The following is a 48,327-nucleotide window of genomic DNA, read 5'->3' on the forward strand; positions in this document are numbered from 1 at the left end:
CCGTGAGGATCTCCCCGGGTATGACGCACCCACCTTCACGCTTATGCCTGTCGGATATACGTCACAGCGCTCCGTGCAAGTTTCGGGCTTTGACGATATTCGCCGCCTTACCCCGCTGTGCCGCCTCGTATCCGCTTCCTGTTCGTCAGGCCAGCGCTTTGCCTTCGGCTTCCTCCAGATTCGCAGTTACCCGCGACACCCTTGCCGTTCAGCTAACTCTTCCCCTTGCCGGGCGAGTAGAGGACTTTCACCTCCAAGTGAGTGCGCCCTGCCGGGCGCACGAAAAAAAACCGCCCTGCAGGCGGTTTTTCTGGAATTTATGGTCGGGGAAAGAGGATTCGAACCTCCGGCCCCTGCGTCCCGAACGCAGTGCTCTACCAGGCTGAGCTATTCCCCGACACTTTTACCTGCGTCGCTGAGGCGAAAACCGCTTAGTGATTTCTCTCAACTGCAAAGTCCGATAATTTTAGCAGCGAATCCTTGAAAAAGGAAGGGGGAAGTGTCGAAATCGCTTCGATTGCCAGGTCCGCCTCGGCGCGCGCCTGACGCCGCGCCTCCTCCAGCGCACCCGTGGCCTGGATGGCAGCCAGCACCAGCGCGAAATCGTCCCGACCGCCCGTCTCGATCGCATTGCGCACGATCGCGGCCTGCTCGTCGCTGCCATGCAGCATGACGTGGATGAGCGGCAGGGTGGGTTTGCCCTCGGCGAGGTCATCGCCCAGGTGCTTGCCGGTGTCGGCCTCATCGGCGGAGTAGTCGAGCACATCGTCGATGATCTGGAAAGCCGTGCCCAGGTGCATGCCGAAGGCCGCAAGACGGGATTCCTGCGCTTCGTCCGCGCCGCCCAGGATGCCGCCAAGGCGCGATGCCGCCTCGAAGAGCTTGGCCGTCTTGAAGCGGATCACACGCAGGTAATCGTCGACACCGACGTCGGCATTGTGGCAGTTGAGCAACTGCAGCACCTCGCCCTCCGCGATCACGTTGGTGGCGTCAGCCAGCACGCGCATCACGCGCATGTTGTCCACGCCGACCATCATCTGGAACGCGCGTGAGTAGAGAAAATCCCCCACCAGCACCGACGCGGCATTGCCGAACATGGCGTTTGCCGTCTTGTTGCCCCTGCGCAGATCGGACTCGTCGACCACGTCGTCGTGCAGCAATGTGGCGGTGTGGATGAACTCCACCACGGCAGCCAGCTCGTGGTGCTGCGTGCCCCGGTAGCCCATCGCACCGGCAGTGAACAGGACCAGGGCCGGGCGCAGACGCTTGCCGCCACTATGGATGATGTATTCCGCGACCTGACGGATCAGGACGACATCGGAATATAGGCGCTGGCGGATGACCGCATCCACCGCCTGCATGTCGGCGGCGATCGGCTCGAATAGCTGCTTGACGGACAAGGCGGAAACGCTCGCGAAAAAACGGGATGGTAGGTGGGCGCCGCGAGCGGCGTCAAGCTGATGACAGCAGCCGGCAAGCGCCTCGGGGACGCTTTCGTCCCTGCGCGCGGCCTGCGCCGAGAGCTCTGGCGAAGGAGGTCACGGCCGGTTGCCCGGCCGCGGCCCACCTCCAGTCAGCCGCCCGAGGACGCGCGCGCGACGGCGTTGTCGAGCGCCTCCTTCGCAGCCTTGCGATCGGCCCAGACTCCGGCGAGCTCCTCGTCGATGATGCGGCGCACCTTCTCACGCTCGACCACCGGCTGGGCCGACGAGTCCGCCGTCGCCGGCTTGTTCGAGAGCTGTGCCACCGCGACCTTGACGTTCTCGAGGTCATTGCCCAGCAGTTCGCTCTGCGAGGCCAGCAGGCCGGCACGGTTCAACGGCAGGTACCCGGTCTGGCGCTGCCACGCGACCTGGTTCTCCGCCTGCAGCCAGAAGCTGACGAAGCGCGCCATCGCCTTGTATTCAACGGGCTTCTTGCCTGCGGATGCCCACAGCGCAGGGCCGTCGGCGATCGTGTTCTGCGGCGCGCCGGGGAAGTCGTCGTAATACGGCAGGCGAGCCACTGCGACATCCACCTTGCCCTTGCTGCGGAAATCGACCCAGCTCGCCGACGGCGCGGCAATCACTGCGCAGTCGCCGGAAGCGAAGTGGTCCTCCGCTTCGGCCTTGGCTCCGAACACGTGCAGGTAGCGGGCACGCTGCCAGCTCGCCATCATCGCCACGTGCTTGACCTGGAACATGCCGTTGAATGACAACGCCATGGTCTTGCCGCGCATCGTCGCCACCGGCTCGTTGTGCCAGGCGCTGAGGTTCTCGACCATGACCCGGCTGGGCTCGGCGACGGTGTAAGGGCACTTCTGGCCGGCGTCGGCCATCTTGCCCAGCGTGTTCTGCAGGTCGAACCAGGTCGCGACTTCAGGCTTGTCCGCGTTCAAGCCCGCGCGGCGCAGCGCGTCGCGATTCAGGAACAGGACGGGCGTCGACAGGCCCACCGGCAGCGCAAGCAGTTGCCCCTTCGAGTCGACCGGCGTGCGCGTCATCATCGCGGGCGGCCGCAAGGTCTGCAGCGGCACACCGGACTCCTTCATCACTGCGTACAGGGGCTTGTAGCGCGGCTTGCCGGCGAGAAAACCTTCTTCCTCCTCGCCGTCGAGGATCATCAGGTGTGGCGCGCTGGCGGCGCGCCAGTCCGTCTGCGACAGCACGACCTGCGCATCCTTGCTCTGCGCGTTGAAGCGGTCGACCAGTTCCTTCAGCGCTTCCACCTTGCTGGCGGGGAGTTGATGGAACAGCTCGATCTGCTGGATCGCCGCAGGCTTGGCGTCTGCGGCCGCCCACACGGGCTGAAGGGCGAGACCAAGGCCCAGGCCAAGACCGGCGAGCTGGGTGGCAATGCGAGAGAACGACTTCTGGTTCATGGATTTGGCGGCGCGATGAAGGCGAATTGGAAACAGCTTTTCATTATAGTTCGCCGCGCCCGCATTTTCGGCACCATCACATCACCAGAGGCTGCAGGCCTGCCGGCGCTCCACCGCCGGTGCACCCTCAAGAACGCGGCGCGGATGACGATACCCTGCAGGTGAACCGACCGAAAGATTCCGCCATGCGCCCTGCCCTTCCGACCCTTTTCCTGCTTGCGCTGCTTCCGCTCGTGGCGGGCTGCGACCAGCTCACTTCGGCACTCGACCTGCCGAATCCGAAGAGGACGGAAGCCGAGGGCCGCGCAATCGGCAGCGCCTGCCGCCATGCCGGACGCTCGCTGGAAGACTGCTTCACGCTCAATCCCGGCGCCGAGAAAGCGGCTGTCTTCTCCGGCTGGCGCGAGATGAACGACTACATGATGGAGCACAAGCTCGAAGTCGTCCCCTCACAGATCCCGCCGACGCAGCGCCAGCAACCCACCGCAACCCAGGCGCCGCGCCCTGCGGCTGGGCACTGACGCACCCCGTCAAATTCGCGCCGTGTCAGGGCGCGGGATTGGTGTAGCGCAGGTGGAGCGTGTCGATCGCCTCCTGCAACGGTGCATCCAGCAACACGTTCCATGCTGCCAGGTTCTGCTCCAGTTGCGCGATCGTCGTGGCGCCGATGATGGTGCTGCCAACGAACCAGCGCGAATAGACGAAGGCGAGCGCGAGCTGCACGGGCGTGAGCCCATGTTCGCGAGCAAGCTCTGCGTAAGCCTGCACCGCCGGGACGAGGTTGGGCTTGGAGTAGCGTTGTCCGAAGTGCTCGAAGAGGGTGATGCGCCCCTTGGCCGCGGGGTCCGCCAGGTATTTGCCCGAAAGGTGACCGAAGGCCAGCGGCGAATACGCCAGCAGGCTGATGTGTTCACGATGGCCGATCTCGGCCAGGCCCGATTCGTAGCTGCGATTGACCAGGCTGTAGGCGTTCTGGATCGACACCACCCGTGGCAGGCCCAGCTCCCGCGACAGGCGCACGAACTCCATGACGCCCCACGGATGCTCGTTGGACAGGCCAACGTGCCGCACCTTGCCCTCCTGCACCAGCTCGGCGAGCGCCTCGAGCTGGGCGCGGATCGGCACGCAGTCGCGCTCCTTCGTCGGGTCGAACTGCCACTGGCCAAACATCGGCTGGTTGCGCTCGGGCCAGTGCAACTGATAGAGGTCGATGTAGTCGGTCCGCAAGCGGCGCAAGCTGCCTTCGACGGCCTCGCGGATGTTGGCGCGATCGAGCGTGGCGGGGCCACCGCGGATCCACGGCAATGAACGCGCCGGGCCGGCGACCTTGGTGGCGATCACAAGCTTTTCGCGCTGCTGGCGGGCGAGCCAGGTACCGATGTAGCGCTCGGTGGCACCCGATGTTTCCGCGCGCGTCGGCACCGGGTAGATCTCGGCGCAATCGATGAAGTTGATGCCGCGCTCCACGGCGAGGTCGAGCTGGGCGTGGGCCTCGGCTTCGGTGTTCTGCTGGCCGAAGGTCATGGTGCCGAGGCAGATCGCCGACACCGTGGGGCCGGTCTCGCCCAGCACCCGGTAGCTCATTGCACGTTCGGTCATACGCGGTTTCTCTCCTGTGTTGGACGCGGCGACGTCGCTGCAGACCGGGCAACCCATGGCCGGCGGGCGACGCCCCACGGGCTTATCGCTTATCATCTGGCGTCTTCGCGCCATGATACTGCAGCGCGCACCTGCGCCCGACGGGCGCCCCCGCCCTCTTTCTTCCAGTCTCCGATGTCCAATCACGCCCCCGGCTCCAGCCTTCCCGTATCCGGCCTCATCGGCTACTGTCGCGCCGGCTTCGAGAAGGAACTTGCCGCCGAAATCGACGACATCGCGGCCGATGCCGGCCTGATCGGCTACCTTCGCGCCCTGCCCGACACCGGCTACGTCGTCTATGAAACCTTCGAGCCGGTGCCGCTCGCCGCGCTCGGTGAGGCCACCGACTGGCGCCGCCCGGTCTTCGCGCGCCAGTTGCTGCCCTGGTTCGGCCGCGTGGAGGGCCTGCCCGAGCGCGACCGCGCCACCCCCATCGTCGCGGCGGTGAAGGCTTCCGGCCAGCGCTTCAGTGGCGTCGTGCTCGAGACGCCCGACACCGACGTCGCCAAGCAGCAATCGGGCTTCTGCCGCCGCTTCGCCGAACCGCTGTCTCGCGAACTCGAGAAGGCCAGTGCGTTGCGCACCAGCCGCACCGGGCTGCCAATACTCCACGTGCTGTTCACCGACGCCGCCACCGCCTGGCTCGCCGCCGAGATGCCCGGCCAGGCCTCGCCCTGGGTGATGGGCGTGCCGCGCCTGCGCATGCCGTCGAACGCACCGAGCCGCTCGACGCTCAAGCTGGCCGAAGCCTTCGCCACGCTGCTGTCGGACGAGGAGCGCGAGTCGCTGCTGCGCGCGGGGCAGCGCGCGGTCGACCTCGGCGCCGCGCCCGGCGGCTGGACCTGGCAACTGGTCAATCGCGGCCTGCGCGTGATCGCCATCGACAACGGCCCGCTGCGCGACAACGTGATGGCCACCGAGATGGTCGAGCACATCCGCGCCGACGGCTTCACCTGGCGGCCTCCACGCCCGGTGGACTGGATGGTGTGCGACATGGTCGAGCAGCCCAGCCGCATCGCCTCGCTGATGGCGGAGTGGATCGCCACCGGCAAGTGCCGGCGCACGATCTTCAACCTCAAGCTGCCGATGAAACGCCGCCTGGAGGCGGTGGAGCAGTGCCGCACCCTCATCCAGAAGAGGCTGCACAGCGTCGGGCCGTACGAGCTGCGCATCAAGCAGCTCTACCACGACCGCGAGGAAGTCACCGCCTATCTCGCGTTGAAGAAATAGCACACGGAAGCCCCTGACCCGAAACGCTTTTCTGCTGCGTGTATAATTGCGGCTTTCCAATCCGCGCAGCCCCCCACGGCTGCCGACCAGAAAGGCCCCCATGAGCTTTGCCGAACTCGGACTCATCCCCGAGCTGCTGAAGGCCGTCGAAGACGCCGGCTACACCGAACCCACCCCCATCCAGCGCCAGGCGATCCCCACCATCATCGCCGGCAAGGACGTCATGGGTGGCGCCCAGACCGGCACCGGCAAGACCGCCGGCTTCACCCTGCCGCTGTTGCACCGCATCGCCCGCCACGCCAACACCAGCACCTCGCCGGCGCGCCACCAGACGCGCGCGCTGATCCTCGCGCCCACGCGCGAGCTGGCGATGCAGGTCTACGAGTCGGTCAGGACCTACAGCAAGCATCTGCCGCTGCGCGCGGTTTGCGTCTATGGCGGCGTCGACATCAAGCCGCAGCAGATGGAGCTGCGGCGGGGCATCGAAGTGGTCATCGCCACCCCTGGCCGGCTGCTGGATCACGTCGAACAGAAGTCGATCAACCTGTCCCAGGTCGAAGTGCTGGTGCTCGACGAAGCCGACCGCATGCTCGACATGGGCTTCATCCCCGACATCAAGCGCATCCTCGCCCTGCTCCCGGCGCAACGGCAAAGCCTGCTGTTCTCGGCCACGTTCTCGGACGAGATCAAGAAGCTGGCCGACCAGATGCTGAAGGACCCGCAACTGATCGAGGTCGCGCGCCGCAACATGGTGTCGGAGACGATCACCCACGTCGTGCACCCGGTGTCCTCGGGCATGAAGCGCAACCTGCTCGCCCACCTGCTGCGACACCGGCCGGACACCCAGGCGCTGGTTTTCGTCGATACCAAGATCCTGTGCGGCCGGCTGGCGCACTTCCTGGAGCGCAGCGGCATCGCCGCTGACGCCATCCATGGCGACAAGAGCCAGCAGCAGCGCACCGAAACGCTCGAGGCCTTCAAGAGCGGCAGGCTGCGCGTACTGGTCGCCACCGACGTCGCCGCGCGCGGCATCGACATCGACGAGTTGCCTTACGTCATCAACTTCGAGCTGCCGCACACCGCCGAGGATTACGTTCACCGCATCGGCCGCACCGGCCGCGCCGGACACCAGGGCAACGCCATTTCGCTGGTGTCTGCGGAAGAGAAGCACTGGCTGGCCGAGATCCAGAAGCTGATCAAGCTCGACATCCCGCAGGAGATCGTGCCCGGCTTCGACCCCGAGCCCGAGTTCCACGAGGCCGGCTCGCGCGCCGCGCGCCACCGCAAGCCCGCCGCGGCGCAAGCCCCGCGCGAGCGCGAAACCGCGCCCGCCGCACCGCAACAGCGTGCCCCCCGGCGTCCTTCCAGGTCGATGGTCGCCGCCGACGGCTTCGATTTCAGCAAGCCTTACGAGCCCGTCCAGGCAGCGAGCGCCGTAAAGGCGGACATATCGGCGGCAGCGCATGCCGAGACCGCTGCGCCGCACCTGCGCCGCCCGCAGCGCCCGATCGCCTTCCTGCTCGGCGGTCTCGGGCGGAAATGAACCTGGCCGTAGCCAAGCGGGTGAATTAGGCCCCGCGAACCCGGTTATTCGGGGCTAAGGCCTGCACGGGCTCGGATATCCTGCATCCAGATCCTCGCCGGATATCCCCTCAAGCCTTCTCGATGCTGCTGCCCGTGAACCCCGCCGGACGCCCCCAGGGCAAAGACGATGCCGCCGATCCTTTCGTGCCCGACCTCTCGGAGGGCGCGGAAACCGGCGTCTACCTGGCCCTGCTCGAGCTGCTCGACGAAGGCCTGGTCATCACCGGCGACGAGGTGATCCTCGACGCCAACGGCGCCGCCTGCCGGCTGCTGAGGCGGGATTACCGGCAGGTCGCCGGCCGTCCGCTGGCCGAGCTCTTCCCGTCCGAGCGCGCTTTCCTCGACGCGCGTGCGCGCCTCTTCATTCACGGTGAAACCCGTGGCAGCCTGAGCATCGCCCTGCCCGACGGCGGCACGCGCGATTTCCGCTTCATCGCCGCGGCGCGGCTTCGCCCAGGCATCCATGCGCTGATCCTCAGCCCCGGCGCGCTGCCCGCGTCCGATGGCGAGCCCTCCGCACCCTACGATGCGATCTGGCCCCGGCTCGCCGGCGCGCTTGTGCAGCCGCTCATCGTGGTGGACGCCGACGGCAGGATCAACGCCGCCAACGCCGCCGCCTTGCGCATGCTCCGCGTCGCGCGCGAGGACGCCATCGGACACCTGGCGAGCGCGTGCATGCACATCGTGTGGCCCGAGCCGGGCGCGCCGCCCCTTGCGCAGGTGCGCGTCGGCAGCGCGCAGCGTGATACGCCGGCCCATGTCCTGCCAGGCCCCCGCGCCGGCTGGCGCCTGCTGCTGCTGCAGGATGCCACCCCGCGCGGCAAGGGGCGTGCAAGCCCTGCCGCTGCACCCGCCGTTCCACTGTCGATCGCGAGCCCATCGACCGCCAGCCCAGGTGCGCGTGCCGACACGAGCGCGATGTACCTGAACAGCCACGACCTGCTCACCGGCCTGCCCAACCGCAGCCTGTTCGAAGCGCGATTTGCCGACGCAGTGGCGCGCGCGCGCCAGCGGCGCTGCAGCCTCGCCGTGATGCGCATCGACCTCGATGGCTTCAAGACGGTGAACCGCGAACTCGGCGACCGCGTGGGCGACACCGCACTGCGGCTGGCGGCCCAGCGCCTCGCCGCAGCACTCGGCCAGGACGGCGTCATCGCGCGCGAGCGCAGCGACAACTTCATGGTGCTGCTGCCCGACGTCGACCACGTCGGTGAAGCCGAGCGATGTGCGGAAGATCTGCGCCGCGCACTTGAACAACCCGTCGCGGCCGCGGGGAACACAATCTCGCTCACCGCCAGCATCGGCATCGCCCTGTTTCCGCAGGACGCTCAATCGCTCGACGCCATGCTCGGCTGCGCACGCGCGGCGCTCGATCACGCGCGGCGCCTCGGCCGCAACCGCATCCGCCTGTACCACCCCGAGGCAGATCGCGCCGACGTCGAGCGCCACCACTTCGCCGCGGGCCTGCGCCACGCACTCGAACGGCGGCAGCTCGAGCTGCACTTCCAGCCGCTGGTGGATGCGCGCGATGGTCGCATCCGCGCCGGCGAAGCCCTGCTGCGCTGGAATCATCCGCGCCTCGGGCAGATCCCGTACAGCCGCTTCATCGGTGCAGTGCGCGACGGCAGCCTGATCGCCCGCCTCGGCGATTGGGCACTGCAAGCCGCCTGCCGCCTCGCGCGCAACTGGCCGCAATCCCAAGGGCAGCCGCTGGTGGTCACGGTCAACATCGCCATCGAGCATGTGCAGCAGGGCGACCTGCTCGCGGGCGTGTCCACCGCGCTGGCCGCCAGCGGCCTGCCGCCGCACTGCCTGGAGCTCGATCTCGACGAGCAGGTGCTGGAGGAAGAATCTCCCGTGCTCGCCGGCATGTTGAAGGAACTGGCCGCGCGCGGCGTGCGGCTCGCCATCGACGACTTCGGCCGCGGCCTGTGTTCGATCCCGCGACTCAAGCGCCACCCCTTGCGCGCGCTCAAATTGCACCCTGCACTCGTGCGGGGCGTCGGACGCCAGGAGCAGGACGAAGCCATCGTCGAAGCCATCGCCAGCATGGCCGCGCCGCTCGGCCTGGAAGTTTACGCGCGCGGCGTCGCCGACGAGGCGCAACAGGCCTTCCTGGGCGCGCTCGACTGTCACCTGCAGCAGGGGCCCTTGTTCGGGCGGCCGATGAGCGCTGCCGCCTTCCAAGCCTTCCTGCTGACGAGAACCTGATCCGAAAAAATGCCGCTGAGGCGAACCCGAAAGGTCCGCTTCAGCGGCGCGGCAACTGCCTAATTGGGGTCGAACCGCAATCGAAGCGCTGAACCTCGCTGCGCGCTAAACGCTCAACCGTGACGCATCTTCGTTCAAACGCTAACCGACTTGCGGCGACGCCCGGCCATCGCGGCACCCACACCGGCCAGGCCGAGCAGCGCGAGGGTGTCGGGCTCGGGAACGGTCTGCTGGCGCTCGCCGATGATCTCCAGCGAGAGGTCGGGCGGTTCGCTGGTCCAGTTTCCATTGGCGTCGATATACCAGCTCGAACCGTCGCCCCCCGTTCCTTCCGTCCACAACCAGTCGATGTCGTCCCGCGCCACCGACAGGAAATGCTCCCCTGCCGCCAGCATGAGCGGCGCGCTCAAGGTCAGTTCGAAGCGGAAGATGTCACGTGGATCGCCGTCAGAACCGACCGGTGCGGCACTCCGTGCCACCGTTCCAGCGAGATCCGTCGTCAGCCCGGCCAGTGTGGACGCCAGCCGCACCGAGAACGGGTCCGTACCGCCATCGTCGCTGGTGCCCCACCAGGCGATGGAAGTGACCGTCGACGCCGCGCCGAGCACGAACGCGTCGGCATTCTCGAAGCCACCGCCGCGATTGGACAGGAAACTTGCACCACCATCGACGAATGGCTGGCTCACCAGCACCGCCGCTTGGGCAGACGATGCAGCGACCACGAAGCTGGCCGCCGACAAGCCGGCAATGAAGCCGTGACGAAGCGATTGAACTGACAACATGGCGAATCCTTTGAACGCTGTGCAATAGCCGATAGGGCAGCTTTAGCAATATCCAAGCCAGACGATTTTCATCCAACTTTCAATCACTTGCGCACTATCGGCGTTCGCCCTGTAAAAACATCCGACACCGATCAGCCCCCTGCGGCGCTCGGCACCCCGACCACCGGCACCTCGAACTCCACCCAATCGACCAGGAATTCGCTGCCGTGCTGCTTGCCCAGCGCATCCGTATAGCGGGCGGTGGCGAAGTCGCCGTTCGCATCGGCGTAGCCGCCGAACACGAAGTTGTTGCCGTCATAGACACCGGCACTCAGCTCCACCGTGGTGAAACCTGCGCTGCTGTCGAGCGAGATCGTCCGGTCGCCGCTCGTGCCGCCGGCGACGAAAGTCGTCTCGCCGACAACATTGCCGGATGCATCGAGCAGGCGCAGCCGACCCGCTTCGTAGAACGACGATGCATCGTCATTCGCGTAGAAGCGCGACAGATCCACGGTGACGCCGGTCGCCCCGGCATCCAGCTTGAAGCGCAAGGCCTCGGTACCGTCGACCTCCTGCTTCACCGTGCTGGTCGCAGCCGTCTGCCCGCTGACCCCCAGGTCGCCGTTGTAGATGTCGCCACCCGCGAGCACGCCGACATTGAGCACCCCCAACTGCACCGGCGACCAGGCCGGCGCCGCGGCCGAGGCGTCGGCCGTGTGCTCGATGCCGGTCACCAGCGGATTGCTCCACGCGGTGACGAACTGCGAGGTGCTGGTGACGCGAGTCGGCGCATCGCCAATGCGGATGGTCTCGGTGCCGGCGACGACGCTTACCGCCCTTGTCGCCACGTCGGCGTAGCTGCCGTCCTCGTCGGCGAGGCTGACGCGGATCGTCGGCGCGCCCGCGGCTGCATAGGTGTGGGTCACGTCGCCCAGCGCACCGTAGGTGCTCGTCGTGCCGTCGCCCCAGTCGACGCTGATGCCGTTGGCGAGCAGCGTGTCCTGGCCCGGATCGACGTAGTTCGACAGGCTCAGCGTGTAGGCCACACCCACCGTCGCCGTCGCCGCGCCGCTGGCCGTCAGCGTCGGGGCGACGTTGTTCACCGTCACTGTCTTGCCGCTCATCGAACTGCCGCCATCCTCGTCGCTGACTGTCACGACGATGTTGTATGGCGTGGCGTTGACCGGGCCGTCCTCGTCGTCGGCGAAGACGTGGGTGACATTGCCCGACAGGGCCGCGAGTTGCGCCGCGGTGAGCACCTGCGCCACGCTGCCGTCGCCCCAGTCGATGCTGTAGGACAGCGTGTCGGCCGCCCCCGCCGCGTCGCTGCCGACGAGATTGAGCGTGTAGCTCGCGCCTTCGTTCGTCGCATCGGCGCCCGCCAGCGCCACGCCCGGCGCCACGTTGTTCACCGTCAGGCTCTTCGTGCCGAGCACGAAGCTGCTGTCCTCGTCGGTCGCGCTCACCGTGATCGTGCGCGCCGTGCCGCCCAGTCCGCCATCGGCATACGTGTGGCTGAAGCTGCCCGCGGCGTTCGCCCACTCGGTCGGCGTCAGGTTCTGCACCGTGCCGTCGCCCCAGTCGATGCTGTAGCCGGTGCGCGTGTCCGCGCCCGGATCGATCACCGCACCCACCGCCAGCGCGTAGGCGCTGCCTTCGGCCACCGTGTCGGCGCCCGTCACCGACGCCGTCGGCGCGACGTTGGCGACGTTGAGCACCAAGGTCTCGGTGTCGCTGTCCGCGCCGCCGGTGTCGGACACCGTGATCGTTGCGTTCAGCGTGGCCGGGCCGTCAGCCGCGTTGCGGTTGAGCGTGAAGCTCTGCGTCGTGGTCGTGCCGCTCTGCGTCACGCCGTCGTCCCACGCGACGCTGTAGCTCCAGCCATCGCCGTTGCTGTCCTCGCCGTCGGCGAACACGATGTTGCGGCTGAACGTCGCGCCCTCGGCAACATTGCCGGCCGCCTGCCCGGCGATGCTGACCGTCGCCGCCGCGGCGCCGACGGCGACATCCACCGTGGCCACATCGGCAAACGTGCCGTCCTCGTCGCTGAGGCTGACACGGATCGTCGGCGTACCCGGCGCGGTGTAAGTGTGCGTCACGTCACCCAGGCTGCCGTGGGTGGTGGTCGTGCCGTCGCCCCAGTCGACGCTGATGCCGTTGGCGAGCAGCGTGTCGGCGCCCGGATCGACGTAGGCCGACAGGCTCAGCGTGTAGGCCACACCCACCGTCGCCGTCGCCGCGCCGCTGGCGGTGAGCGTCGGGGCGACGTTGTTCACCGTCACTGTCTTGTTGCTGCTCGAACTGCCGCCGTCCTCGTCGCTGACCGTCACCACGATGTTGCGCGCCGTGGCGTTGATCGGGCCGTCCTCGTCGTCGGCGAAGACGTGGGTGACATTGCCCGACGCCGTTGCGAGCTCGGCCGCCGTCAGCACCTGCACGCCGCTGCCGTCGCCCCAGTCGATGCTGTAGGACAGCGTGTCGGCCGCCCCCGCCGCATCGCTGCCGACCAGGTTCAGCGTGTAGCTCGCGCCTTCGTTCGTCGCGTCGGCCCCGCTGAGCACCACCCCCGGCGCCACGTTGTTCACCGTCAGACTCTTCGTGCCGAGCACGAAGCTGCTGTCCTCGTCGGTCGCGCTCACCGTGATCGTCCGCCCCGTGCCGCCCGCGCCACCGTCGGCGTAGGTGTGGCTGAAGCTGCCCGCGGCCGCGGCCCATTCGGCCGCCGTGAAGCTGCTCGTGTCGCCGTCGCCCCAGGCGATGCTATAGCCGGTGCGCGTGTCGGCGCCCGGCTCGACCACCGCGCCCACCGTCAGCGCGTAGGCGCTGCCTTCGTTCGCCGTGTCGGCACCCGTCACCGCGGCCGTGGGCGCGACGTTGGCGACGGTGAGCACCAAGGTTTCGGTGTCGCTGTCCGCGCCGCCGGTGTCGGAGACCGTGATCGTCGCGTTCAGCGTGGCCGGGCCGTCGGCCGCGTTGCGGCTGAGCGTGAAGCTCTGCGTCGTGGTCGTGCCGCTCTGCGTCACACCGTCGTCCCACGCGACGCTGTAGCTCCAGCCGTCGCCGTTGCTGTCCTCGCCGTCGGAGAACACGACGTTGCGGCTGAAAGTCGCGCCCTCGGCAACGTTGCCGGCCGCCTGGCCGGCGATGCTGACCGTCGCCGCCGCGGCGCCGACGGCGACATCCACCGTGGCCACGTCGGCATAGCTGCCGTCCTCGTCGCTGAGGCTGACGCGGATCGTCGGCGCGCCCGCGGCTGCATAGGTGTGGGTCACGTCGCCCAGCGCGCTATAGGTGCTCGTGGTGCCGTCGCCCCAGTCGACGCTGATGCCGTTGGCGAGCAGCGTGTCCTGGCCCGGATCGACGTAGGCCGACAGGCTCAGCGTGTAGGCCACGCCCACCGTCGCCGTCGCCGCGCCGCTGGCGGTGAGGTCCGGCGCCACGTTGTTCACCGTCACTGTCTTGCCGCTGCTCGAATTGCCGCCATCCTCGTCGCTGAGCGTCACGACGATGTTGCGTGCCGTGGCATTGACCGGGCCATCCTCGTCATCGGCGAAGACGTGGCTCACGTTGCCGCCCAGCGCCGCCAGTTGCGCCGCGCTCAGCACCTGCGCCGCGCTGCCGTCGCCCCAGTCGATGCTGTAGGACAGCGTGTCGGCCGCCCCCGCCGCATCGCTGCCGACGAGATTGAGCGTGTAGCTCGCGCCTTCGTTCGTCGCGTCAGCCCCGCTGAGCACCACGCCCGGCGCCACGTTGTTCACCGTCAGGCTCTTCGTGCCGAGCACGAAGCTCCCGTCCTCGTCGGTCGCGCTCACCGTGATCGTGCGCGCCGTGCCGCCCGCCCCGCCATCGGCGTAGGTGTGGCTGAAGCTGCCCGCCGCCGCGGCCCATTCGGCCGCCGTGAAGCTGCTCGTGTTGCCGTCGCCCCAGTCGATGCTGTAGCCGCTGCGCGTGTCCGCACCCGGATCGGCCACCGCACCCACCGTCAGCGCGTAGGGGCTGCCTTCGGCCACCGTGTCGGCGCCCGTCACCGACGCCGTCGGCGCGACGTTGGCGACATTCACGATCAGCGTACGTAGTTGCGTCCCTCCATCGCCGTCGTCGACCAGTACCGTAATCGTGCGCGGCGAACTATTGACCGGGCCATCCTCGTCGTCGGCAAAGACGTGCGTTACGTCGCCTCCCGGGCCGAACGTCTGTGCGCCCAGCGTGCCGTCACCCCAGTCGATGGCGTAGCTGAGCGTGTCGCTGGCTCCAGCCGGATCACTGCCAGCCAGGTTCAGTGTGTAGACCGCGCCTTCGCTCGTCGTCGACGCCCCGGTCAGCGTCAGCGTCGGCGCCACGTTGGCGACCGTGATCGCCTTCGTGCCGAGCACGAAGCTGCCGTCCTCGTCGGTGGCGCTCACCGTGATCGTGCGCGCTGTGCCGCCCAGTCCGCCGTCGGCATACATGTGGCTGAAGCTGCCCGCGGCGTTCGCCCACTCGGTCGGGGTCAGGTTCTGGACCGTGCCGTCGCCCCAGTCGATGCTGTAGCCGGTGCGCGTGTCCGCGCCCGGTTCGACCACCGCGCCCACCGTCAGCGCATAGGCGCTGCCTTCGTTCGCCGTGTCGGCACCCGTGACCGCGGCCGTCGGCGCGACGTTGGCGACGGTGAGCACCAGGTTTTCGGTGTCACTGTCCGCGCCACCGGTGTCGGACACGGTGATCGTCGCGTTCAGCGTGGCCGGGCCGTCGGTCGCGTTGCGGCTGAGCGTGAAGCTCTGCGTCGTGGTCGTGCCGCTCTGCGTCACGCCGTCGTCCCACGCGACGCTGTAGCTCCAGCCGTCGCCGTTGCTGTCCTCGCCGTCGGAGAACGCGATGTTGCGGCTGAACGTCGCGCCCTCGGCGACGTTGCCGGCCGCCTGCCCGGCGATGCTGACCGTCGCCGCCGCGGCGCCGACGGCGACATCCACCGTGGCCACATCAGCAAACGTGCCGTCCTCGTCGGTGAGGCTGACGCGGATCGTCGGCGCGCCCGCGGCTGCATAGGTGTGGGTCACGTCGCCCAGCGTGCCGTAGGTGCTCGTCGTGCCGTCGCCCCAGTCGACGCTGATGCCATTGGCGAGCAGCGTGTCCTGGCCCGGATCGACGTAGGCCGACAGGCTCAGCGTGTAGGCCACGCCCACCGTCGCCGTCGCCGCGCCGCTGGCGGTGAGCGTCGGGGCGACGTTGTTCACCGTCACTGTCTTGTTGCTGTTCGAGCTGCCGCCGTCTTCGTCGCTGACCGTCACCACGATGTTGCGCGGCGTGGCATTGACCGGGCCGTCCTGATCGTCGGCGTACGTATGCGTCACATTGCCCGACAGCGCCGCCAGTTGTGCCGCGGTGAGCACCTGCGCCACGCTGCCGTCGCCCCAGTCGATGCTGTAGGACAGCGTGTCGGCCGCCCCGCCCGCGTCGCTGCCGACGAGATTGAGCGTGTAGCTCGCGCCTTCGTTCGTCGAGTCGGCCCCGCTGAGCACCACGCCCGGCGCCACGTTGTTCACCGTCAGGCTCTTCGTGCCGAGCACGAAGCTGCCGTCCTCGTCGGTCGCGCTCACCGTGATCGTGCGCGCCGTGCCGCCCGCGCCACCGTCGGCATAGGTGTGGCTGAAGCTGCCGGCGGCGGTCGCCCACTCCGCCGGGGTCAGGTTCTGCACCGTGCCGTCGCCCCAGTCGATGCTGTAGCCGCTGCGCGTGTCCGCGCCCGGATCGACCACCGCGCCCACCGACAGCACATAGGCGCTGCCTTCGTTCGCCGTGTCGGCACCGGTCACCGGGGACGTCGGCGCGACGTTGTTCACCGTCACCGCTCTCGTGTTCGACCAGGTCCCATCCTCGTCGGTCGCCTGCACGGTGATCGTGTAGTTCGCTGCACCGTCGGCATAGGTGTGGCTCACATTGCCGGCCAGGCTGGCCAGTTGTGCCGCGCTCAGCACGGTTGCGGCGGTGCCGTCGCCCCAATCCACGCTATAGGTGGATACGGTGTCCGCACCCGGGTCGGTGCGGGCGATATTGAGCTGGTAGGCGCTGCCTTCCGGGGTGTTCGTGTTTCCCGTCAGCGTCAGCGTCGGCGCGACGTTATTGACGGTGATGGTCTTCACCCCCGCGTTGGCGTGCGCCCCCTCCTCGTCGGTGACCAGCACGCTGATCGTCGGGCTGGACAGGCCATCGGCATAGACATGGGTGTAGCTGCCGAGACTGCTCACCACCTCCGCATTGCCGTCGCCCCAGTTGATCGTGTAACTGGCGGGCGTGTCCTGCCCCGGATCGGTGATCGACGCCAGGGTCAGCGTATACGTGCCGCCTTCATCCACCGCGTTGGCGCCGGTCAGCACCACCGTCGGCGCGACATCATTCACCGTGATCGCCTTGGTGTTGCTCCAGGTGCCGTCCTCGTCGGTCGCCTGCACCGTGATCGTCCGCGCTGCCGTGCCATCCGCATAGGTGTGGATGACGTTGCCCGACCCTGCCGCCAGTTGCGCCGCGGTGAGCACCTGCGCCGCGCTGCCGTCGCCCCAGTCGATGCTGTAGGCGGAGATCGTGTCGGCGCCGGGGTCCGAAGTGGTGATGTTGAGCGTGTAGGCGCTGCCTTCGGGCGTTGTCGCCGCTCCCGACAGGAACAGCGTCGGCGCGACGTTGTTCACCGTGACCTGGAAGCTGTCGCTCGCCTGCTGTGCGCCGTCGTCGTCGATGGTGACCGACACCGTGTAGGCGTTGCTGCCGTCGGCGTAGGTGTGGCCGATGTCGATCGACGCCGCGTTGAAAGTCCGGCCGGACGACGTGCTGCCGTCGCCCCAGTCCACCGTGTACAGCCGGCCTGCCGGATCGGTGTCGGTGGGATCGCTGAAGTTGATCGTCTGGACGAAGAAGCTGCCCTCGTTCACCGTGCGATCCGCACCCGCATTCACCGTCAGCACCTCGGCCGGCGCGCTGACCGTGATCGCCTTGGTCTCCACGTTGTTGTAGGTGCCGTCTTCATCCACCAGGCTGACGGCGATCGTCTTGCCGCCGGTGGCGGCATAGGTATGCGTCAATTGCCGGTTGGCCGGCAAATCCGCGGCGAGCACCGTCTGCGTGCCGGAACCGTCACCCCAGTCGATGCGGTACTCGGTCACGGTGTCCGCGCCCGGGTCGATCACGCTGCCCAGCGTCAGCGCGTACAGCTCGCTCTGCACCACCGTCGCGGCACCAAACAGGCTGAGGTCCGGCGCGACGTTGCTCACCGTGACCTGGAAGCTATCCACCTCGACGCTGTTGGCCTGATTCTGCTGGTCGTTGGCCGTGACCGTGACGGTGTAGCTGCCGTTGTCGGCGAAGGTGTGGCCGATGTTGAGGATGTCGGCGCTGGTGTTGTAGATCGTGTTGGCCGTGCCATCCCCCCAGTTCACCGTCACCTGGTGCGTATCCGGGTCCGGGTCACCGAGCGTGATGGCGTGGCTGAAGAAGTTGCCTTCCGCCGCCGTGTCGTCGGCGCCGGCCTGCAGCGCCGGCGCGTCATTGACATTGGCCAGGTTGATGTTGGTGAACACCGGCGTCGCGGCGAAGGCGACGCCGTCACTGCCCGTCCAGGCGAACTGATCGAGACCGAAGTAATTCGGGTCGCCCTGGTAGGTCAGCTTGTCCGCCTGCAGGTCGGCCAGGCTGATCTCCTGACCCGGGATGACCGCTACGCCGTTCAGCTTCAGTGTGCCCTGCGCCGGCAGCGTGGTGATCTTGATCGCCGCGAGGTTCTGCCCTTCCGGATCATTGAAGCCGGAGATGAACAGCTCGTCGGTCAGCACGACGGGGCTGTCCTCCTGACCATTGACGAACACATCGGTCAGCACCGGCGCGGTGTTGCTGTAGCGCTGCAGCCGGATCTCCTGCGTGTTGTTGCCGCCGTCAGGCAGCCCGTCGCCGTTGCCGTCACCGGAAGCGACATAGGAGCTGTAGGCGACGATGAAGCCGCCGTCGGCCATGCTGGTGATGGCCGGCTGGTACTGCGTGGAATAGGCGTAGGTATTGACCTGCGTCTGTCCATCCATCTGCCGCCCGGCGGCGTCGTATTGCTGCAGGAAGACGCCGTAACCGTTGCCGTCGGCGCCGTTCGTGTCCGTCCAGGTGATCACCCAGCCGCCGTTCTCGAGTGCAGTGACTGCAGGATCATCCTGGTTGCCAGTGGTGATCGTATTGACGCGGAACTCGGTGCCGACGGTGTTGCCCGCCGCATCGTAGCGCTGGGCGTAGATGCCGCCGCTGCTGAGGTCCTGCCCTTCCGAGCGCCAGGTGACGATGAAGCCGCCATCCTTCAGCGCGGCCACGTCGGGCAGCGACTGGGTGCTGTCGGTGTAGCTATTGACCGCGAACTCGGCTCCGAGCTTGGCTCCGTTGGCCGTAAAGCGCTGCGCGAAGATGCCGGCGCCATTGCCGTCCTGATTGCTGTCCGAACGCCACGCCACGACGAAGTCGCCATTGCCCAGCACCGCGATGCTCGGTTCGTACTGGTAGGTCTGGGTGGCGAGCGGCGTGTTGGCCTTGATCTGACCCGTCGTGGCCGTGCCGCTGGCGTCGTACTGGCGCACATACACGTCGCCATAGCTGCCGGTGCCCGAGGTGCCGTAGTTGTCGTTGTACCAGGTGACCGCAAAACCGCCGTTGGCAAGCGCCGCGACATCGGGCTGGTATTGGCTGCCGGCAGTGGACTCGTTGACGCGGAACTCGGCGCCCTGCGCGACACCGCTGGCGTCGAAGCGCTGTGCATACACACCGGCGCCGCTGCCGTCCTGGTTGTCGGCCCGCCACACGACGACGAAGCCGCCACCGGTCAGGCCAACCACCTGCGTTTCGTACTGCGAGTTGGCGGTGGTGGTATTGACACGGAACTCCGCGCCGACCGCATTGTTGTCGGCATCGTAGCGCTGGCCATACACGCCCCAGGTGCTCGCCGCATCCTGGTTGTACGACTGCCACACCACCACGTAGCCGCCGCCGCTCAGGTGGGCGACGGCCGGCTGCTCCTGGGTGTTGGCCACCGTGGTATTGACCTGGCGTTCGAGCCCGAACGGCACCGCGCCGTCCACCTCGGGCGTGACGTTGATGGTGATGAACTGGGCGTCGCTGGCACCGCCATCGCCATCGGTCAGGCGCAGGGACACGGTGCGGCTGGCGAACGGATTGCTGGAGGTGTTCTGGTAGGTCAGGTTCTCGATCACCGACTCGACGGCCTCGGCCGTCGCATTGGCATTGAATTCGACCACCAGCTTGCCGTGGTTGGCGCCGTTGGCGGTGATGGTGCCGATCTGCACGCCGCTGTAATAGACGTTGAGGCCGCTCACACGCACCTGCGTCAGCCCGTCACCCTCGGAGCGGATGCCGAGCTGGTCCTGGTTCTCCAGGCCTTCCATGCCCAACTGGTCCTGGCCGCCGTAGCCGCTGATGTAATCCACCTCGAGCTTGCCGCCGGCGAAGTTGGCCGAATCGGGGTCGAATAGGCCAACGCCCGGGTCGATCACGCGCGGCTGCAGGTTCACATCGTTTTCGGCGAAGGTGACGCTGCTCGCCACATCCACCAGCAGCGGGTCGGCCTGACGCGAGAACTCGGCCGGATTGCCGAACACCCGCTGGAACACGCCGTAACTGTTGTTGGCTGCGTCGTCCCGGTAATCGGTCCAGCTCACCACGAAATTGCCGTTGGCGAGACCCTGCACCACAGGCTCGACCGCGTAGTTGTCGTCCTTCGCATCGACGCGGATCTCACCGTCAATGGCCACGCCGCTGGCATCGTACTGCTGCACGTAGATGCGCGAGCCGTTGCTCCAGGCGATGACGAATCCGCCATTGGCCAGCGCCGTCACCGAGGGCTCGTCCTCGTTGCTCGCGGTGGTGGTGTTGACGCGGAACTCGTCACCCAAGCGCGTGCCGTCGTTGGCAAAGCGTTGGGCGAAGACACCATAGCTGCCGCCGCCGTCCTGCGCGTACGACGTCCAACTCACCACGTAGCCGCCACCGGTCAGCGCCGCAATGCTGGGGTCGAACTGCCAGTAGTCGGTGTAGGTGTTGACGCGGAACTCGCCGCCCAGCGCCGTGCCGTTGGCCGCGAAGCGCTGCGCGTAGACGCCGGAATAGCCGCCATCCGGATCCTGATTGTCGGAACGCCAGGCGACGACGAAGGACCCGTCGTTGAGCACCGTCACCGAAGGTTCGTACTGCGCGGAATTCTCGACGCCCGCGCTCGTGTTCGCGCGCGTCTCAGCGCCGACCGGAGCGCCATTGTTGTCGAAGCGCTGGAAGAAGACGTCGTAGTAGCGGCCGTCCTGCACGGTGGCGGAATACCACGCGGCGACGAAGCCGCCGCCGGCAAAACTGGCGATGGTCGGTTGATACTGCTGGCCACTGGTGTAGGCGTTGATCAGGAAGGCGTCGCCCACCTGCAAGCCGTTGGCGTCATAGCGCTGGCCATACAGGCCGGAACTCGAACCGTCGTGCCCGCCCTCATCGGTCCACACGACGACGAAGCCCCCGCCGGCGAGCTGAGTGACGACCGGATGCGTCTGATCGTAAGGCGTGTAGTCGTTGACCTGGAACTGGTTGCCCACCGCCACGCCCTGCGCGTCGTAGCGCTGGCCGTAAATGCCGTAGCCCCAACCGTCCTGCGTCTGCGAGGTCCACACGGTGACATAACCGCCATCGGCCAGGCGGGCCATGTCCGACTGCCCCTGGTTCGAAGGCGTGTAGGTGTTGACCACCTCTTCATTGAACAGCGGCCGACCGCCGTCGTACTCCGGCGTGACGTTGATCTGCACCACCTGCGGCACGCTCGAGCCGCCCGCACCGTCGCTGACCTGCACGCTCACCAGGCGGCTTGCAACGGGGTTGGAGGCGCTATTGCTGTATGTGAGATTTTCGATTACCGCTTCCACCGCCGTCGGCGTGGCGTTGATGTTGAAGGTGACGACGAGGTCGCGGCCGTTCGTGCCGTCGGAAGTGATCGTGCCGATCGTCGTTCCGCCATAGCGCACGCTGCTGCCGAGCACATCAACCTGTCCCGGCCCGCTGCCCTGGCTGCGGATGCCGAACTGATCCTGCGCTTCTGGATCCTGCGGCAACTGCGCCTGCTCGATGTTGCCGTAGCCCGAGATCACGCTGACGACGAGCTGCCCGCCGTTGAAACTGGCCGAATCGGTGTCGCTCAGCCTGACCGCGGCGTCGATCAGTTGCGGCGCGGCATTGACCAGGTTCTCGGCGAAGGTGACGCTGGCGGCCACATCCACCAGCTCAGGCGCCGCCGAGCGCACGATCGAGCCCGGCGTGCCCAGGATCTGGCTGTAGATGCCGTAGGTATTGGGGCCGTTGGCCTCCTGGCCGTAGCTCGCCCAGGTGACGACGAAGTTGCTGCCGCTCAGCCCGGCGATGTCCGGGTAGTACTGCGTGCTCGCCGTCGTGCTGTTGACCCGCGTCGGGCCGTCGATCTTGGTCCCCACCGCGTCGAACTGCTGCACCAGCACGTCGTAGGTGCTGCCACCCGGCGCATTGATGCTGTCCCAGGCGACCACGAAGCCGCCGCTGTCGAGCGCGGTGACGCGCGCAAAGTTGTTGTAGGCCGTGGTGTCGACCGTGCTGATGCGGAACTCGCCGCCCGCCTTCGCGCCGCTCGCATCGAAGCGCTGGCCGTAGATCTGGTTGTCCGCCGACCACCACACCGCCACATAGCCGCCCCCGGCCAGCGCCGCCACATCCTGCCCATACTGGTTGCCGCTGATCGTGGTGTTGACCACCTGCTCGGCCACCGCCTGCGTGCCGCTGGCGTTGAACACCTTGCTGAACACGCCGTAGCTGCTGCCGTCGTTGCCGCTCGCATCGCCATACAGCACCACGAACTGCCCGCCCGCCAGCGCCGCCAGGCGCGGGTTGAACTGCGTGCCCGACGTCGTCGTGTTCAGCGTGAATTCCGCCGTGAGCTCGTTGCCGCTGGCGTCGAAGCGCCGCGCCAGCACGTCGTACACATAGCTCGACGAGGCGTTGGTGTAGTCGCTACGGTAGGCCACCACGAAGCTGCCATCGCTCAGCCCCACCACCGCCGGCTCGTACTGGCCGCCGGTCGTGCTGGTGTTGATCAGCCGCTCGCCCCCTACCCTCGCTCCGCTCGCATCGTAGATCTGCGCATACACGCCGGCGCCGGAACCGTCGCGGCCGCTGTCGTCGCGCCACACCACCACAAAGCCGCCATTGGCCAGGCTTGCCACCTCGGGCTCGTACTGGCTGCCCAGCGTGTTGCCATTGACCTGGAACTCGGCCCCCACCGCGCCGCCCTTGGCGTCGTAGCGCTGGCCGTAGATGCCGTACGAGCTGCCGTCCTGCCCGTTCGAGCGCCACACCACCACGTAGCCGCCGTCGTTGGGCCCCTGCAGGCCCGCCGTCACCGGCACGTGCTGTTCGTCCGGCTCGTAGGTGTTGACGTGCTGCTCGCCGAACAGCGGGCTCGCGCCGTCCACCTGCGGCGTCACGTTGATTGCGATCGTGCGCGGCGTGCTGGTGCCGCCGGCACCGTCGCTGACCTGGATGCTGATCAGGCGCGTTGTGGCCGGATTGCTCGAGGTGTTCTGGTAGGTCAGGTGCTCGATCACCGCTTCCACCGCCTGCGCGGTGGCATTGGCGTTGAGATTGACCACCAGATTGCTGCCGTTCGCCCCGGCCGACGCGATGCTGCCGATCACCGTGCCCTGGTAGCTGACGTTGCCGCCCGACACGCCGACCTGACCGGTGCCGCTACCCGAATTGAGGATGCCGAGCTGATCCTGAGTGAAGGGCAGATCGGGCTGCTGCTGGCCCGCCGGGATGATGGCCACGACGAGCTGCCCGCCGTTGAAACTGGCCGAATCGGTGTCGCTCAGCCTGACCGCGGCGTCGATCAGTTGCGGCGCGGCGTTGACCAGGTTCTCGGCGAAGGTGACGCTGGCGGCCACATCCACCAGCTCAGGCGCCGCCGAGCGCACGATCGAGCCCGGCGTGCCCAGGATCTGGCTGTAGATGCCGTAGGTATTGGGGCCGTTGGCCTCCTGGCCGTAGCTCGCCCAGGTGACGACGAAGTTGCTGCCGCTCAGCCCGGCGATGTCCGGGTAGTACTGCGTGCTCGCCGTCGTGCTGTTGACCCGCGTCGGGCCGTCGATCTTGGTCCCCACCGCGTCGAACTGCTGCACCAGCACGTCGTAGGTGCTGCCACCCGGCGCATTGATGCTGTCCCAGGCGACCACGAAGCCGCCGCTGTCGAGCGCGGTGACGCGCGCAAAGTTGTTGTAGGCCGTGGTGTCGACCGTGCTGATGCGGAACTCGCCGCCCGCCTTCGCGCCGCTCGCATCGAAGCGCTGGCCGTAGATCTGGTTGTCCGCCGACCACCACACCGCCACATAGCCGCCCCCGGCCAGCGCCGCCACATCCTGCCCATACTGGTTGCCGCTGATCGTGGTGTTGACCACCTGCTCGGCCACCGCCTGCGTGCCGCTGGCGTTGAACACCTTGCTGAACACGCCGTAGCTGCTGCCGTCGTTGCCGCTCGCATCGCCATACAGCACCACGAACTGCCCGCCCGCCAGCGCCGCCAGGCGCGGGTTGAACTGCGTGCCCGACGTCGTCGTGTTCAGCGTGAATTCCGCCGTGAGCTCGTTGCCGCTGGCGTCGAAGCGCCGCGCCAGCACGTCGTACACATAGCTCGACGAGGCGTTGGTGTAGTCGCTACGGTAGGCCACCACGAAGCTGCCATCGCTCAGCCCCACCACCGCCGGCTCGTACTGGCCGCCGGTCGTGCTGGTGTTGATCAGCCGCTCGCCCCCTACCCTCGCTCCGCTCGCATCGTAGATCTGCGCATACACGCCGGCGCCGGAACCGTCGCGGCCGCTGTCGTCGCGCCACACCACCACAAAGCCGCCATTGGCCAGGCTCGCCACCTCGGGCTCGTACTGGCTGTTCAGCGTCTGGCTGTTCACCTGGAACTCGGCCCCCACCGCGCCGCCCTTGGCGTCGTAGCGCTGGCCGTAAATGCCGTACGAGCTGCCGTCCTGCCCGTTCGAGCGCCACACCACCACGTAGCCGCCGTCGTTGGGCCCCTGCAGGCCCGCCGTCACCGGCACGTGCTGTTCGTCCGGCTCGTAGATGTTGACGTGCTGCTCGCCGAACAACGGGCTCGCACCATCCACCTGCGGCGTCACGTTGATGACCATGTCGCGCGCCGTGCTTGCATTGGCGGCGCTGTCGGTCAGCACGAAGCGGATGCTGCGGCTGGCGAGCGGGCCGTCCGACGGATTGCTGTAGACCAGGTTCTCCAGCACGCGCTCGATCATTTGGTCGGTGGCGCTGGCATTCCAGGTGATCTGCAGATTGTTGCCGTTGGCACCGTTCAGCGTGGCGCTGATCGTGCCGATCTGCACGCCTTCGAAATTCACCGCCGTGCCGGACACGCCGACCTGGTTGGCACCGCTGCCCTGGTTGCGAATGGAGAGCTGGTCGTCCACGCGGTTGGACGAACTCAGGTAGGAGACCGTCAACGTGCCGCCGTTGAAGCTGCCCGCGCCGTTGTAGTTGACCTGCACCGCGCTGTCGAGCACGAAGCCACCGGCCTGGGCCTGCGCTTCGGTCAGCGTGACGCTGGATTCGACGTCGTCCACGTTCACCGCCGCCGGCGTGATCGTGGGCTGGATCTGGATTTCGACGTTCACCGCATTGCTGACGCCGCCGTCGCCGTCGCTGACGCGGAAGCCGACGTAACGATCCGTGGTGCCGGCCGGTGGCGCGGTGTTCTGGTAGGTGATGTTCTGCGCCAGCGCGCGCACTGCCAGCGGCGTGGCGTTCGCATTCAGACTGATCGTCAGCAAGCCGCTGGCGAACCCGCCGCCGCTGAACGTACCGATCACCACACCGCCGAAGGTGACGTCGCTACCCGACACGCCGATCTGGAACGCCGCCGTGCCCTGGTTGCGGATGGCGAGCGCCTCGGTGGCGCTGGCGCCGTTGAGCAAGGTTACGACCAGGCTGCCGCCGTCGAAATTCGCCGAATCGGCATCCTGCACATCGACGTCGCCGTCGATCACCTGCGCATTGCCGGCGTAGAACGACGAGGTGTTGTCGCTGACGAGCACGCGCTGCGCACGGAAGTCATCGAGCACCGGGTTGGCCGACGAACGTGCGAGTTCCGCCGCATTGCCGAACAACTGCTGATAGACACCCGAGTTGCTGCCGTCCTGGGTATCCGAACGCCAGGCGACGACGAAGTTGTCGCTGCCCAGGTGGGCGATCGCCGGCTCCCACTGGCTGTTGTTGCTGACGAAGCTGTTGACCCGGCGCTGGCCGTCGATGGCGACACCGCCCGCATCGTATTCGCGGATATAAACGTCGGAATACGAACCGGACCCGCTGACATCGTAGTTATCGTTGAAGAAGGTGACGACGAAGCCGCCGTTCTCCAACCCGACCACATCGGGCTGGTACTGGCTGCCCACGGTCGATTCGTTGACCATGAACTGAGCACCCAGCTTGTTGCCGGCTGTGTCGAAACGCTGGCCGAACACCGCATTGCCAGAGCCGTCCTGCGCGCCATCGTCACGCCACACGATGACGAAGCCGCCGCCGGTCAGCGTGGCGACCTTCGCCTCGTACTGGTTGCTCACGGTGATCGTGTTGGCGAGCGTCTCGCTGCCCTGCGCCACGCCGGCCGAGTTGTAGCGCTGGAAGTACACGCCGGCGCCGCTGCCATCCTGGTTGTCGGAGCGCCAGCTCACCACGAAGCTGCCGTCGGCCCAGGTCGCCACGTCGCTCTCGTATTGCGAACCGGTGGTCGTCGTGTTGACACGGAACATGCCACCGTTGGTGGTGCCATCGTTGTTGTAGCGCTGCGCGTACACGCCGAAACCGCTGCCGTCACCGCCGTTGGCGAGGGCAGCGGACGACTGCCAGGTGACGATGTAGCCGCCGCCGGCGAAGGCGGCGATCGAGGGCATCTCCTGCGTGCTGCTGGTGGACGCGGCATTGACCAGGAACTGCACGCCGAGCGCATTGCCGCCGGCATCGAAGCGCTGGCCGTACACGCCATTGCCGCTGCCGTCGGTGCCGTTCTGGTCGGTCCACACGACGACGAAGCTGCCGTCGGCCAGACCGGCGACCTTGGTTTCGCGCTGGTTGCCGGCAGTGCCGGTGTTCACGCGGAACTCGGGACCCACCGCCTCGCCGTTTTCCAGGAAGCGCTGCGCATAGACGCCGTCCTGGTTCGCCGTGCCGTCCTGGCTGCGCGAGATCCAGGTGATGACGTAGCCGCCGCCGGCGAGGTCGGCCACCGCCGGCGCCCATTGGTAGTCGAAGGTGAAGGTATTGACCTGTTCCTCGCCATGCACCGCCGGCGCGCCGTCGAGATCGCCGGTGATTGCGATCGTCAGCGTGCTCGCCGCGCTGCTCCCGCCGTCGCCGTCCGACACCCGCAGCCCCAGCACCCGGCTCGCGTTCGGGCTCGAATCCAGGTTCGCGTAGCCCAGGCGCTGGATCAGCGCTTCGACCGCCTCCACCGTGGCCGCATTGCTGGTGAAGTCGATGCGCAGGTTCGCGCCGTTGGCCCCGCCACTGATCGTGCCGATCGCCACCCCGCCATAGCTCACCGTGCTGCCCGACACGACGATCTGACCCGCCGCAATGCCCTGGCTGACCACACCGAGTTGATCCTCGGCCGCGCCGTTCTGCACGTAGTACAGGTCCAGCCGGCCGCCGTTGAAGTTGCCCGAGTCCGTGTCGCTCAACCCCACCGCCGCGTCGATCACCTGCAGCCCGGCATTGACCGCGTTCTCGGCGAAGGTCGCCGTGCCGGTGAAGTCGCCCAGTTGCGGGCTGGCCGAACGCGGCAGCTCGGCCGTGTCGCCGAACAACTGCTGGAAGATGCCGTAGGTGTTGGGCGTGCCCGCTTCCTGGTTGTAACCGCTCCACACCACCGCGAAGTTGCCCTGCCCCAGGTCCACCACCGACGGCTCGCTCTGCGTGCTCGCCGTCGTCGTGTTGACCTTGCGCTGGCCATCGACCGGGTTGCCCGCGGCGTCGTATTCGCGGATGTACACGTCGGCCGTCGAGCCGGTGCCGCCCAGGTCGTAGTTGTCGTTGTAGAAGCTCACCACGAAGCCGCCGGTCGACAGCGCCGTCACATCCGACATGTACTGGCTGCCCGCGGTGGTCTCGTTCACCTGGAACTCGCCGCCCACCTTGTTGCCGGCGTTGTCGAAGCGCTGCCCGATCACCGCCCAGCCGCTGCCGTCCTGCCCGTTCGACGGCCACACCACGACGAAGCCGCCGCCCGCCAGCGCTGCCACCATCGGCGCGTACTCGCCGAAGCCATTGTTGCTCTGCGATCCGGCCGTCGTGGTATTGACCAGGAAGCTGCTGCCGAAGCTGTCGGTCCCCGGCGTATAGATGCGCGCATACACGCCGTCGCTGCTGCCGTCGTTGCTGCCGCTGTCGTTCCACACCACCACCAGGCTGCCGTTCGCAAGCGTCGCCACGTCGGGCACGTACTGGTTGCCCGTCTGCGCCCCCGCCGCCCCGGGGATCGTGCTGACCCGCGCCTCATTGACGCCCGCGGTCAGGACCTTGTTGCCTGCATTGTCGAAGCGTTGCAGGTAGATGTCGTGGCTGCTGCCGCCGGTGTTGCCGGTCGAGCTCCACACCACCGCGAAGCCGCCGTCGTAGGCGGTGACGCTATCGTGATACTGCGTGCTGCTGGTGAAGGTATTGACCAGGAGCTGACCGCCCTGCGCCGCGCCGTCGGCCGCGAAGCGCTGGCCGTACACGCCCCAGGTGCTGGCGCTATCGTTGCCGAAATCCTGCCAGGTGACGACATAGCCGCCGTTCGACAGCGCCGCGATCTGCGGCCAGCTCTGCTCGTTGGGCGTCACGCTGTTAACACGGAACTCGGGGCCGATCGCCTCGCCGTTGTTGGCGAAGCGTTGCGCGTAGATGCCCCAGTCACTGCCGTCCTGACCGTTGGACTGCCACACCACCACGTAGCTGCCGTCGCCCAGCTTCGCCGCTGCCGGCCACTCCTGATTGCCGGGGCCGTAGGTATTGACCTGGTCCTCGCCATGCACCGCCGGCGCGCCGTCCAGGTCGCCCGTCACCGCGATCGTCAGCGTGCTCGCCACGCTGCTGCCGCCGTCGCCGTCCGACACCCGCAGCCCCAGCACCCGGCTCGCGTTCGGGCTCGAATCCACGTTCGCATAGCCCAGGCGCTGGATCAGCGCCTCCACCGCCTCCACCGTGGCCGCGTTGCTGGTGAAGTCGATGCGCAGGTTCGCGCCGTTGGCCCCGCCGCTGATCGTGCCGATCGCCACCCCGCCATAGCTCACCGTGCTGCCCGACACGCCGATCTGGCCCGCCGCATTGCCCTGGTTGACCACACCGAGCTGATCTTCCGCCGCGCCGTTCTGTACATAGTACAGATCCAGCCGGCCGCCGTTGAAGTTGCCCGAGTCCGTATCAGACAGCCCCACCGCCGCGTCGATCACCTGAAGCCCGGCATTGACCGCGTTCTCGGCGAAGGTCACCGTCGCATCCACGTCGGCCAGTTGCGGACTGGCCGAGCGCGGCAGCTCCGCCGCGTCACCATAGAGCTGCTGGAAGATGCCGTAGGTGTTGGCGCTGTCCTGCCCGTAGCCGGCCCACAGCACCGCGAAGTTGCCCTGCCCCAGGTCCACCACCGACGGCTCGCTCTGCGTGCTCGCCGTCGTCGTGTTGACCTTGCGCTGGCCATCGACCGGGTTGCCCGCCGCATCGTATTCGCGGATGTACACGTCGGCCGTCGAGCCGGTGCCGCCCAGGTCGTAGTTGTCGTTGTAGAAGCTCACCACGAAGCCGCCGGTCGACAGCGCCGTCACATCCGACATGTACTGGCTGCCCGCGGTGGTCTCGTTCACCTGGAACTCGCCGCCCACCTTGTTGCCGGCGTTGTCGAAGCGCTGGCCGATCACCGCCCAGCCGCTGCCGTCCTGCCCGTTCGACGGCCACACCACGACGAAACCGCCGCCCGCCAGCGCCGCCACCGTCGGTACGTACTCGCCGCCAACACTGCTCTGGGAATTCGTCGTCGTGGTATTGACCAGGAAGCTGCTGCCGAAGCTGTCGGTCCCCGGCGTGTAGATGCGCGCATACACGCCATCGCCGTTGCCGTCGTTGCCGCCGCCGTCGCTCCACACCACCACCAGGCTGCCGTTGGCCAGCGTCGCCACGTCAGGCACGTACTGGTTGCCGGTCTGTGCTCCCGCCGCGCCGGGGATCGTGCTGACGCGTGCCTCGTTGACGCCCGCGGTCAGGACCTTGTTGCCGGCATTGTCGAAGCGCTGCAGGTAGATGTCGTGGCTGCTGCCACCGGTGTTGCCGATCGAACTCCACACCACCGCGAAGCCACCCGCATAGGCAGTGACGCCGTTATGAAACTGGTTACCGCTGGTGAAGGTATTGACCGGGAACTGCCCGCCCTGCGCCGAGCCGTCGGCGGCAAAGCGCTGGCCAAAGACTCCCCAGCCGCTGCCGTCGTTGCCGTTGTCCTGCCAGGTGACAACATAGCCCCCATTCGACAGCGCCGCGATCTGCGGCCAGCTCTGCTCGTTGGGCGTCACCGCATTGACGCGGAACTCAGGGCCGATCGGTTCGCCGTTGTTGCCAAAGCGCTGCGCGTAGATGCCCCAGTCACTGCCGTCCTGGCCGCCGTTAGACTGCCAGGCAACGACATAGCTGCCGTCAGCCAGCCGTTCGGCAACGACATTTTCCTGATTACCAGGCCCGTAGGTATTGACCTGCTCCTCGCCATACGCGCGCGGCGCCCCGTCCTCCTCGCGCACCACGTTGATGACGATGGAACCCGGGTTGCTGGCGCCGCCGTCGCCGTCATACACGCGCAGCGCCACCGTGCGGCTGGCCTGCGGGCTGCTGGCGGTGTTGGCGTAGGTGAGGTTCTGGATCAGCGCCTCGACGCCGTCTACGGTGGCATTGGCGTTGAACGTCACCGTGAGCATGCTGCCGTTGGTGCCGCCGCTGATCGTGCCGATCGCCACCGCACCGCCGCCGTAGTTGTAGGTGACCGTGTTGCCGGATACGCCGATCTGCGCAACGCCGCTGCCCTGATTGCGCACGCCGAGCTGATCCTCAGCGCTCCCGAACTGGGTGTAAAAAATTTCGACACGCCCGCCGTCGAGATTCGCGGAATCCAAGTCGGTGACGCTGACCGCCGGATCGAGGACTTGCGGCACGGCGTTGACCAGGTTCTCACCAAAGGTGACCGTGCCGGCGAAATCCCCGAGTTCGGGGTTGGCCTGGCGCGGCAGCTCCGCCGCGTCGCCGAAGAGCTGTTGATAGATCCCCGAATAGCCGCCGTCGGCCTCCTGGTTGTCCGAGCGCCACACGACGACGTAATTGCCGCTGCCGAGCTGGGCGATCGCCGGCTCGGACTGGGCGGTCTGGCCCGCGGTGGGCGTATTCACCTTCATCTGGCTGGTCAGCGCGACACCGGTGGCGGAGTACTCGCGCACATAGATGTCCTGATACGAGCCGCTGCCCGAGGCGTCGTAATTGTCGTTGTACCAGGTCACGACGAAGCCTCCGCCGTCGAGCGCCTCCACGTCCGGCTGGTACTGGCCGCCGGTCGTCGTCTCGTTGATGCGGAACTCGCCGCCGACCGGCGCACCGGCTGCATCGTAGATCTGGGCATAGACGCCCGCGCCGCTGCCATCCTGCGAATCGGAACGCCACACGACGACGAAGCCGCCGCCGCCCAGCATCGTCACCTTGGCTTCGTATTGCCCGTTCGCGGTCGTGGAATTGACGCGGAACTCGCCGCCGGCCAGCGTACCGTCGGCGTTGTAACGCTGCGCGTAGACGCCTGCGCTGCTGCCGTCCTGCGAATCGGAGCGCCACACGACCACGAAGCGCCCGTCGGCCAGTGCCGCCACGTCGGGCTCGTACTGGCTGCCAGCCGTGGTGGCATTGACGCGGAACTCGTTGACGCCGTTGGTGAGTACCGGATTGCCGGCGTTGTCGTAGCGCTGGGCATACACGCCGTAGCCGCTGCCATCCTGGCCGTTCGAATACCAGGTGACGACGTAGCCGCCGTTGTAGGCTGCGATGCTCGCCTGTCCCTGATCGTTGGTCGTGAAGCTATTGACGCGCTGCTGCGTGCCCAGCGCCAGCCCGTCCGCGCTGTAGCGTTGCATGTAGACGCCATAGCTGCTGCCGTCGAGGCCGCTCTGGTCGGTCCACACCACGGCGAAGCTGCCGTCGGACAGCCCGACCACCGTCGGCTCGACCTGGTTGCCGATGACATTGGAATTGACCCGGAATTCCGGCCCCGCCGGTATGCCCGACGCGGAGAAGCGCTGCGCGTAGATGCCATCCGCATTGCCGTCCTGACCCCGCGACACCCAGGTGACGACATAGCCACCACCGGTGAGCTGCGAAACTGCGGGGGCATACTGGTAATCGGCCGTGTAGGAATTAACCAGCGCTTCGTCGTAGACCTTCATCATTGCCGCTCCCTGATCGTGCTGCCCGCGGAGGTTCGCGGATGCGTGAGCAGTTGATTAGCATTAATGATGCCAGTCGCAAGATTGATAAACTTGCCGTTCAATCAGACAGTTAGAGCGCCTGGAGACGCCAGCCCGGGACGAGTGTAAGAAATTCCGACACGCATCCGATGCCCCGAGCGGGCGCTCAATTGCGTTGTCGGTGCGACCCCTTCACGGGCAGCGAGCGATGGGGCCGCTCCAGACTCGGCGTTGCGTGATTGACCGCCCGGCGAACGACCAGGACGTCGCGCGCGATCGTCCCCTACCTAACGGTTGCGCGCGCTGGCCTGATCTCGCCCGTCCGGCGGGGCGCGAGTCAGGCGATGTTGCGCAGCGCCCGCTCCCAGTCGATCTCGATCTCGGGCAGGATGCCTACCGCGAGGGTGTCCTTCAGCTCGTAAATGTCCGGCGCGCCAAAGGCGCCGTGTTGCAGGCGATAGACGGTGACGACCCGGTCCACCGGATGCACCAGCCAGTATTCGCGTACGCCGACGCGCTCGTACAGCCGGCGCTTGAGAATGAGGTCGTGGCCGGCGGTGGATGGGGACAGGATCTCGACCACCCAGTCCGGCGCGCCGCGGCAGCCCCGCTCGTCGAGCTTGGCGCGATCGCATACGACGACGAGGTCGGGCTGCACGACCGTGTCGATGTCGCGGTCGGCTTCGTTGCCGCGCGGCAGGCGGACGTCGAACGGCGCGATGAAAGGCCGGCACGATTTGCCCTCAAGCGCATTGCGCGTTTGGGCGGCAAGCTCGAGCAAAATTTCCTGATGGACCCGCAGCGGCGCCGGCGCCATCGCGTAGGCGATGCCGTCGATCAATTCGTAGCGTACATCCTCTGGCCACTCGAGGTAGTCGCCGTAGGTGTGCGTCTGTGTATCGCGAAGCGCCAGGCCCATGGCTTCGTCCTCCGGCTCTGAAGCAGTGAATGCGCCCGAGTATAGCGCCCGACGCCTGCGGCGGCCCTGATCCACCCGATCAGGCTCAAAGGTGAAGTCCTGGCAGCCGACGCATTCATCGGACGTTTCCTGCGGCACGATCCACCTTCGAGGTGCTGATCCGGTGCGCGCCAGCGGGTTTGTCCGGCATCCAATCGATCCCCCGGGTAGTGCGGTGCGTTTGACCGCCGTCGCCACATCGTTGGAGTGATCGCGTCGGGCGGCTTCAGTAGTCGAGCAGCGTCCGGCAGGTCTCCTTGCGCCCGGTGATCGCGCTGAAGCGCTCGAGCCGCTCGCGTACGAACTCGTCCTTGACCCGCGCATCGGCGCAGTACTCGCGCAGGCGCATCGCGTGCGCGGCGTTCTGCATGTCGGTCACCGTCTTGCCGACCGCCGGAAAGCGGTAGCCAGTGGTGTCGCGCCATTCGGGGCGGGCAGGCGCCTTTGCGGGCGGCGCGCCGGCCTTGCTCCCCTTCGTCGCGGCGGAACGGGCAGCAGGCGACTCTGCCGGCGTCTTCGTCGGCGGTGCAGTCTGCGCCCAGGTACCGATGCTCCAGACACAGGCCAACAGCAGGGCCAGCGAGCAAATCGGGCCGCGGCCCGGGCGGCGACGTCCGCCCGGAGCGCGACCCGAAAGGCGCGAAGCGCAACCCGCCGACGGCATTTTCGGCGGGCGGCGCATCATGCCTCCAGCGCCTTCACATGCTGGATGACCTCACCGATGGCCTGCTGCGCGCTGCCGTACAGCATGCGGCAGTTGTCCTTGTAGAACAGCGCGTTCTCGATGCCCGAGTAACCCGCGCCCTTGCCGCGCTTCACCACGATGACGTTCTGCGCCATGTCCGCATTGAGGATGGGCATGCCGTAGATCGGGCTGGACTTGTCGGTGCGCGCGACCGGGTTCACCACGTCGTTCGCGCCGATCACCAGCGCGACGTCGGCCTGCGCGAAGTCGGCGTTGATTTCCTCGAGGTCGAAGATCTTGTCGTAGGGCACGCCCGCTTCGGCCAGCAGCACGTTCATGTGGCCGGGCATGCGGCCCGCCACCGGGTGGATCGCGAACACGACCTCGACACCGCCTTCTTCCAGCAGTTGCGCCATCTCCCACACCTTGTGCTGCGCGCCCGCCACCGCCATGCCGTAGCCCGGCACGATGATGACCTTGGACGCATAACGCATCACCGAGGCGGCATCCAGCGACGAGAACTCCTTCATCGTGCCCTCGACCGCCTCGCCGCCGCCGGCCGCAGCGCCGGTGATCGGGGTGAAGATCACATTGGTGATCGGGCGGTTCATCGCCTTCGCCATCAGTTGCGTGAGCAGCGTACCCGAGGCGCCCACCACGATGCCGGCCACGATCAGCGCCGGGTTGCCCAGCACATAGCCCTCGAAGCCCACAGCCAGGCCGGTGAAGGCGTTCAGCAGCGAGATCACCACCGGCATGTCGGCGCCGCCGATCGGGCTGGTGAGGATCACGCCCAAGGCCAGCGCGACGAGGAAGAACAGCACCACGAGGACGGACGCCGGCGCATCGGACATGATGATGCCCAGCCCGAGCAGCACCGCCAACGCGCCCAGGCCCATGTTCACCTGGTTCTGCGCCGGCAGCCGCCACGCCTTCTGCATGATGCCCTGCAGCTTGGCGAAGGCGATGCACGAACCCGAGAAGGCCACCGAGCCGATCAGCGCGCCGAGCACCGCAAGCGTGGCTGGCACCACACCATGCACCTCGCCGCGCGCGAACTCCAGCGCGGCGATCGCCGCCGCCGCGCCGCCGCCCATACCGTTGTAGATGGCGACCATCTGCGGCATGTCGGTCATCTTGACCGTCTTGCCCGACCACCACGCCACCGCACCGCCGGCCACGATCGCCAGCACCATCAAGCCGACGTTGCCCAGGCCCGGCGTGAAGAAGGTGACCACGGTGGCCGCAACCATCGCGTAGCCTGCCCACACGATGCCCTTGCGCGCCGTCACCGGCGAGCTCATCGCCTTGAGGCCGAGGATGAACACGACGGCGACGATGAAGTAGGATGCTTGAATGAACCCGTTGACCATTTACGCGCCCCCTTCCTTCTTGTTGCCACCCTTGAACATCGCCAGCATGCGCTCGGTCACCACATAGCCACCGGCGGCGTTGGCCGCGCCGAGGAACACCGCAACGAAACCGATCGCCAGTTGCACCGGCTCGTTGGGATCGGCATGACCCAGCACCACCATCGCACCGACCAGCACCACGCCGTGCACGAAGTTCGAGCCCGACATCAGCGGCGTGTGCAGGATCACCGGCACGCGCGAGATGACCTCATAGCCGGTGAATGCGGCCAGCATGAAGATGTAAATTGCAGCAAAGCCTTCCATGACGGCTCCTCCTTACAGGCCCAGCACCTGTTTCACCCCGGCGTGGCGCACTTCGCCCGCGTGGGTGAGACAGGTTCCGGCCACCACTTCGTCTTCCCAATCGAGCGCCAGCGCGCCGTCCTTGATGAAGGGCGAAATGAAGTTGAACAGGTTCTTGGCGTACATCTCGGAAGCATGGACCGGCATGCGGCTCGCGATGTTGGTCGGACCGATCATCAGCACATCGTTGATCCACACTTTCTCGCCCGCCACCGTGCCTTCGACGTTGCCGCCGCTCTCGGCCGCCATGTCGACGACCACCGCGCCCGGCTTCATCTTCGAGACCATGTCGGCGGTGATGATGCGCGGCGCCTTCTTGCCCGGGATGGCCGCGGTGGTGATCAGCGCGTCGCACTGCGCCACCGCCTTCGCCAGGCGCTCGGCCTGCTTCGCCTTCTCCTCGTCGGTGAGCTCGCGCGCATAGCCGCCGGAGCCTGCCGCCGACACGCCGGTATCGACGAACTTCGCACCCAGCGACTCGATCTGCTCACGGGTCTCCGGGCGCACGTCGTAGGCTTCGACCATGGCGCCGATGCGGCGCGCGGTGGCGATCGCCTGCAGCCCCGCCACGCCCGCGCCGATCACCAGCACCTTGGCCGGGCGGATGGTGCCGGCAGCGTAGGTCAGCATCGGGAAGAACTTGGGCGAATGGTCGGCGGCGATCAGCGCGCACTCGTAGCCGGCCACCGCGCCCTGCGACGACAGCGCGTCCATGCTCTGCGCGCGCGAGATGCGCGGCAGCAGCTCGAGGGCGAAGGTGGTGAGCTGCCTTTCCTGGAACGTCCTGGCGCGATCGGCGCTGGTCCACGGCTGCAGCAGCCCGATCAGCACCGCGCCCGGCTTCAGCGCGGCGATCGCCTCGTTCGACGGCGGCTGCACGCAGAACACGACATCGGCCTGCGCGCAGACTTCCATGCCGGTGTCGGCGAAGGTCACGCCGGCAAAATCCCCATCGCGAAAATGCGCAGGTGTGCCCGCCCCCTTTTGCAACACCACCTGGGCCCCCAGGCCCAGGTATTTCTTGACGACATCCGGCACGACCGACAAACGCCGTTCGCCGGGAGCTGTCTCCGCTAGCACTCCGATGACCAGAGGCATGGGCGCACTCCTTCCTAGTGGTTCAGAACAGAAATTCGGGACGACAGGAAACACGCCGCGCCCGGAAGATTGCGTTGGCATGCCACGCACCAGGATGAGGCACGGCACCCGCTGCGGCGATCATAGCGGCTGCCGATTCAGGTGCAATAAGGCCTTTCCTTGATGGTGCATTGCAGCACCCGCATGGCAGAGGTACCGCCTCGCGCGCGTCCGTCGCCCCGATCGGCGCCCTCCGGAGGGGCAGCTAGCGCCGCGGCACCAGCTTGACGACGACCAGGGAGATGTTGTCGCCGCTGCCGGCCGCACGCTCCCTGGCCTGCTTGAGCAAGGTCTCGGCAGCCACGCGCGCGGAGTGCTCATGCAGCACTCGCGCCAGCTCGTCGTCGCTGAAGTAGGCCCAGAGTCCGTCGGAGCACAGCAGGAAAGTGTTGCCCGCGCAGAGCTCGCGGGCGTGGCCGTACTCGATGCGCGGCTCCCGGTCGCTGCCCAGGCAGGACAGCAGCACGTTGCGCTGCGGATGACTCAAGGCCTGGCGTTCATCGATCCGCCCGGTGCGCTGCAGTTCGCCGACGATCGAATGATCGCCGGTGCGCGCGACGACCTCGAGGCCGCGAAAGTGGTAGAGGCGCGAGTCGCCGCAATGGGCCCAGATCGCCATGTCGCCCTGCAGCAACAGCGCGACTGCCGTGCTGTGCGGGTCCTGCTCGCTGGTGAAGCGGGTCAGGCGTATCGCCGTGTGCGCGTCGGCCATCAAGCTGCCCAGAAGCTGCTCGGCCGTCTCGTGCCGCGGCGCGAACACGTTCAGGTTCTGCCGGCCCTTGATGATCACCTGCTCGGCCGCCATCGCCCCGCCGGAGTGCCCCCCCATGCCGTCGGCGAGAATCGCGAGCAGGATTTCCGGCCGCGTCGGGTGCGGAAACAGCCCGACGCGGTCCTGTTGCTCGGCGCGGTCGCCGATGTGATGCACGATGCAGGTTTCGGCAGCGAACGGCATGAACGCGAGCGTGGTGAGAGGACGGAAGGTGGGCGGAGCAGGATATTACCAAGTGTCCGGCGTTCAGGGACGCCGCCCGCGATCGCCGGACGGCCGCCCGCCCGGGCGGCGTGACGCAGTTCACGAAGGCGCTGCCCGCGGCCCCCGCGGACAGCAGGACAGGGCATCAAGCCCGGTCGCATTCGCTGCCGGCGGCGTCCGATTGCCTGCCCCGTTGCGCGCCCCATTGCGCGCCCCGTTGCCCGCCCGATTGCCCCTCCGCCTGACCGGCCTGCGGCCCTCGACGCCCGCGCAGCCGATCCACCGTGCGCAACGCCAGCCACGAGCCGACCAGCGACATCACCGGCACCGCGACCAGCAGGAACTGAACCCAGGCCTTGTCGCTCATCGTCGCCCCCCGGCACCCGCGCGACCTCCGCCGGCCATCGCAATCTCCGGCTGAAGCGCCTGATCGTATTGACTTTTTGACATTTCCGGCCTCGCCACGTATAGTGCGCGATTCTTTGCAAACCCATCAACTGGAGCAACACCATGTACGCGGTGATAAAAACCGGTGGCAAGCAGTATCGCGTTGCCGCTGGCGAAAAGATCAAGGTAGAACAGATACCGGCCGACGTGGGTTCCGAAATCACCATCGACCAGGTCTTCATGGTCGGTGAAGGCGAGGCCGTGAAGATCGGCACGCCGGTGGTGGCCGGGGCTTCCGTCAAGGCGACCGTGGTTTCGCACGGCCGTCACGACAAGGTCAAGATTTTCAAGATGCGCCGACGCAAGCACTACCAGAAGCACCAGGGGCATCGTCAGAACTATACCGAGCTTCGCATCGAAGCGATCTCGGCCTAAGGCGCAGGAGGTAATCCGACATGGCACACAAAAAAGCTGGCGGCAGTTCCCGTAACGGCCGCGACTCGGAATCGAAACGCCTCGGCGTGAAGCGCTACGGCGGCCAGTTCGTCGTTGCCGGCAACATCCTCGTTCGCCAGCGCGGCACTGAGTACCACCCGGGCGACAACGTCGGCATCGGCAAGGACCACACCCTGTTCGCGCTGAAGGACGGCGTGGTGCAGTTCGCGGTCAAGGGCTCGGCCCGTCGCCGTACCGTGATGATCGTGCCCGAAGCGGCCTGATCACTCACCCGCGGTCCGAAAAGCCCTATCTTGCCGGTAGGGCTTTTTTCTTTTTTGAGGTTGATCTGGAATGAAATTTTTCGACGAAGCCCGCATCGACATCTTTGCCGGTGACGGCGGCAATGGCGTGGCCACCTTCCGCCGCGAGAAGTTCATTCCCAAGGGCGGCCCCAGCGGCGGCGACGGCGGCCGCGGCGGCAGCGTATACGGCGTGGCCGACCGCAACCTCAACACCCTGATCGACTACCGCTACACGCGCAGCTTCCGCGCCGAGCGCGGCGAGAACGGCGGCAGCAAGGAATGCTACGGCAAGGGCGGCGAGGACATCACGCTGCGCTTTCCGGTCGGCACCGTCATCACCAACCACGAAACCGGCGAGCTGATCGCCGACCTCGACGAGGACGGCAAGAAGGTCCTGCTCGCCCGCGGTGGCCGCGGTGGCCTGGGCAACATCCACTTCAAGTCCAGCACCAACCGCGCGCCGCGGCAGAAGACCATGGGCCAGGAAGGCGAGCGCTTCACCCTGCACCTGGAGCTGAAGGTGCTGGCCGACGTCGGCCTGCTCGGCATGCCCAATGCCGGCAAGTCCACCTTCATCCGCTCGGTGTCGGCGGCCAAGCCCAAGGTGGCGGACTACCCTTTCACCACGCTCGCCCCCAACCTCGGCGTGGTGCGCACCGCCGAGAACCGCAGCTTCGTCATTGCCGACATCCCCGGCCTGATCGAAGGTGCGGCCGAAGGTGCGGGCCTGGGCCACCAGTTCCTGCGCCACCTGCAGCGCACCCACCTGCTGCTGCACCTCGTCGATCTCGCGCCTTACGATCCCGAGGCCGATCCGGTCGCCGACGCGAAGGCGATCGTCGAGGAACTGCGCAAGTACGACGAATCGCTCTACAACAAGCCGCGCTGGCTGGCGCTCAACAAGCTCGACCTCATCCCCGAGGAAGAGCGCGCCGCGCGCGTTGCCGCCTTCCTCGAGGCCTACGGGCCGGTCGAGCACCATTTCGAGATTTCCGCGCTGAAGGGTGAAGGCACGAAGGAACTGATCTTCGCCATCCAGGACTACCTCGACGCCGAGCGCGCCCGCATCGAGGCGGAACACAGCCGGCGCCGGGCTGAGGAAGCGGAGCGCCTGGCCGCCGCGGAAGCTGCGCGCGCCGCCGCCGACCGCGCCTACGAAGAGGAATCGCTCGCCACCGACGAAGATGACCTCCCCGAGGACGACATCAACCAGGACAACACGCCCGAACGCTGACCTCGACCTTCGCTGCAACAATCCGACCCAAGCCCGCGCACTGCCATGAGAGAGAAGATCCGCACCGCCCGCCGCCTCATCGTCAAGGTGGGGAGCGCCCTCGTCACCAACAACGGCGCCGGCCTCGATCATGCCGCGCTGGACGACTGGGCACGCCAGATCGCCGCGCTGCGCGCCGACGGCCGCGAGATCGCCCTCGTCTCCTCCGGTGCCATCGCCGCCGGCATGCAACGACTGGGCTGGGGCAAGCGGCCCCACGAAATGCACAAGCTGCAGGCCGCCGCCGCGGTCGGCCAGATGGGCCTGGTCGAGGCCTACGAGAAGGCCTTCACCCGCCACGGCCTGCAGACCGCGCAGATCCTGCTGACGCACGAGGACCTCGCCGACCGCACTCGCTACCTCAATGCCCGCAGCACGCTCAACACCCTGCTCGAACTCGGCGTGGTGCCGATCATCAACGAGAACGACACGGTGGTCACCGACGAGATCAAGTTCGGCGACAACGACACGCTGGGCGCGCTGGTCGCAAACCTGATCGAAGCCGACACGCTGATCATCCTCACCGACCAGCAAGGCCTCTACACCGCCGATCCGCGCCGGGATCCGGCTGCCACGTTGATCTCCGAAGGTCGCGCCGAGGACCGCCAGTACGAGGCGATGGCCGGCGGCGCCGGCAGCGGCATCAGCAAGGGCGGCATGATCACCAAGATCCGCGCCGCCCAGCGCGCCGCCCGCAGCGGCGCCCACACCTGCATCGCCAGCGGCCGCACTCCCGACCCACTGCTGCGCCTGGCTGCAGGCGAAGCGGTCGGCACCCTGCTGTACGCCTCGAGCACACCGCTGCAGGCGCGCAAGCAATGGATCGCAGACCACCTGCAACTCGCCGGCGATCTCATCATCGACGACGGCGCCGTCGCCGCACTCAAGAACGGCCGCAGCCTGCTGCCGGTGGGCGTCATCGAGGTGCGAGGCGACTTCGAGCGCGGCGCGGCGGTAGCCTGCCGCACCGTCGCGGGCGAGGAAGTCGCGCGCGGGCTCGCCAACTACAGCGCCACCGAATGCCGCCGCATCGCGCGCAAGCCGACCGCGGAGATCGAGAAGCTGCTGGGCTACATCGACGAACCGGAGCTGATCCACCGCGACAACATGGTCGCGAGATGAGCCGGCTGCGGGCGCAACGATCGACCGTCGCGCCCGCCACCCGAACCTCAAGCGGCTGGCATTTTTCGGGCGATGCCATCAAAATCGGGATCTGTTTGCCCAAAACGAGCACCCAAGCCCGATGAAAAAATGCATCCGGTGCCTGCTACCGGAAATCGTGCCGGACGCCGACATCGACGCAAGCGGCGTCTGCGCATTCTGTCGCCACCCTGAGCCTCTTCCCGCCGCGAATGCGGCCAAAGCGGCACAGCGTGCCGACCTCGAAGCCACACTGCAGGCCGCGCGCAACACGGCAGGCTCCGCCTACGACTGCATCGTGCCGCTCAGTGGCGGCAAGGACAGCCTCTATCTGCTGCACCGGCTAAAGGTGGATCATGGCCTGCGCGTGCTCGCCTTCACCTGCGACATCGACCTGCCGCAGGTGGCATGGCGCAACATCCGCCGGGCGCTGCGCCGGCTGGACATCGACCACGTCGTGTGGCGCCCCGCCCATGGTTTCCTGACGCGGCTGTTCCGTTACCTGCTGTGTAACCAGGAAGCGCGCGGCGCCGTGTACACCGTGTCCTACGTGTACGCGCCGCTGTTCGAGGGCGCCGCGATCCGCCTCGCCATCGAGAAGGGCATCCCCCTCGTGCTGGCCGGCTACTCGCCCGGCCAGCCCGAGCCCGAACGCATGCAGTACGAGTTCAACCCCGCGCTGATCCGCAACGAGGACTGGACGCCGCCGCACCTGGCCGCATGCGGCGAGTTCTCCGTCTCCGACCTGGTCCACTTCTACAACCCCCTCACCCTGCCGCCGGGCACACGCTTCCCGCGCTACCTCGCCCCCTACCACGTGTGGGACTACGACCAGGGCGAGGTCATCCGCCGCGTCACCGAACTGGGCCTGGTGCAGCGCAGCCACCATGCCAGCCCCATCGTCAGCAACTACCCGATCAACTGGCTGATGATGTACTCCGACCTGCGCCACTTCGGCTACAACCCCTACACGCCCGAATTCTCGGCGCTGATCCGCGAAGGCAAGGCCAGCCTCGGCTACTGGAAGGTGATGACGCCGCTGGTCAACTTCATGATCCGCAACAAGCTGGGCATGGGTCGCGAGGTGAAGCGCAGCATGGAATGGCTGGGGCTGGGCGAAGCCGACCTGCGCATCACGCTGCCCAAGGGCGCGTACGATCCGCCGATGCTGCGCCAGCCTGCCTGACATGCCGGCCCGCGCGGACTCCCTCACCGCCCGGCTGCGCGAGCGGGCGCGCAGCGAACCGGAAGCCCCGGCCTATCTCTCGCTGGCAGGCAGCGACGCCACCTGGCGCGCGTTGACGTGGCGACAGGTTCTCGACAAGGTCGAACGGCTCGCCTCGGCCTTCGTCCGTCGCGGCCTGCAAACGGGCGATCGCGTCGCCCTCATGCTGCCGACCTGCCCGGACTGGGAGATCTGCCACCATGCGGCACTGGCCGCGGGCGGCGTCGTCGTCGGTCTCGATCGCCACGATGCCGATCAGAATCTCGCGCACATCCTCAGGCTCGCTGAGCCGCGCACGATCATCGCGCAGAACTCCGCCGACATCGCGAGACTTGGCGCACTGTGGCCGGGCGCCGAAATCTTCGTCGTCGCTGAGCGAACCGATCCAGACCCGGGCCTGCTCGCTCTCGCCGACCTGATCGCCGCACCCGTCAGCCCCCTGTTGCTGCCGGACCGAGCCCCTCGTCCGCAAGACACGGCAACGATCGTGTTCACGTCGGGCAGTACCGGCAAGCCCAAGGGCATCGCCTATTCGCACCACCAGATCATTCTCGCCATCGACGCCCTGCTGGAGCGCTTTCCGACGGTGCGCTGCGACGCGCGCATGGTCTGCTGGTTACCGCTTGCAAACCTCTTTCAGCGCATCCTTAACCTCTTCGCCTTGAGCTGTGGTGCCCGAAGCTATTTCGTCGACAGGCCCGAAGACGTCCTGCGGCTCGCACCCGACATCCGGCCGACACTTTTCGTCGGCGTTCCACGCTTCTTCGAAAAGCTGCACCAAGGCATCCTCGCGCGAGTCGACCAGCAGCCCCGCGCGCTGCGCGCGCTCGTCCTCGCGGCCTGGGACATCGGGTGCCGGCATGCCGCGGCCTCGCGCAGCGGCGCGCGCGCGCCGCTTTGGGTGCGGATGCTGTTTCCACTTTCCAGCTCGCTGCTCCGTCGCATCCGGTTGCTGCTGGGCCCCGACCTGCAGTTCATGGTCAGCGGCTCGGCCGCCCTGCTACCCTGGCTGCTGGAGCGCTTTCACGGCCTGGGCTGGCTCGTGCTCGAAGCCTACGGCATCAGCGAAAACGTCATGCCGGTCGCCATCAACCAGCTCGAGGATTACCGTTTCGGCAGCGTGGGGCGGCCGCTGCCCGGCAACGAACTGCGCTTCGCCTCCGATGGCGAACTGTTGTTGCGCGGACCCGGCGTGTTCCGCGGCTATCTGCGCGACACGACGCCGCCCGACTCGCTGGACGCCGACGGCTTCCTGCACACCGGCGACTTCGCCCGCCTGGATGACGACGGCTATCTGTGGCTCGAGGGGCGAAAGAGCGAAATCTTCAAGACCTCCACCGGCCGCCGCATTGCCCCAGTCCCCATCGAGACCGCGCTGAAGCAGATCGACGATGTCGATCACGCCGTCGTCGTCGGTCGCGATCGGCCGTTCCCGGTCGCGCTGCTGACGCTGGACCCGCGCTCGTCGCGCCTTGCCGCGCTGGGCGCGCCGACGACCCGGACCGCGATCGCCCACGATGTTTCCGCAGCGTGCCGCGCCTTTCCCGAACATCAACGTCCAGGCGCAGTGATCGTGTCGAGGACGGCCTTGACCGTGGCGGGCGGAGAACTGACCGCCAACCTGAAACTGCGTCGCCGCCAGATCGAGGTGCGTTTCGCCGCCGAAATCGACGAGGCCTATCAAAAAGCATCGCAGCAGATGCGCCGCGCGCGCGCTGCACCGCCCATCATCGAGGCGCCATGAACCGCTATTTCCTCACCGGTGCATCAGGCGCGGTAGGCAGTGCCATCGTGCCATTACTGCTTGCCGACCCCGAGACCTCGGTGCGCCTGCTACTGCGCGCCGACTCGGTCGAGCATCTTGCGCAGCGATTCGAGGCACTGTGCGAATTCTGGCGCCTCTCCCCATCCGACCCCGCTCGCGCCCGACTGCAGCCGCTGCGCGGCGACGCCACGCTGCCCGACTTCGGCCTGGACGCCGACACTTACGGCGAACTCGCTGCCGACACAACCCATATCATCCACTGCGCCGCCAGCGTGCGCATGAACGACCCGCTCGAGAAGGCACGCCAGTCCGCCGTCGGCTCGGCCCAAGCCATCCTTACGCTCGCCCGCAGACTGGCCGCAAGCGGCACGCTGAAGAAAGTCGAATTCGTCAGCACCGTGGGCATCGCCGGAAAACGTCAAGGTATCCTGCCCGAGCAGTGGATCGACGAGCCGCGAACCTTCCACAACACCTACGAGCAGTCCAAGGCCGAAGCCGAAGCGCTCGTCCGCGCTGCGGTCGAGCACGAAGCGCTACCCATCACCGTTCATAGACCGAGCATGGTAATCGGCGACTCCCGCGACGGCCGCATCATCCACTACCAGATCTTCTACTACATCTGCGAGATCCTGTCGGGTCGCAAGACCTTCGGGCTCTATCCGGCACTGGGCAATGTTCGGCTCGACGTGATCCCGGTCGACTGGGTGGCCGACGCCATCGTCGCCGCCAGCAGGGAAACCGATACGGCGGGACACATCCTCAACCTGTGTTCAGGCCCGGACAAATCACCAACCCTCCGCGACCTGAGATTGCTCGTCCGCAAGGATTTCCGCGCACATGGGAAACGCCCGCCGGTGGGGCTGAAGATTCCGCGAGCGTGGTTCGCCGCGCTGCCGCGACTGGCAGCGCTCCTCGCGGCGCCCGGCAGGCGCACTCCGCTATCGACGCTACCGATCTACATGGACTACCTCGCCGACAGCCAGGGGTTCTGCAACGCTCGGTATCTGGCGCAGTTGCGCGCGCACGGACTTGCGCTCCCCGACCCGCAGTTCTATCTACCCGCGGTGATCGCGCATTACCTCAACAGAGTTGACCGAAGTTAGCCGATGCTGGGAATCCATAGGGAAGCCGCGCTGTACCGGCCGATTCATCCTTCGGCGCCTCGAACGTGAATCGCTCGACTGACACTCCAGCAGCCGGTACCCCTTCGACCTCATGCTCATCGGCCGATTCATCCGTGCGAATGGACTTGATCCGCGCGACGTGGCCGAACTGACGGGTGACATGCAGCAGATGCCCCGCTGCGACGTGCAACAGTACAGCCGGTGCGTCCACCTGACTGCAGTTCCGCTTTTCACCTATGGCCGAGAATCCGAGCATGCGCGTGTAGAAGCCAACATGTCGCGGATTGCACTCGACGATGAAGTCAGTCAGGTGCCAGCGGTCGCATCCCGCCGCCGCAACCTTCCCGACCATGCTCAACAGCAGAGTCAGTGCCGGTGTGCGGGAGTCCATCGCCAACCGCCCGAACTCACCCAGCCTGTCGCCACGGCGGCGCAGGCGATTCAGTTCGTCACCGTAGATCTCGTCCGCCTGCAAGCCTGCAGGACCATCGCGCCACAGCGAGAGGGTGCCGATCATCTTGTGGTGGCGCTTCGCAGCCGCAGTCAGGCTGTCGGCCGTCGTCGGCCTGAGGCTGTCAGGGCTGGCATACCCCGCCTGCCGGTAGTTCTCGCGGACGAAATCCAGCGCCTCGGAAACATGGTTCTCCGAAGCGATCAGGCCCGTACGAAACTTCATCGCTCCCTTGCCATGCCAGGATTCGCTCTCCATACCGTCGTGCGGATCATGCACGTCCACGTGGTGGGGCCGCATCGGGTCGTTGAGATGTGTCGACGAAAAGTAGCCGCCGGCCGAGCCGAGCGGAAGGTGGGCAGGAGCGCGCATTTCCAAAAGATGTCCTTTCTCGTTAAGCCGTCAATTTACCTGGAGAGGCGCCCAGAGGGCCCCAAGCCCCATCAAGCATCATGGGCACCGACACACTGGGCGACAGCTCGCAGGTGATTTTGATCAGCGTCGGCATCAGAAAACCGCTCGATTTTAGCCATCACACGGGCTCCACGCTTTACCGCGCTCCTGCAATAAATGTAAGCGCGTTTGTTACGCGTGGTTCTGACAGCCATCAAGAGCTTCGCACGCAACTTGATACACCGACCTGAGAAGCGGATCAAGATTGTCGATCACTTCACGCACATCCATCACCGCCGGCGCCCGCAAGCCACGATGCTCGATCGCGCCCCCGATCTGGCGGTTGGTGATGCCGATCTTGTTGAGGTGGCGCAGCAATCGGGGCTCGGAGAGTAGGAACAAGGTGTCGAGCCCGTGATGCTCCGCCATCGCGAACACCCCCATGTACAGGCCCACCAGCGGCCACGGAAAACGCGATCGCCCCCCACCGCCGAAGTCGCTGTCCTGCAGGGTACCCGGCGTTCGCTCCTCGCCGCGGCGGCGGCGGTACTGGCCGACGATGGCAAGGCGCGACACCTCGGCGATCCGATCCCTCGACATAACATCGAGTTCGATGATCGATCGATCGATTGTATCGGCACAGGTCTGCTCGAAGGGCAGTGGCACCTGCGGATCGTCAGCGTCTGCTCGGACCAGCCGCACGCAGCCGATGTGCTCGCCTGAACTTCGGCTACGCACGAGGCAGTGCAAGGATTGGACGTCATACGCGTCGGTCTCCATCCCGTTCGAACGCGCGGGTTCCCAGCCGAGATCCTCACAATAGACGCTGTGCCGGATGCGGAACGCTGCCTCCTTCTGGGCGTCGTACATCGCCGGTACGATTTCGAAGTACTTGCTGAAAGCGTCGCCAAGATTGGCGGATTTTGAAGAATTGATCATATCGTCGTCGTGGCTAGTATTAGAACGAGGCCGTTCTCGGCATCGTTGGGCCTTGTATCGCGCAGGAAGGCGACATGTCCCCGTACCCCGCGAACGGTTGGCTCGCATGCGTCGCATTCAGTGACGCGGCATTCACAACCGAACCAAGCATCACAGCCCACTAACTTACGGCACTTGGCGCAACTTCTTGATCGCATGCAGACACCGCGAGTCAAACGAGGATCTGTCGGAATATTTTACACTCTTGCCATAGAACGAGCTAACGGAGACGCCCCGCTACCGCACTTCAACCATTATTCTTGTCAAAATCATCACCTTACGGATTATGACGCAATCTTGGCACGACTCCTGCTTTCATTTTTCAGTGCTGACGCGGTCAGCGCTTTCAAGGAGAAATATTATGAGCATCATTAGGAAAACCCTGGCCGCAGCTGCTGTGGCTGCCGCAGTGACGGCTCCGCTATCTGCCAACGCAGCTTTGGTCGACGCTTGGAAATTCAATCTAAGTCTCCTCAATGGGACAGCAATCGGCGCAAACGTAGTGACCGGTGCAACGAACGCTTCGAATATCGACCACTTGGTCATCAACGGCCATTCCACCGTGAATCAAACCGTTGTAGGAGGGTCCGCGCTGGGTCAGCCGTTTACCGATAGCGGCGCTCTCCAATTCATTTCCAACGACCCGGAAGGACTTGGCGCAGTTATTCCCCTCAATTTTGGTACGGCCGGAGTAGGAGGAGCTTCCCTCACCGGCTACCTCCAGTTCAGCGGCCTGACAGGCGTACTGAACAACGACGGCTCGATCACGTTCAATCCGGGGTCGGGTAGCGTGGGCTTCTTTATTGAAGATGATGGTGACCTCAATTCCGCCACAGGCAACGTCATCACCGCCGCAACCTACAAGCTGATAGCTCCCTCCGGTGGTTCCAACTTGGACTTCTTCGGGGGTACGGCTGCAAACGCAACAGTCGACGTAACGCTGGAATTGTTGTCGACTATCAACCCCAACCTCTTCACCGACAGCGCCAATAATCCGCTTGGGCTGCTGACGCTGCATTTGGTGAACGTCGATTCGCTGCTGGATCCGAACTTTAGTCCGAATCCGGATAACACAGGCGTTATCGGTGGGAATGGCACTTCGATAATCCATGTCCAGAACGCGGGACAATACAACATTACGACAGTACCGGAGCCGGGTTCTCTCGCGCTGGCTGGCCTTGCCCTCGCCGGCCTCGGCACCTTGCGTCGTCGCAAGAGCGCCTAAGGTACTCTGCTTCATCGAAAACAGTAGCCCGCCTAACGGTGGGCTTTTTTTTGGCAAGCCAAAAGCTACTGGTGCAAGACACGCCACAGATGAATGTCGTTACGATCGTCCATCGTCAACTGGCTGTAGTGTCTTCCTATGCACGCACCCTACCAAATCCCGGGTGTTGCACTTCATTCTGGTGCTCGCCAATCATCGAGTAGGGGACGGGGTCACCCCCGTCGCCCTCTCACACCACCGTACGTGCGGTTCCGCATACGGCGGTTCATGAAAGACACTGGAGCCGTCGCGTCGTATCGAGCAGCGACACCAGACCCAAA

At 66.6% G+C, this 48,327-nt stretch carries 26 protein-coding genes and 1 tRNA gene; 12 read left to right on the forward strand and 15 right to left on the reverse strand.

Annotated elements, in window-relative coordinates; genetic code table 11:
• Positions 1-320: 320 nt before the first annotated feature.
• The 3 genes from GH664_RS20865 to GH664_RS20875 all read right to left on the reverse strand — a co-directional run bounded on the left by GH664_RS20865 (position 321) and on the right by GH664_RS20875 (position 2,860).
• Positions 321-397: transfer RNA gene (locus GH664_RS20865), tRNA-Pro, on the reverse strand.
• A gap of 34 nt (positions 398-431) precedes the next feature.
• Positions 432-1,400, reverse strand: coding sequence for an octaprenyl diphosphate synthase (gene ispB / locus GH664_RS20870; protein WP_153170048.1), 969 nt, complete (start codon positions 1,398-1,400; stop codon positions 432-434).
• Between the two features lie 173 nt (positions 1,401-1,573).
• Positions 1,574-2,860 (reverse strand): extracellular solute-binding protein, encoded by a 1,287-nt coding sequence (locus tag GH664_RS20875; RefSeq protein ID WP_153170049.1) that lies wholly within the window; start codon positions 2,858-2,860, stop codon positions 1,574-1,576.
• A 185-nt stretch (positions 2,861-3,045) separates the two neighbouring features.
• Between GH664_RS20875 and GH664_RS20880 the strand changes: the two genes are divergently transcribed.
• On the forward strand, positions 3,046-3,381 hold the full coding sequence (locus tag GH664_RS20880) for a hypothetical protein (protein WP_153170050.1): 336 nt from the start codon (positions 3,046-3,048) through the stop codon (positions 3,379-3,381).
• Between the two features lie 25 nt (positions 3,382-3,406).
• On the opposite strand, the gene GH664_RS20885 is transcribed toward GH664_RS20880, so the two are convergent.
• Complete coding sequence (locus GH664_RS20885; RefSeq protein ID WP_153170072.1) at positions 3,407-4,444, reverse strand: aldo/keto reductase; 1,038 nt, start codon at positions 4,442-4,444, stop codon at positions 3,407-3,409.
• Between the two features lie 189 nt (positions 4,445-4,633).
• On the opposite strand from GH664_RS20885, the gene rlmM reads away from it, so the two are divergent.
• The 3 genes from rlmM to GH664_RS20900 all read left to right on the forward strand — a co-directional run bounded on the left by rlmM (position 4,634) and on the right by GH664_RS20900 (position 9,523).
• Entirely contained in the window at positions 4,634-5,728 is a 1,095-nt protein-coding gene (rlmM, locus tag GH664_RS20890) for a 23S rRNA (cytidine(2498)-2'-O)-methyltransferase RlmM (protein WP_153170051.1), read from the forward strand.
• 100 nt (positions 5,729-5,828) lie between these two features.
• Positions 5,829-7,271 (forward strand): DEAD/DEAH box helicase, encoded by a 1,443-nt coding sequence (locus tag GH664_RS20895; protein WP_153170052.1) that lies wholly within the window; start codon positions 5,829-5,831, stop codon positions 7,269-7,271.
• A gap of 122 nt (positions 7,272-7,393) precedes the next feature.
• The gene (locus GH664_RS20900) at positions 7,394-9,523 is read left to right on the forward strand and encodes a bifunctional diguanylate cyclase/phosphodiesterase (RefSeq protein ID WP_153170053.1); all 2,130 of its coding nucleotides are present in this window, start codon (positions 7,394-7,396) and stop codon (positions 9,521-9,523) included.
• Between the two features lie 134 nt (positions 9,524-9,657).
• On the opposite strand, the gene GH664_RS20905 is transcribed toward GH664_RS20900, so the two are convergent.
• The 9 genes from GH664_RS20905 to GH664_RS20945 all read right to left on the reverse strand — a co-directional run bounded on the left by GH664_RS20905 (position 9,658) and on the right by GH664_RS20945 (position 37,673).
• Positions 9,658-10,305 carry a PEP-CTERM sorting domain-containing protein gene (locus tag GH664_RS20905; protein ID WP_153170054.1) on the reverse strand — a complete coding sequence of 216 codons (648 nt, stop codon included), beginning with the start codon at positions 10,303-10,305 and terminating at the stop codon, positions 9,658-9,660.
• A 131-nt stretch (positions 10,306-10,436) separates the two neighbouring features.
• Positions 10,437-31,817 (reverse strand): PKD domain-containing protein, encoded by a 21,381-nt coding sequence (locus GH664_RS20910; RefSeq protein ID WP_153170055.1) that lies wholly within the window; start codon positions 31,815-31,817, stop codon positions 10,437-10,439.
• Between the two features lie 355 nt (positions 31,818-32,172).
• The gene (locus GH664_RS20915; RefSeq protein ID WP_153170056.1) at positions 32,173-32,754 is read right to left on the reverse strand and encodes a Uma2 family endonuclease; all 582 of its coding nucleotides are present in this window, start codon (positions 32,752-32,754) and stop codon (positions 32,173-32,175) included.
• 265 nt (positions 32,755-33,019) lie between these two features.
• A complete protein-coding gene (locus GH664_RS20920) occupies positions 33,020-33,478 on the reverse strand; it encodes a hypothetical protein (RefSeq protein WP_308445482.1) in 459 nt (152 codons plus the stop codon).
• Entirely contained in the window at positions 33,475-34,851 is a 1,377-nt protein-coding gene (locus tag GH664_RS20925; protein ID WP_153170057.1) for an NAD(P)(+) transhydrogenase (Re/Si-specific) subunit beta, read from the reverse strand. The genes GH664_RS20920 and GH664_RS20925 overlap by 4 nt, the downstream gene beginning before the upstream one ends.
• Positions 34,852-35,154: an NAD(P) transhydrogenase subunit alpha gene (locus GH664_RS20930; protein ID WP_153170058.1), complete on the reverse strand. Its 303-nt coding sequence runs from the start codon at positions 35,152-35,154 to the stop codon at positions 34,852-34,854. It lies immediately after the preceding gene.
• A 12-nt stretch (positions 35,155-35,166) separates the two neighbouring features.
• Positions 35,167-36,291: an NAD(P) transhydrogenase subunit alpha gene (locus tag GH664_RS20935; RefSeq protein WP_153170059.1), complete on the reverse strand. Its 1,125-nt coding sequence runs from the start codon at positions 36,289-36,291 to the stop codon at positions 35,167-35,169.
• Positions 36,292-36,535: 244 nt separating this feature from the next.
• Positions 36,536-37,285, reverse strand: a complete 750-nt coding sequence (locus GH664_RS20940; RefSeq protein ID WP_153170060.1) for a PP2C family serine/threonine-protein phosphatase — start codon at positions 37,283-37,285, stop codon at positions 36,536-36,538.
• Between the two features lie 166 nt (positions 37,286-37,451).
• The gene (locus GH664_RS20945; RefSeq protein WP_153170061.1) at positions 37,452-37,673 is read right to left on the reverse strand and encodes a hypothetical protein; all 222 of its coding nucleotides are present in this window, start codon (positions 37,671-37,673) and stop codon (positions 37,452-37,454) included.
• 143 nt (positions 37,674-37,816) lie between these two features.
• On the opposite strand from GH664_RS20945, the gene rplU reads away from it, so the two are divergent.
• The 7 genes from rplU (at position 37,817) to GH664_RS20980 (ending at position 44,939) form a co-directional block, all read left to right on the forward strand.
• Positions 37,817-38,128 carry a 50S ribosomal protein L21 gene (rplU, locus tag GH664_RS20950; protein WP_153170062.1) on the forward strand — a complete coding sequence of 104 codons (312 nt, stop codon included), beginning with the start codon at positions 37,817-37,819 and terminating at the stop codon, positions 38,126-38,128.
• Between the two features lie 20 nt (positions 38,129-38,148).
• Positions 38,149-38,412 carry a 50S ribosomal protein L27 gene (gene rpmA / locus GH664_RS20955; RefSeq protein WP_153170063.1) on the forward strand — a complete coding sequence of 88 codons (264 nt, stop codon included), beginning with the start codon at positions 38,149-38,151 and terminating at the stop codon, positions 38,410-38,412.
• A 70-nt stretch (positions 38,413-38,482) separates the two neighbouring features.
• Positions 38,483-39,667, forward strand: a complete 1,185-nt coding sequence (gene cgtA, locus GH664_RS20960) for an Obg family GTPase CgtA (protein WP_153170064.1) — start codon at positions 38,483-38,485, stop codon at positions 39,665-39,667.
• Between the two features lie 45 nt (positions 39,668-39,712).
• The gene (gene proB / locus GH664_RS20965) at positions 39,713-40,828 is read left to right on the forward strand and encodes a glutamate 5-kinase (protein WP_153170065.1); all 1,116 of its coding nucleotides are present in this window, start codon (positions 39,713-39,715) and stop codon (positions 40,826-40,828) included.
• Positions 40,829-40,949: 121 nt separating this feature from the next.
• On the forward strand, positions 40,950-42,032 hold the full coding sequence (locus GH664_RS20970; protein WP_153170066.1) for a hypothetical protein: 1,083 nt from the start codon (positions 40,950-40,952) through the stop codon (positions 42,030-42,032).
• 1 nt (position 42,033) lies between these two features.
• Entirely contained in the window at positions 42,034-43,815 is a 1,782-nt protein-coding gene (locus GH664_RS20975) for a long-chain fatty acid--CoA ligase (protein WP_153170067.1), read from the forward strand.
• The gene (locus tag GH664_RS20980) at positions 43,812-44,939 is read left to right on the forward strand and encodes an SDR family oxidoreductase (protein WP_153170068.1); all 1,128 of its coding nucleotides are present in this window, start codon (positions 43,812-43,814) and stop codon (positions 44,937-44,939) included. The genes GH664_RS20975 and GH664_RS20980 overlap by 4 nt, the downstream gene beginning before the upstream one ends.
• Here GH664_RS20980 and GH664_RS20985 read toward each other — a convergent pair.
• Together GH664_RS20985 and GH664_RS20990 are read right to left on the reverse strand one after the other, a co-directional pair.
• Positions 44,917-45,783 (reverse strand): hypothetical protein, encoded by an 867-nt coding sequence (locus GH664_RS20985; protein WP_153170069.1) that lies wholly within the window; start codon positions 45,781-45,783, stop codon positions 44,917-44,919. The genes GH664_RS20980 and GH664_RS20985 overlap by 23 nt on opposite strands.
• Positions 45,784-45,996: 213 nt before the next feature.
• A complete protein-coding gene (locus GH664_RS20990; protein WP_153170070.1) occupies positions 45,997-46,743 on the reverse strand; it encodes a PEP-CTERM/exosortase system-associated acyltransferase in 747 nt (248 codons plus the stop codon).
• A gap of 400 nt (positions 46,744-47,143) precedes the next feature.
• Between GH664_RS20990 and GH664_RS20995 the strand changes: the two genes are divergently transcribed.
• On the forward strand, positions 47,144-48,007 hold the full coding sequence (locus GH664_RS20995) for a PEP-CTERM sorting domain-containing protein (protein ID WP_153170071.1): 864 nt from the start codon (positions 47,144-47,146) through the stop codon (positions 48,005-48,007).
• The last annotated feature ends 320 nt before the right edge of the window (positions 48,008-48,327 follow it).

Origin of the sequence: Thauera sp. 2A1, from assembly GCF_009469595.2 — a bacterium.
In the GTDB taxonomy this organism is placed as follows: domain Bacteria; phylum Pseudomonadota; class Gammaproteobacteria; order Burkholderiales; family Rhodocyclaceae; genus Thauera.

What these genes read in the sequence shown, in the direction of transcription:
- GH664_RS20880 (WP_153170050.1), top strand. Translation starts at nt 3,046, where the DNA reads ATGCGCCCTGCCCTTCCGACCCTTTTCCTGCTTGCGCTGCTTCCGCTC.
- GH664_RS20895 (WP_153170052.1), top strand. Translation starts at nt 5,829, where the DNA reads ATGAGCTTTGCCGAACTCGGACTCATCCCCGAGCTGCTGAAGGCCGTC.
- GH664_RS20990 (WP_153170070.1), bottom strand. Translation starts at nt 46,743, where the DNA reads ATGATCAATTCTTCAAAATCCGCCAATCTTGGCGACGCTTTCAGCAAG.
- cgtA (WP_153170064.1), top strand. Translation starts at nt 38,483, where the DNA reads ATGAAATTTTTCGACGAAGCCCGCATCGACATCTTTGCCGGTGACGGC.
- GH664_RS20905 (WP_153170054.1), bottom strand. Translation starts at nt 10,305, where the DNA reads ATGTTGTCAGTTCAATCGCTTCGTCACGGCTTCATTGCCGGCTTGTCG.
- GH664_RS20980 (WP_153170068.1), top strand. Translation starts at nt 43,812, where the DNA reads ATGAACCGCTATTTCCTCACCGGTGCATCAGGCGCGGTAGGCAGTGCC.
- rpmA (WP_153170063.1), top strand. Translation starts at nt 38,149, where the DNA reads ATGGCACACAAAAAAGCTGGCGGCAGTTCCCGTAACGGCCGCGACTCG.
- rplU (WP_153170062.1), top strand. Translation starts at nt 37,817, where the DNA reads ATGTACGCGGTGATAAAAACCGGTGGCAAGCAGTATCGCGTTGCCGCT.
- GH664_RS20920 (WP_308445482.1), bottom strand. Translation starts at nt 33,478, where the DNA reads ATGATGCGCCGCCCGCCGAAAATGCCGTCGGCGGGTTGCGCTTCGCGC.
- GH664_RS20970 (WP_153170066.1), top strand. Translation starts at nt 40,950, where the DNA reads ATGAAAAAATGCATCCGGTGCCTGCTACCGGAAATCGTGCCGGACGCC.
- GH664_RS20975 (WP_153170067.1), top strand. Translation starts at nt 42,034, where the DNA reads ATGCCGGCCCGCGCGGACTCCCTCACCGCCCGGCTGCGCGAGCGGGCG.
- GH664_RS20945 (WP_153170061.1), bottom strand. Translation starts at nt 37,673, where the DNA reads ATGAGCGACAAGGCCTGGGTTCAGTTCCTGCTGGTCGCGGTGCCGGTG.
- GH664_RS20985 (WP_153170069.1), bottom strand. Translation starts at nt 45,783, where the DNA reads ATGCGCGCTCCTGCCCACCTTCCGCTCGGCTCGGCCGGCGGCTACTTT.
- rlmM (WP_153170051.1), top strand. Translation starts at nt 4,634, where the DNA reads ATGTCCAATCACGCCCCCGGCTCCAGCCTTCCCGTATCCGGCCTCATC.
- GH664_RS20915 (WP_153170056.1), bottom strand. Translation starts at nt 32,754, where the DNA reads ATGGGCCTGGCGCTTCGCGATACACAGACGCACACCTACGGCGACTAC.
- GH664_RS20935 (WP_153170059.1), bottom strand. Translation starts at nt 36,291, where the DNA reads ATGCCTCTGGTCATCGGAGTGCTAGCGGAGACAGCTCCCGGCGAACGG.
- GH664_RS20925 (WP_153170057.1), bottom strand. Translation starts at nt 34,851, where the DNA reads ATGGTCAACGGGTTCATTCAAGCATCCTACTTCATCGTCGCCGTCGTG.
- GH664_RS20910 (WP_153170055.1), bottom strand. Translation starts at nt 31,817, where the DNA reads ATGATGAAGGTCTACGACGAAGCGCTGGTTAATTCCTACACGGCCGAT.
- GH664_RS20875 (WP_153170049.1), bottom strand. Translation starts at nt 2,860, where the DNA reads ATGAACCAGAAGTCGTTCTCTCGCATTGCCACCCAGCTCGCCGGTCTT.
- GH664_RS20885 (WP_153170072.1), bottom strand. Translation starts at nt 4,444, where the DNA reads ATGAGCTACCGGGTGCTGGGCGAGACCGGCCCCACGGTGTCGGCGATC.
- proB (WP_153170065.1), top strand. Translation starts at nt 39,713, where the DNA reads ATGAGAGAGAAGATCCGCACCGCCCGCCGCCTCATCGTCAAGGTGGGG.
- GH664_RS20995 (WP_153170071.1), top strand. Translation starts at nt 47,144, where the DNA reads ATGAGCATCATTAGGAAAACCCTGGCCGCAGCTGCTGTGGCTGCCGCA.
- GH664_RS20930 (WP_153170058.1), bottom strand. Translation starts at nt 35,154, where the DNA reads ATGGAAGGCTTTGCTGCAATTTACATCTTCATGCTGGCCGCATTCACC.
- GH664_RS20900 (WP_153170053.1), top strand. Translation starts at nt 7,394, where the DNA reads ATGCTGCTGCCCGTGAACCCCGCCGGACGCCCCCAGGGCAAAGACGAT.
- GH664_RS20940 (WP_153170060.1), bottom strand. Translation starts at nt 37,285, where the DNA reads ATGCCGTTCGCTGCCGAAACCTGCATCGTGCATCACATCGGCGACCGC.